This is a genomic window from Desulfobotulus alkaliphilus, assembly GCF_007830435.1.
Lineage (GTDB): Bacteria > Desulfobacterota > Desulfobacteria > Desulfobacterales > ASO4-4 > Desulfobotulus > Desulfobotulus alkaliphilus.
In genome coordinates this window covers 1-48657 of sequence record NZ_VLLC01000027.1, presented here as the reverse complement: position 1 = coordinate 48657, position 48657 = coordinate 1, and the positions used below count along the sequence as shown (strand labels likewise).

Genomic DNA, 48657 nt, shown 5'->3' with positions numbered 1-48657 from the left:
AAGGTGAAGGCAAGCTCTCTTCCTTCTGTGGTCAGGGAAAAGGGTTACTCCCTGTGGGTCAGAAGAAGGCAGCTTGAAGGCACCGAAGGGCTGGAAGGGCGGCGTAGTACATTGATCTATAGGAAGGTTACTCTCTACTATGCTAAGGTATTACCTAAGATATACCTAAGATTCTCCTAAGAAGCCTCAGATACTCTCTCTCTCCCTATTGCGTGACTGTAAAGAGTTCGTGTAACAGCCTGATATACTTTGTCATATTTACGGAAAAATTCCCAAATCAGAAGCATGACAAGAATTCGCATAACAGGCTGTAACCATTAAACATATTTGCAAAAGGCACTGAAAGCCTTTGGTGCGCCAAAAACAGGCCGGAAGCCAGCCAAAGGAGCGAAGCTCCGCTTCTTAGGGCCAGCCGGGGGCCGACCAGAAGCCAGCTCCCGACCGTTTCCCGGCCTTATGTACCCCTAAGCAGATAGCCCGACCTTCCCGACCACCTTCGGACGCTCCACTGCTGCTGCTTCAGGCTCCGCTTCAGGTGGCGGTATGTGCTTAATCGGAAAGGCTGCCTCTTTCATCAGCTTAGCCATCTTGACCTTCAGATCCACACCACGCTCTGGATAAAGCATGGCGACCATCAGCCAGCACTGTGCCGCATTCAGCATGTGAGGCTTTCTGTGGTTGGGTACCGCATTAAACCCAGGCTCTGCCAAGGCTTCAAATTCTTTCCAGTACGTCCCAAGCATAAGCTTCAGGGTTCTGTGCTTCACTCCGAACGTGTATGACAAATCTCTGGTGCTGTAGATGTGTGTTTTCATGTTAGGCCACCATCGTCTGCTGTGCGGGTCTTCCTGCTGCCAGGATCTCTTTCCGTTCTTTGTAGGAAAGGCCCTGAAGGATCAGCCGTGTGTTCTCTTTCTGAAGCCAGAGAAGCATTTCACGGCCTTCATAAGTCAGAAGATCCCGGAAAGGTGTCTTGCCATACTCCTGCTTGTAAGCGGACGCAGTAAGGCCCGTCACAATCTCACGGATCATATTGTTTTCATTGGAATAATGGAAAGGCTTGGTTGCTTTGCCCTCTGCTGCCCGTACCTTTTTCAAGGCATCCGTCATGGGATGGTAGGACAGTTTCAGGTCTTCCCGAAGGGCTATCTCCAAGGCTTCAGCGGTATCCCCTTTTGCCAGGGCATCGAACGCCTTGAATACTTTCAGGTGGAAGGCCGGATCTATCCAAGCTGCATAATCGTAGGCCAGCTCCCGGCAAGCGTAGGTTCCCTGTGTCTTTGGATTGCCGCCTCTCTGAACGTGAAGGACAGCATCAGAAGCCCGTTCCTCAGATTTGAGGTTCGCTTTTCCGTCAGAAGAGCAAGGCCGGGATTCCGGCATCGCTTTTCCATCAGAATCCCGTTCCTGGGAATCCAGGTTCGCTTTCCCAGGGGCGTGAGTCAGGATGGTTTCCAGTACGGAATCCGGAGATTCAAGCCGGATCATTACTTCTCCACCGATATTTTCATAAACCGTCTTGTCTTCCAGGGCCGGATCAAGATTGACCACGCCTTCCAGCATCGGCACTCCTTCGAACCTTTCCTTTGCAACCTGAAGAACCAGATCCTGCGTTCTCTGACTTCTCAGCCAGTTTCTTACCTGGTGCTTCTTCAATTCCCCGGAGGCTTCATGCAGATCATTCAGGCGGTAAAGCCCGGCTTCATTGCATGTAACGGCAATACCATTGATTACAAGATCCTGGGATGCTGCTGCTGTGATTCTTTTCTTCATAATTTTCTTCTCCTTTTCTTGTGGGAAGTCAGCCGTTCTCTCAAAGGAGGAGGGCTGGATCTTCTCCGGTTAAGTTGTTGATGTGAAGCATGGAACACCCACGCCTCTTTGAATCCACGGACAAGCCTGTGGCTGCTTAGGTTAAGCCCCTGGATTCAAAGTGATTTGGGTATGATTGCTGTGGCTGTTGCTGTGGTACTGTTGGTATGTGATTGCGTATCTCAGCCTTCTTACCCCACCCTGTCCTCTTAAAATCCAGAACAGGAAAGGCTTCAATGTCAGGTGGTTATGGGAAGAAGTGGAGCGTGATAAGAGTTCGTATAAGCCCTTGAAAAGTAAAGGCACTTCCCCCTATAGCGGCCCCTTGAGATTGTTCAATTATTACAGGATGTTACTATGGGCAATCTGGTTAAGTTTTGCGGGTATTTCAGGTAAAACCGAACCAGACAGAAGGATGGAAGGATCGGAAGGCGTGAGAAGATTTTGCTTTCGCCGTTAATAGGGCCTGTATTTATTCCCCGAAGAATCAAGGGTTTACACAAGGGCAATTTGGCAGGACGCATGAAATGAAATGAAACGCTGCTTTCCCTAATAATGGGGCCTGTATTTATCCCCTGAAGAATCAAGGATTTACACTTGGTCAAGTTTTAGAGGGCTGCTGGGAAAAAACGACCTTCTGAAATCGCTCAGGAACAGCGTTCGGGCTTTGGCCTATACGGTAGGCAAGGTGGAATAATGGCTCTGAGAAGCCCCTAAGAAGCGGAGCCGCTCCTTTGGTTGGCCTCTGGTTGGCCTCTGAGAAGCCTTTGGTTGGGTATGTGAAAGGGTATGTGAAAGGGTATGTGAAAGGGTATGTGAAAGGGTATGTGAAAGGGTATGTGAGAAGGTGAAGGAAAGCTCCCGGCCTTGGATCAGGGGCAAGGTCAAGGTCAACGGCCATAAGGAAAAACCCCTTTTGATAAAACCCACACGGGAAGCTCCTGTGTCTGCCCTGGCTTTACCTTGTCGGGCCGTTCGGATCGGTCGGATCGGTCGGATCGAAGAGCTGATCCTTGAAGAGCCGATCCTTGAAGAGCCGATCCTTGCAGGTCTGGCCCTGCTCTCTTCCTTCTGTGGTCAGGGAAAAGGGTTACTCCCTGTGGATCAGAAGAAGGCAGCTTGAAGGCACCGAAGGGCTGGAAGGGCGGCGTAGTAGTCATTGATCTATAGGAAGGTTACTCTTTACTATGCTTAGGTATTACCTGAGATATTGCCTAAGAAGCCTCAGATTACTCTCTCTCCCTTTTGCATTTACTCATAGAGATTCGTGTAACAGTCTGATTTACCTTGTCATATTGACGGAAAAATTCCCAAATCAGAAGCATGATAAGAATTCGCATAACACCCCGTAACCATTAAGCATACTTGCAAAAGGCACTGAAAGCCCTGTTCGGAGTCGATCCTTGCCCTGAGCCGATCCCCTGGCTGGCCCCCGAAAAAGCTTAGGAAGAAAGCCAGATAGGTATGTGAATCTTGCAACCGCTTCTCACAGCTCATTGGCGTACACGCTCTTGATCTCTTCAGCCTGAATGCACAGGTAATCCAGGGTCTGCCTCTGGCTGCTGTGGTTAAAGCACACCATCAGCTCAGGCAATCCCTTCCCGAACGTAACCCGCTGGTGGTATCCCCAGGTCTTCCGCAAGCTGTGGCTTCCATAGTTCCCCTTGAGATTCAAAGCCTTACACCAACTCTTCACAAGCCGATTTACATAGGAAACCGTAAGCGGCCCACGCTGCCCCTGGAAGAGAAGGGCCTCAGCGTCAACTTCAGGCATGGCAGCCAAAAGGCCATTGATTGCGTCCACGGCTGCCTTGTTCACGTTTATGCGTCTTTGTTTACCTGTCTTTTGCTCCTGAATCACAAGTTCATCCATGGGCTGAAGTCCTTCCACCTGGCCTACCGTCAAGCTCAGAAGGTCAGAAGCCCGAAGGTTCGTATTGATTCCCAGGACAAACAGGGCGTAATCCCTTGGCTTGGATCTCAGAAGCTGCTTGATTGCTTTCAGATCCTTGACTTGCTTGATAGGCTCCACGGCTATCTGGCTGCCCTGCTTTGGATTGTTCCCGTTGTTTCCCATGTCGATGCCTTTCTTCCTATGTAAATAAAAGTTAACTCTCGAAAAACGGTAGAGGAAGCTTGGAAATATCCTCAAATGGTGGATACTTTTTACCCACCTGAAGGAGCTGCAAGGATCGTCTCTTTGATCCGAACAAGGCTGGTATGTGGGGAGTTAGGAGGCCACGATATACCAGCTCAATTTCAGGGAGTAAGCCAAGATCCCGCTGAAGCTCTCAGAAGCCCTCAGAAGCTCTCAGATCGATTCTAAGCCTTTCCCTTGTCATTGCCTTGACTTGGAAGCCTTATTGCCTCTCAGTCAATCTCAGGCCCTTCCTGTGCTATTTCCTGGGTGCTGGCGGTACAGGCCCTACTTCATAGCGTACTGAGACAGGAAGCCACCAGAAGCTCTCAGATCGTCTCAAAATCCCATGAAGGCAATCACGCAGGCCCTGAAGCGTTCGTTGATCCTGGGGCATTCTGTGGCCTCACCTGTGGCTTGTGCGGAGTAAGGTTCCTGTCTGTGCCTTGGATCAGTCCCGGTCAGCTCCCGGTCAAGCCTTGGATCAGCTCAGGTCAGCTCCCGGTCAAGCCTTGGTTCAGCTCAGGTCAGCTCCCGGTCAAGCCTTGGATCAGTCCCGGTCAGCTCCCGGTCAAGCCTTGGATCAGCTCAGGTCAGCTCCCGGTCAGCTCCCGGTCAGCCCCCTGTCCCTTCCCGTCAACTTCTGTGGCAATCTTAGGGAAAACTTGACGGGTTGTAAAGCGGAAAAATCACAGCCTCAGCCTGAATCAAGGTCAAGCCCCTGAATCCAAAGGGAAAGCGTGTGCTTACAACTCGTCAACTTTTACTCAAAAGATGACCAGACTTACTCAGGGCCATTTACCCCCCGCCACAATTTCAGAGCCACTTGCACCTATTAAATTGACTGCCACAATCCAGAGCCGCTTGCACCTGTAAAATCAGCAGCCACAATCCCAGGGCCATTTGCACCCCTTCACAATTCCAGGCCCGTTTGTTTCGATGGGCCATACTGCATTCCAGAATCCAGAGAAGAATCCCCGAAGAAAAGTTCCGGCCCGTTTGTTTCGCCTTCCCGATTACATGAAAAAGCTGGCCGCCTCTATCCCTTGGCAAATCGAAAAAAATGTCATGACGTACCGATCCCACGGGGGGGATATTGGGAACTGCAAATACGTAAGCAGGCTTTCACATTTTTGGGCCAAATTTTCAGGGACAAAAAAAAGTACAAAAAACTATTGACAGGCACACGCACTTTATATTATCTTTTGTGAGATTAGGATAACCAGGAGGTTCCCCCTCAGCTCCACCAAATACTTAAAATTATACGCTTTTCTTTTATTTGGGGTTGAATTTGGGAACCTGAATACAAAATTCAGGAACAAATGAGGCCCTTTTTCATGTCCGGAAAAACGTATCTTCCCACCATCCCACATCCTGTTTTTTCCGCCTGACATTTCCCGTTGCCCCTCGCACGATCATTCCAGCACCCAGCCCAGCCAGTCCGTTCCTGCCCCGGATCTCTGACGACGGAAAAAAAGAATATCCCGGCCAAGTCCCTTCCAAAGGCTTTCGGCCCTTTCCTGTTCCCAGAGATAAAAAATCCGTCCGTTTTTATCCCTGTACGTCCCTTTCCCTTCCTTCAGGGAGACATAAATCCTGCCACCGTCAGCAAGAAGGCAGCCAAGCCTCTCCATGACAGAGATCACCTTTTCTTCGGACAGGTGCACAAGGGAGCCAGAAAAAAGAAGGCCTTCCACCTTCATATCCTTAAAATCCCAGGTTTCAAAATCCGCCTGCCATACCCTGCAGCCGGAATATCTTTCTGCAAAATCCACAAGCTCAGGAGAACGGTCCAGGCCTTCCGCATGGAAGCCCTGTGCCTTCAGCCATTTCAGATCCCTGCCCGATCCGCAGCCCACATCAAGCACCCTTGCCCCCCGGGGAAGGGAGTGCACAAAATCACTGAGAAACAAGGAAGAATCTGCCATCCGCGTTCTTTCAATGAATGCGTCTGCCATCTCCCGGTAATATGCAATCACTTTTTTCTCATTCAGAATATCAGGGTTTGATATAGGCACAGCCCTCCTCCTGCTGAAGGCGAACCAGCTCCAGAATTCCCGCAGCTACGGTTTTCATGCCGGAAGGCAGTTCAGAAACATCCACACCCTTGGCCCTGAGGGCGTTCTGGCAGGCAACAAAATGGACACCTGCCTCGGCAAGACCGGAAAGTCTTTCCGCCAGATCCGGCTGCAGTCCGCGGAAAAGCAGAACACCGGGACCATTCACGACAAAGTGGGCATTCACATGGGCCGGACCACCCGCAGCCCGGATCAGGTTTTCAAGATTGGTCAGTCCGATGCCCAAACGTTTGGCATCGGGGTCATCCATATGCAAAACCACATTCAAAACAGCCATAAAAGCCTCCCTTTTTTCCTCATTGTTTTAAGGTCATGGTTTTCATACCCGTATCCACCCGGCATTTCAAGATGCCTTTTCCCTGTGCAGGAAGCCATGTATCTGTTATGGCCTTGAAAGGAAATCCCTTCAGGCTGGCACAAGCTTCCGCAGCCTGTCCGGAATGAAAAAAGCTCTGCCTGCCCGACCACAGATAAGAAAGGGGCTTTTCACTGGCCAGCATGGCGGGGTCTTAGCGGATGGCCCCTTGATCCTGCTGCCCTCAACCAGCCCGACTACCGAAGGAACAGGGATGCACTTTCCACCTTCTGAAAATGAAATCAGCACATTCCGGACAACACTTCTTCAATGGTATCAGAACACCAAACGGGACCTGCCATGGCGCAGAACCAGAGATCCCTACGCCATATGGGTTTCTGAAGTCATGCTCCAGCAGACCCGTGTGGATACGGTGATTCCCTATTATGAAGCCTTTATGGAAAAATACCCGGATATGGCTTCCCTTGCCCGGTCAGAACCCGAAGCCCTCCTAAAAAGCTGGGAAGGTCTTGGCTACTACAAAAGACTTCAAAATCTCAAAAAGACCGCCCTTTTCCTGACGGAAACCAATGATGCCAGACTGCCATCGGATTTCCAATCCCTCAGAGAGCTTCCCGGCATTGGCGACTATATTGCCGCAGCGGTCAGCTCCATTGCCTTTCACGGGAAGGAAGCGGTGGTGGATGGCAATGTGAAGCGGGTTCTGGCAAGACTTTTCACAGATCCTGCACCGGTTAATATTTCCTCCAGTCACAGGCACTTTCTCAGGCATGCCTCCCTGCTCCTTGACCCCGAACAGCCGGGAGAAGCCAATCAGGCACTGATGGAACTGGGCGCCATGGTCTGCACCCCTGCCCGCCCCTCATGTGACGGCTGCCCCGTCTCTTTTTCATGCGAGGCCCTGCATACGGATAATACCCGGAACTACCCTGTCCGTCAGCCTAAAAAAATCATTCCCTTTTACCCGGTTGCCTGTGCGGTCATCGTCAATGAACGGTTTGACATCCTCATTACCAAAAGACCGGAAACGGGCATGCTTCCCGGATTCTGGGAATTCCCCGGTGGCCGGTGTGAAGGGAAGGAAAGCGGGATGGATGCCTGCATCCGTGAAGTGTTTGAAGAGACAGGTCTCAAGATTGAAAAGCCTGAAAAGATCTGCACCATCCGCCACGCCTATACCCATTTCCGCATCGAAATGAGCCTTTTCATCTGCCGTATCACGGAAAAAGAACGCCAGAATCTTAAGCCCATAGAGCATCGGTGGATACCCCATGGAGAACTCGATACCCTTGCCTTTCCTGCGGCAAACCGTAAATGCATGCCTGCCCTGTCCGCATGGTTTCAGGCGCATAATGCCAGCCCATAACCCTGCAACCCCAAAACAGGCCAGCGCCCTTCCCTTTTCCCGAAGGAAGGCAGGCAAAAGAAACCATCGGACAAAAATGTCACCTTTTCACTAAGCCCGCACCTGATTCCGTATTTCTTGAGGATTTATTTTGCCTGTGCTATGAGCCCTGCACCCCGTTTATCTTTATTTTTCCGGAGGATTCAATGAAAAAAACGGTTATCATTCCCGCCCGATGGGGCTCCAGCAGGCTTGAAGGTAAACCCCTGCACCCCATCAATGGCATTCCCATGATTCAGCATGTGTATCAGCGCTGTGCCAGAGCAGCCGTGGATGCCGTGGTGGTGGCCACCGATGACATGAGGATTCTCAAGGCCGTGGAAGCCTTTGGGGGTAAAGCGGTGATCACATCAGAGAAAAACCGGTCCGGCACAGACCGGGTTGCGGATGCCGCCCGCATACTTGAACTTTTACCCGATGACATCCTTGTCAATGTGCAGGGAGACCAGCCCCTGATTCATCCCTCCTGTATCGATGAGGTGACAGCACCCTTTGAAAGGGAGCCGGATCTGCCCATGGCCACCCTTGGTTATGTCATTCAGGACACAAGGGAAATCCATGATCCCAAGGATGTGAAACTGGTAAGGGATATCCGGGGCAATGCCCTCTATTTTTCAAGGGCCACCATTCCCCATGCCAGAGATGAGAACACGCCCGTTTCCCACATCAAGCATCTGGGTGTCTATGCCTATACCCGGCGGTTTTTGGACATTTTCAAGGATCTTGCCACGGGTCAGCTTGAAGAGATTGAAAAACTGGAACAGCTCCGGGTGCTGGAACATGGCTATACCATCCGCGTGGTCATGACCCCCCATGACTCTCCTGAAGTGGATCTTCCCGAAGACATTCTTCGCATTGAAACAAAAATAAAATCAGGGAGCTGAAAAAGGCATGCACACCGTAAAAAAGTCATCCCTGCTCATCCTTGCCTCCGCCTCTCCGAGACGGAAGGAGCTGCTCTCCCAGACGGGTATGGAATTCGCTATTATCTGCAGCCAGCTCGACGAAGAAAGCGTTCAGGCAGACAGCCCCGAAAACCTTGCCTGCGCCCTTGCATCGGCCAAGGCCGGTGAAGTGGCCGCCCTTTACCCTGAAAACTGGATACTTGCCGCAGACACCCTTGTGGTAAAGGGAAACAGGATTCTGGGCAAACCCGGCTCTGCCCCTGAAGCCGCATCCATGCTGCGCCTGCTCAGCGGCTGCACCCATCAGGTCATAACCGGCGTCTGCCTGATGAACAGGATCAGGGAAAAGACGATTTCCTATGCCGTAACAACGGATGTACTGTTCAAGCAGCTTTCGGACAGGGAGATTTCATGGTATACAGCAGATTCCGAGCCCTATGATAAGGCAGGGGGCTACGCCATACAGGGACTGGCTGCCCACTTTATCAGAAGTATCAAAGGCTCCTATACCAATGTGGTGGGACTGCCCATCTGTGAGGTCATGGAAACCCTTGCACAGGAAGGCATCCGTCCGGCATACCCGAATGACCAGAATGGAGACCCTCTTCCGTGAGTATCAGCCAGAGACTGCAGGATATAAAAAAGCGCATGGAAAAAATCTGCCTGTCATGCGGGAGAAACCCCGACAGTGCAGCCCTTGTTGCGGTCAGCAAAACCAAAGGGGAACCCCTTATCCGGGAAGCCTTTGAAGCGGGTCAGATCCTCTTTGGTGAAAACTATGTGCAGGAAGCCACAGCCAAGGCAGAAAATCTCGCAGCACTTCCCATATCCTGGCATTTTATCGGACATCTGCAGCGCAACAAGGCCCGTTTTGTGGTCCGTTATTTTGACCTGATCCATTCCGTTGACTCCCTGCGCCTTGCGGAAGAAATCCATAAACAGTCTGAAAAAATATCAAAAATACAAAACATCCTGATTCAGGTACATCTGGGTGGCGAAGAAAGCAAAGCCGGTATTCACCCCAAAGACCTGCAGGAGCTGCTCCGGAACATGACAAGACTGAAGCATGTATGTGTTCAGGGACTGATGGCCATACCTCCACCCGTAGAAAATGCGGAAGAAAACCGCATCCACTTCAAAGCCCTTCGGGAACTTATGGAGGAAAACAATGCAGCAAATATTCTGCCTGCGCCCATGACCATTCTTTCCATGGGAATGAGTGATGATTTTGAAGTGGCCATGGAAGAGGGTGCCACGCTCATCCGCATCGGAACGGCCATTTTTGGTTCAAGATCTTGAAAAAAGCGAATCCAGCCATGAAAATACTTCTGCACACCTGCTGTGGTCCCTGCACCATTTATCCCCTAAAATGCCTCAGGGACGAAGGCCACAGCGTCATGGGTTTTTTTTACCGCCACAACATCCATCCCCTGAGAGAATGCCTCCGCAGGGAAGAAACCCTGAAAGAGTATGCCCTTCAAATGGAGATGAAAGTCATCTTTCAGGAAGGATACGAGCTGGAAGAATTCCTGCAGTCCATGGTTTTCAGGGAAAAGGAACGCTGCCGCATCTGTTACCATAAACGCCTCACCGCAACGGCACTTCTGGCAAAAAGGGGAAAATTTGATGCCTTTTCCACAACCCTTCTCTACAGCCGTTTTCAAAACCATGCCCTGATCCGTGAGATGGGAGAGGCCGCAGGCAAAAGCGCTGGCGTCCCCTTTTTTTACAGGGATTTCAGGGAAGGCTGGCAGGAAGGGATTGAAACTTCAAAGGAAAGGGGCATGTACCGCCAGAGCTACTGCGGATGCATTTACAGTGAAAAGGACAGGTATTTCAAAAATAATGGGAAAAAAGCCTGACCGGGCAAAAGGCCAAAGCCTGATCATAATGCAATGTATCTGTTCAGCACAGTTTTTTCTGAACTGCCAATGCTGTAATTGCAGCAGCTTCGTACTGCTGTAAGGCTCCGTGGCTATTTGCAAGTGACATTGCAATCGTTTCGGATCAGAGCTTTGCAGGCCTGTGCGAAAGAAGCGGCAAACTGTCTGAGCCGCCACAAAGGCAGCGTGCTTAAGCCTGCCATGGTAATCAAAAAGCTTATTCTGCCTGTGGCGGGGGGTTTTTTTCGCTTCCGCACAGGGCAAGAAGCTCCCGAATAAGATTGCGTCACGGGCAAATAGCCTGGAGCCTGTGCATCTGTCTTGCATGTATGGTACTTGAAAAACTGTGCTGAACAATTACCACCAGATAATACAAAGTGCTTAGAATATGGATACCCTATGTTTTATCAACTGTTTTATACCATTGCGGCACTGATTCTTGTTACGGCCTGGGTGCCTGCGGCCGACCTTCGCCACAGCTTTACCGACTGGTTCCATCTCCTTGCCGCATGTCTTCTTTTTTTTATTCTCTCAAGCCTGTGGAACAAAAAATCCCTGCATAAATACAGACATCTCTCCCCTTCAGGCATTGCCGAAAAGTGGCACCGCCGTCTGCAGGCCCAGAATCTTGTCCTGCTTATCTTTTTCGCTTTCTTTGTCCACGGACTTCACCTGCCTTTTCTGCTTTGCCCCCGCTTTCTGGCAGATCTTCTCCCCTTTCTTCAGGACTTTTTTGCCCTTGCCTTTTATTTTGCTCTTCTCTGGGGACTCTGGCATCTGGCTTCGGGCAGCATGGCATCCACCAGAATTATCGGAGAAGGTGACCGTCAATCCTTTATCCGGGAGCAGATGGGACTCAGCCTGCCTGCCCTTCTGCCATGGTTTGTCTTGTCCGGCCTCCACGATTTTCTCATGCTGCTGCCCTTTTCCGGTTTCAGACAAGCCTTTTCCAGCAGTACGGGCCAGACCGTTTACTATCTGACAGTCTTCACAGCCATTTTTTTATTTGCGCCCCTCTGCGTCCAGAAATTCTGGGGCTGCTCTCCCCTGCCCCCCGGCCCTCTTCGTCACCGCATTGAAAAAGTGCTTCAGGACACAAAAACCGGCTTTAAGGATATTTTAATCTGGCCCCTTTTCGGGGGACGTATGCTCACCGCAGGAATTATGGGTCCATGGAAAAAATTCCGTTATATTCTGGTAACCCCTGCCCTGCTGCAGCACCTTTACCCGGAAGAACTGGAAGCCGTTATTGCCCATGAGGCAGGCCATGCCCATTACCGCCACCTGATTTTTTATGTATTCATTCTTGCAGGTTTTCTTCTGGTTTCATGGTTTTTTCTGGATTTTCTCTACCAGCTTCTGGTCCTTGGGCCGGGACTTATGCTCCTTTCCTTTTTTTCATTTTTATCCCCTGCAGCCCTGGCAACGGCTCTGGGGATTTTTATCACCCTCACGCTGTTTATCCTCTATTTCCGTTTTCTTTTCGGATACTTTATGCGGCATTTTGAAAGACAGGCCGATGCCTTCGCCTTCAGGGTACAGGGTACTGCCCGGCACCTGATCCAGACCTTTCACACCTTAAGCAATATGACAGGCCAAAATCCGGACAAACCCAACTGGCATCACTTCAGCATAAGCCAGAGAATCCGCTTTCTGGAAAAGTGCGAAAAAAATCCTGAGCTTGCCATTCTCCATGACAGGCAGGTCAGAGGCTCTGTGTTGCTGTATCTGTTTTTTCTGATTCTGCTGACAGGGGCTGGGGGGTATATGAAATGGGCTGGATGGGATGACAGCATCCAGAAAACCCTTCTTATCCGTGCCCTTGAGATGGAAGTCCACACAGAAAAAAAGGATCCTCTGCTCCTGCGCCATCTCGGAGACCTGTATCAGGAAAAAAAGGCTTATCAAAAGGCCCTTTCCGCCTATCACAGGGCCCTGAGTGCGGGAAGCCGGGATGCCGATCTTTTTAATAACCTTGCCTGGCTTTATATCACCGCCGAAGACAGTGGGGTGGCAGACCCCCTGCTTGGAACCTATTTTGCCGAAAAGGCCGTACACCAAAAACCTGAAGCACCTTATATCCTCGATACCCTGGCAGAAGGATACCACAGAACAGGACGCAGGGAAGAAGCGGTTTACTACGGCCGTAAGGCACTCCATTATCAGAAAAAAAGCCATGGAGAAACAGACTATTATGAGAAACAGCTTGAAAAATTCTTAATGGATCAGGGGACTGAGTAGCCGCACTGCGCCGCCTTTTCCTGAGGTCATCAGGCATTACCCAAAATGGAATCCTGCTTTTTTATTTGATACAGACCTTCCGCACCTGAAGCAGATCCGTATGCCCCCCAAAAACCTTGATAATCCCATCCTGTTTCAGGGTTCTCATGCCCTCTTCTATGGCCAGATCCCGGATTTCCTCCATGGGGGCCTTGCGCTGAATCAGACGCTTGACCGTATCCGTACCCACCAGCAGCTCATGCAGGCCCATGCGGCCTGCGTAACCCGTCTGATTACAGCGATCACATCCCTTGGGTCTGCGGAGCTCAAGGGAATCCGTATAGCGGATACCCGTATGTTCCTCAAACTCCCCTTCTTCTCCATAGTCCCTGACAATCTCATCGTATTCCTCCCTTGTGGGGTGATAGGCCTCTTTGCAGTTTTTACAAAGGGTACGCACAAGGCGCTGGGCCAGAATACAGAGAATGGCATCTGCAAAGTTAAAGGGATCCATGCCCATATCCAGAAGACGGGTCACACTTTCCGGAGCACTGTTGGTATGCAGGGTGGAAAAAACAAGGTGGCCTGTGAGGGATGCCTCAATGCCAATCTGGGTGGTTTCCTTGTCCCGCATCTCCCCCACCATGATGACATCCGGGTCGGCACGGAGAAAGGATCGCATGGCTGCGGCAAAGTCAAAACCGATCTTGGGCATGACCTGCACCTGTCTGAGACCCTTCTGGGTAATTTCCACAGGATCTTCAGCCGTCCATATTTTTCGTTCCGGCTTGTTTATAAAACCTAGGGCGGAATGGAGGGTGGTGGTTTTACCGGAGCCCGTAGGCCCGCAGACAAAAATAATGCCATAGGGCTGCTGTATGGTCTGAACAAAGTTTTCATAATTACGATCTGAAAACCCCATTTTATCCAGAGGAATGGGTTCGCCCGCAGCCAGAATACGCATGACCACGTCTTCCAGCCCCCCCTGGGTCGGAACCGTTGCCACACGAAGCTCAATATCCTTGCCACCATATTTTTTGAATTTGATTTTACCGTCCTGGGGTTTTCTCCGCTCTGCTATGTCCAGATCCGCCATGATCTTGATACGGGAAACAATGGCATTCCTGTAACTGTAGGGAATGGTCTGGTAAAGGGTACAGGCACCGTCCACCCTCACCCGGATCTGGGTATTCTGTTTTCCCGGATAGGGTTCTATGTGGATATCCGAAGCCCCCCTTGCAAAGGAATCCAGCACCACCTTGTTCACAAGCTGCACCACGGCACTGCTTTCCTCGGAAAGGGCGGACTGGGATTCCTCCTCCTCTTCCTCCGCATCCTGAAGCTGGGAGAGGATGTCATCCATGGACAGGCCCTGCTGATGATCGGCCTGGGTGAAACGATCAATGAAACGGCGGATATCCTCCTTAAAACAGAAACTGAAAACAGGGGATTTATCGGGAAAAAGTGCCCGGATTTCAGAAAGGCGCTGCAGATCATGGGGATTATCAATGGCTATACGGGGTTCATCGTTTTCCGTACCTACGGGTACCCAGAAATTCGCCCGCATAAATCCCACCTTCAGCCCATGGAGAAGATCCGTAGGAATGGGAACCGCATCATCGTAGGGCTGGAAGGAAACCTTGTAAAAACGTGCAAGGGATTCTCCTATGTGCTTCTTATCTATCTTGAAATCATCCAGAAGAATTTTTTCTATGTTTTCCTTGCGGTTTCTTGCAAGGGCCACCGCGTCATTGAGCTCCTTCTGGGTTAAAATATGATTTTCAAGGAGATAATCAAACTTGGTGACCCGCTTGCTGCTGGCAAGACGTTTCTGATTATGCAGGGCAATACCCAACACCTCAGCCAGTTCCGTCACATAAACTTCATCCCTTTCATCAAAAACCGTCCCGTCTTTACGGTTAATGAGCTGCAGGGCACCCAGAAGAAAACTTTTATAAATGATGGGAACCACCAGAACCTGCCGGGTAACAAAACCGGATTTTTTATCCCAGCTTTTATCAAAGCCAAGGGCAGGATCAATTTTTTTCAGTTCTGCGTCATCATAAACATTACCCACGTTCACAAGCTTTTGATTAAAAACAGAATATCCTGCTATGCTGCCGGGAGAAATGGGAACCCGGATCTCACCGATCTCCTCACCACTCTTAAAACGGGACACCAGCTCCCTTTTGATACCATCCACATAATAAATGGTCAGCCGCTCACAGGCAAAAAGGGCTGTAATCTCATCTTTCAGGTCAATGAATATTTCATCTATGCGTGCGGCAGAATAGATTTTATTGCTGATCTCCTGAAGGCGGGTACGGTACTCAACCTCAGATTTCAGATTCTGCACATCATGATTTTTTTCAACAGGTTCCATGGCAGCTCCCGGATTTTCTGCTACATTTCAATGGGAAATGTCCTCACGCTCTAAAAAAACGATACCACAACTTCCTTACACCGCCGCCAATCAGAATAAACGCCATAAAATAAAAACAGATACGGATAAAAAAACCGGACCCGGAAAAGGATTCTACGGCAAGAATATCCGGCATGATCTGGGGAATCCTGAAAATAATTCCTACCCCTGCCCCGATCAGTGCCATGGCCCATATTGTATCCAATGGATTTTCGCTTCTTTTTGCCAATGCTATCACCCCTTTGTGTTCAGACTGTACATCCGTCAAGATTGTCAATCTTCAGATCAAAATCCGCCTTGATCGTCTCATAGGCAAGGGTTTCTTCCTCAAGGGTCCCGTAAAGGGTATCGATCTTTGACTGCAGAAGACCGATTTCTTTTGCAAGGGCTGCCATTTTTAAACCATCTCCCGTCAGTGCCAGATCCTGCATCTCCCGGGTAAGGCCCTGCAGCTTTTCTTCGGATATTTCTATATCTTTTTCCAGAAGATTCATTTTTTTTTCTTTGGGTTTTAAAAGAAGGGATTTCTGCTGAATGATTTCTGAGCGCATTTTCCTCAGATCTTTTCTGCTGGGCGTATTTTTTTCTGTACCAGCTCCTGCTGACGAAACAGCAGATGATTTGCCCATGCTTCCCTGCTCTTCCTTTTCCTCATCCCAGCCCTCATTCTCAAGAAATTCTCCGTAACTGCCATTAAAAACCACAGGGCCGTTTTCTTTGAAGACCACCAGACGGTCTGCAAGGGCATGGAGAAACATTTCATTATGGGTAACCATAACAACGCTACCCTCAAAGGCATCAATGGCTTCCAGCAGGGCATCACAGCTGTTCATATCCAGATGGTTGGTCGGCTCATCCAGAAAAAGCAGATTATGGGGCTTTATCAAAAGACGGCCCAGCATGACCCGGCTTTTTTCCCCACCGGAAAGAATGCGGATGGGCTTTAAGGCCTGATCGCCCTCAAACATCATGGCACCACAGATATTCCTTGCCGTCTGCCGCTCACAGTCTCCATGGGCCGCCTGAATTTCCTCCTCCACGCTACGCTCCGGATGCAGCCTGCTGATGTGGGTCTGCTCGTAAATACCCGCCTCAATGCCAGGATTCAGGGTAATTTTTCCTTCCGCAGGTTCAGTAATCTGCGCCAGAAGTTGCAAAAGCGTTGTCTTGCCTTTTCCGTTTTTACCGACAATACATACCCGTTCTCCCGCGGACAGGGTCAGGGAAAAATTCTGAATCAGGGGGAGATGCTGCTCATAGGCAAAGGAAATGCCACTGGCCTGCAGCGTGTACTTTCCCTTGTAAGGCAGGTAGGGAAAACTGAATTCCAGATCCTTGATATTTTCCAGCTTGTCCTTTTTTTCCATTTTGTCCAGCGCCTTAACCCTGGACTGCACCATACCCGCCAGTCTGGCCTTGGCCCTGAATCTGCGGATAAACTGCTCCATTTCCCTGCGGCGCTTCTCATCATTGACCCGTGTCTTTTCATAGACCTCTTCTTCCTGAGCCATCTGTATATAATATTTTTCCGTATCTCCTGCCACCTTACGGATACGTTTCCTGTGAATCCCCACCACATGGGTGACAACCTTATCCATAAAACTTCTGTCATGGGTGATAAGAACAAGCTCTCTGGGCCATGAGGAAAGGAAACGCTCCATCCAGCGGATGGAAGTAATGTCAAGGTAGTTGGTGGGCTCATCCAGAAGAAGAAGGTCCGGTTCCGATACAATCACCCGGGCAAGGTGTACCCGGATCTGGAAACCACCGGAAAACACATCCGGAGGAGAAGCCATATCCTGTTCTGAAAAACCAAGTCCTGCAAGAATTTTTTCCGCTTTCCATACAGCATCCTTTTCTTCTGCAGGCAGCCCCGAGGCCACTTCATCCAGTATGCTTCCCCCTGAAAAGGATAAATGCTGGCTCACATAACCGATGCGGTAATTTTTGGGCATCAGGATCTGCCCTTCATCGGGCATTTCCTCCCCGGAGAGGATACGCAGCAGGGTTGTTTTCCCATGACCGTTGCGGCCCACAAGACCTATCCTTTCCCTGCTGTTGATCTTGAAACCCACACCATCAAAAAGATCCTGACTGCCGTAACTTTTTTTAAGCTGATCCATCTGTATCATTTATTATATCCATCCATGGGGCATATATTAAAAAACAAACCCAAAAGAAAAAATATATCATGCCCCGGCCTGCGGGAAAAGACTCTTTAATAAAGACGCCCCCGTTCCTGTCCGTGTCAGGGGAAAGAGGAAAACCCTGTTTTTTCTTGACTTCACCTCTAAAAATACTTAGACAGACGCTGATTTCTGGTCTCTGAACTCTGGTCCGCTGAACGTTCCCCTTCTGTCATATTCTGTGACAGATAACAAAAAGGAACGGATTCGAAACCCCTTATCCGTATATCATGTTTTTCCATGACAAGCATAAGACATGGAATATATGAATAAATAATTTTATCAGTTTTTTTTATAAAGACCTGTGAAAACCTTGTTATCCCCATGTTTCTGACAGTCAGATCCGATTCAACTGTCCTGAAACATCTGGATGTATTTGTCCGCACCATCGCCATTCTGGTTGTGGACCCTTAAAAAACGGTGATATCACCCGAATTATTAATTTCATCAGTCTTTTCTGTATTTTTGAAAGGAAGGAAAAAAGAATGACCACCTACGTTTACAGCTTCGGTAATGGAGCGGCAGATGGCGATGCAACCCAGGCCGAACTTCTCGGAGGAAAAGGCGCAAACCTTGCAGAGATGGCCCAGCTTGGCCTTCCCGTTCCCGCAGGTTTTACCCTAAGTACCGACTGCTGCAATGATTTTCTGTCTTCCGGTGGAAATTACCCCGGAGAACTGCGGGAACAGGTTCAGTCAGCCCTTGCAGCTGTGGAAGGTATTATGGGCATGAAGTTTGGGGATCCTGAAAATCCCCTTCTGGTTTCCTGCCGATCCGGAGCCCGTCAGTCCATGCCCGGCATGATGGAAACCGTGCTCAATGTGGGTCTCTGCCCTGCCACCATTCCCGGCCTGATCAAAAAAACGGGGAATGAGCGTTTTGTCTATGATGCCTACCGCCGCCTTATCATGATGTATGCAGACGTGGTCATGGAAAAAGCCGAGGGTATTGAACCCATTGATGGCATGGGTATCCGCAGCCAGCTTGACCGGATCATGGAAGATCTCAAGGAAGAAAAAAACTACATCAGTGACACGGACATTCCTGCCGAAGACCTCAAAAACCTCTGTGACACCTTTAAAAAAACCGTACGTGAGGTTCTGGGCGTCGATTTCCCGGACAAGCCTGAGGATCAGCTCTGGGGAGCTATTGGTGCTGTTTTCAAAAGCTGGAACGGTCGCCGTGCCATTTCCTACCGCCGCATTGAGGGCATTCCGGATCAGTGGGGTACGGCCTGTACGGTGCAGAGCATGGTTTTTGGCAATATGGGAGCCACATCCGCCACAGGCGTTGCCTTTACCCGGAACCCCGCCAACGGAGAAAACCGCTTTTATGGAGAGTGGCTGCCCGATGCCCAGGGTGAAGACGTTGTGGCCGGAACCCGGACACCCAATCCCTTAAACAACGACACAAAAAATGAGCAGAACGCCCACCTTCCTTCCCTTGAGGAAGAAATGCCCAAGGTGTATGCCCAGCTCTATGAAATCCGGAACAACCTTGAAAAGCATTACCGGGATATGCTGGACATTGAGTTCACCATCCAGGAAGAGCGTCTGTACATGCTCCAGTGCCGGGTAGGCAAAAGAACGGGACCTGCCGCCCTGAACATGGCCATGGACATGCTGGAAGAAAAAATGATCACGGAAAAAGAGTGCGTGATGCGGGTCAAACCCTCCCAGCTGGATGAACTGCTGCACCCCATTGTGGATCCTGCCCATGAAAAAACGTCCACCGTCATTGCCAAGGGCCTTCCTGCAGGCCCCGGCGGTGCCTTCGGCCAGATTGTCTTTACAGCCCAGGATGCCGTGGATTGGCATAAGAGCGGCAAGCAGGTAATCCTTGTACGTGAGGAAACCAATCCGGAAGATGTGGAAGGTATGCGTGCTGCAGAAGGTATTCTCACGGCCCGTGGAGGAATGACCAGCCATGCGGCCCTTGTGGCCAGGGGCTGGGGCAAATGCTGTATTGTCGGTGCCGCCATGATCAAGCTGGATTTCAAGGCCAAAGAAATGCGCATTGGCGGTAAAGTATACAAAGAAGGGGATGTGGTTACCCTGAACGGCTCCAAGGGTCTTGTCTATGAAGGTGCCCTGAAAATGGTGGATGCCACGGAAAATCCCCGGTTCAAAGCCTTCATGACCATTGTGGACAGATACCGGACCATGGGTGTACGCACCAATGCGGACAGCCCCCAGGATACGCTGGTTTCCCTTGAGTACGGTGCGGAAGGCATCGGCCTTTTCAGAACCGAGCATATGTTCTACGGGGGAGATTCCGAAGAACCCCTTTTCCTCCTGCGCAAAATGATCCTCAGTGATACGGAGGATGAACGGCGCCAGGCCCTGGAAGAACTCTTCCCCTTCATGAAACGGGACATTCAGGCCACCCTTGAAACCATGGACGGCATGCCCGTGACCATCCGTCTGCTGGACCCTCCCCTGCACGAGTTTGTTCCCCATGGCAGGAGCCATCAGGAAGAACTGGCCAAAGCCCTTGATATTGACATTGATGATGTGGTCCGCAGGGGTGAAGAGCTTCAGGAAAGCAACCCCATGATGGGGCACCGCGGGGTACGTCTGGGAATCACCTACCCTGAAATTACGGAAATGCAGGTCCGGGCCATTCTGGAAGCGGCCGCCGAACTGATCCGTCAGGGGAAAAATCCCCTTCCTGAAATCATGGTTCCTGTCACCTGTGATGTGAAAGAGCTGATCTTTGCCAAAGCCATTACGGACAGGGTTTATGCGGATATTCTGAAAACCTTCAGTCTGGATGCCATTGATTACAAATACGGCACCATGATAGAAATTCCAAGGGCTGCCCTGCTGGCCGATAAAATGGCCGAGTGCGCTGATTTCTTCTCCTTTGGAACCAACGACCTGACCCAGATGACCTTTGGATTCAGCAGGGATGATACCGGTGGTTTCATGGCCGATTATCTGGACAGGGGGATCATAGAGGCCGATCCTTTCCAGACCATTGATCAGGATGGTGTTGGTCAATTGATCCAGTATTCCGTAGAACGGGGCAGGAAGACACGGCCTGACCTTAAAATCGGCATCTGTGGAGAACAGGGGGGGGATCCCGCATCCGTTGCCTTCTGCTATGCCAACAACCTGACCTATGTCAGCTGCTCACCCTTCCGCATTCCCATTGCAAGGCTGTCTGCAGCACAGGCTGCCTTGAAGGCTGAAGCAGGTAAATAACCTTTAATATATATAACCAGAACAGAAGAGATCCGGTCTCCTGAAGGACACCGGATCTCTTGTTTTAAAATCAACTTCTCTTATTTTTTCGGCGGACTCATCAGGGCTTCCCCATCCACCACAAGGGTACCCTCCTGATTGGTACAGGTTGTTCTCAGGGTCACCCGGTTTTTTTCCACAAGAAGGCCTGTCACTTCAACCTTGGCGGTGATGGTATCTCCGATACGTACCGGAGCAAGGAATTTAAGTTCCTGACGGAGATAGATGGTTCCGGGTCCGGGCAGGCGGGTTCCCAGCACGGCAGAGATAAAGCCGGCACTCAGCATGCCATGGGCAATACGGGTTTTAAAAACAGTGCCCTTTGCATATTCTTCATTTATATGGGCAGGGTTTAAGTCCCCTGTAACTCCTGCAAACTGATAAACATCCGACTCGGAAATCGTTTTTGTAAAGGTTGCGCTGTCTCCCATGGAGATCTGATCAATGCTAAGTCCCTGCATAGGTATCCTCACGTATGTTTAATCAATGAATTCATGGGGCAGGACGGCTCAAAAATTCTGATCCTCCAGGCCCTGCCGTTAAAAGAATTTTCACACTCTCCCGGCAACACCCTTGCCCTTATTTTTGGCAGCATAGGATTTTCCGCTCCCCGCCTGCTTCTGGCCGGAAGCTGGCTTTTTACCGGCTGTTCTCGTATTTTTAGCGGGTTCGGAAGACGCATCGGCACCGGACTCTTTCAAGGCTTCCGTCAAACTCTGTGTTTCCGGGGCAGCATCCCTTTCAAGGAGCCATTTGGAAATGGTTGGCACAAATTCCTTCTGATACTTGGAACTCACATAAATTCCTATATGCCCTGTATCAAGGCAGATATCCGTTGTATCATTACTGCCTACCTTACTGGTAATCTGATTACTGGCCGCAGGCGGAACCAGATGATCCAGACGGGCATAAATATTTAAAACGGGCATGGTGACCCGGTTCAAATCAATGAGATGGGGACCAATCTGCAGTTTATTCTGAATAAGAAGATCCTTCTGATACAGATCTTCAATAAACTGGCGGAAGGTTTCACCGGGCACATCGGGGCTGTCATAGATCCATTTTTCCATGCGGATAAAGTTTTCCACAAAGACCTTATCCCCAAGATTGTTTATGAATGACCGGTATTTATCAATCATGAGCCGGGCAGGATTCAGGAGAAGAAAACCAAAGTTCATCATATCTCCGGGCATATTCCCGTAATTTTTCAGAATCGCTTCCGCATCCAGACTCCGCATCCAGACATGAAGAAGACCCTCTTCATGCCCAAAACTCGTCGGCGTAACCGTAAGAACAAGGTTTTTTACCTTTTCAGGGTGAATGGCAGAATAAATGGTACAAAAAGTTCCGCCCATGCAGATACCCATGAGATTCAGGGAAGAAACCCCTTCCCTTTTACGGATAAAATCCACGGCATCATCTATGTAGACATTCACATGGTCATCAATGGACAGATATTTATCCTTCTGGGTAGGATATCCCCAGTCCAGCATGTAAACATCCATGCCATCTGCCAGAAACTTCTCCACAACACTCCGCCCCGGCTGCAGGTCCAGCATGGTTTCCCTGTTAATGAGGGCATACACCACAAGAATAGGTGTTTTTCTCGGCGTTTTCCCCTTAGCCTCTGACCGGTAATGCTTAAGCCGCACACGGTCTTCCTGCCATACGATATCATAGGGGGTTGCTGCGATCTGATCGTCAAGGGAACTTAAAAGCACATCAACAGCATCTTTCAGATATGCCTGATTTTTTTCCGTATTGTTTTCCAGATCCGTAAGAAACTTGTCCGTCAACCTGCCAATATCCATCATATTGATCCCCCGTTACTTGTATTACCGCCAGTTTCCGAAAAAACAATCCTGATAATTTGATAAAAACCTGTGCCACAGTGGCAGGAAAAAACCATCAGATTATTTTTCTGCATTCTTTTCCAGATCCCGGATCCGCCTTTTTAAAGCGTATATTTCTTTATACAGTTCATCCATTTCAGAGCGTGTGGGTACGGGAACACTCTGGAGACTGTCTTCTATTATCGCATCCCTTGCGGATTTGAACTCTCCCATGGCACTCAGTGTTTTGCCCAGTGCCGTCGTATATTCCTGAGAGCGGAACAGCTCCATATAGTGAGCTTCCAGTTTCTGCAGCCAGAGCTTGTAGTAATCTTCATTATCTTCTGGAATACGCCCTTCCGCAACCATCTTCTCAATATCTTTTTGCAACTGCAAAAAACTCTGCTCCATGGGAATATAAAGAAAGTGCAGCAGCTCTATGGCATTGCCATGGAAAAGACTGAACCGGTCCAGGGCCGTCATCATCCTTTCCTGATACTCCCGCCCCAGTCCGACCTGAGGAATATGGAAAATCTTTCGTATCTCCTTTTCATAAATTTCCTGCCATGCATGCAGAAAATCATTGCTGTTGCCTTTACCCTCCATCGTTTCAAAAACTTCTCCGAGTTTTCCCGCGTTTTCCATAAAACGCTGCTGCATAAAATCCGTCTGCTTCTGAAAAACCTGCATAAAACGACCGACGGCTTCCATCTGTGCAGCCATATCTGAAGGATCAAAGGACTTTTCCTGATCTTTATTCATACTTCCACTCCAAGTTTCCATGTTTTTGAGAAAACCACCCCAGCTTTCCGTTAAGGATTGCGTCCATTTTTTCTGGAAAATTTCTGCCTGGCCGGGAAAATTCTGGCCAGTCTCATTCCACGTTTCCGAAAAGGAGCGCCAGAACTGACCCGTAGCTTCTGCAACAGCCTGAATGGAGCTGGTGAATGGGGATGCATCCTGATTTTTTGTCATTAAACCTCCTGTACTTTTTCAACTGCAGAAAAAACACCATATATAAAAATTATTTTTATCAAACGACAGGGGTAAAAGTTAAAAATCGTATTCGCTGGTTTATTAGTGAATCGAATTGAAAGACAGTCAAGAAGGAAAAAGCATCGAGTGGCCGAAGACGGCAATGTAATTTTATACCAGCAATACATTCAAAGGTATTCCCCGGCTATAAAAAATCCATTATTTCCTGTACTCAGAACGTCATCCGGTATTTTTTTATTTTACAGGCGGTACAATCCTTCGTTTCAAACAAACGAGATTGATTTTAAGGTTTGCTTTGACTGGTGTATGTGCAGCGTATCTGCCTTCGTCTTAATGGGGATTTTTCAGAAGTTATTAAGTTTACTTTTTTATGCTAACCGAATTTTGGAAAAAGGTCCATAGGAAAAAAACACAAAAGCATGGGTTTTTTCCCCATGGCCTTCTAAATAATCATCGCAGGCCCATCAGGATCAAGCATACAGGCCTGTATCCCACAAGATACGACTGCTTTTTTAATTGCTTTTAAACCTGTAAAGCCTTTTCTGCTCACTGCCCTGACTCGGCCACCGTTTGCAGGTCAGGCTGTTGTCAGGCCCGTGGTGCGATCGGATATTCGCAGGGGCAGTCCTGAAGGTCTGCCCCTGCGAATAATTTTTTCGATCCCTGCTTTTAAGGGACCCATTGCAGATGCAAAGCTGACTAGTATAAAATCTGGTCATACAATTTCAACAACATAAGACTCCTGCGGATGAAAGGTAGTGATAATCGGATTAAAAATCATTCCGGAATTTTTAATCTCTGGCCCGGATGGATTGGATCACTCTGTTTCATCCTGTTGGCTTCCAGCAGACTTCCAAGGCTTACCCCATGCTTCCTTGCGATGCTGAACAGGGTATCCCCCCGCTGTACACTATACTCAAGGCCCCGGCCAGAAGGCGGTGGCGCTGCGGGACTTGCCGGTTCCGTCTTTGGGGTTGAGGATCTGCGTGTTTTCACAGTGGCATCTTCACCTGTTGCCTCTGCTGCCTTTGGGGGAGCAGGGGCAAGGGTTCTGTTTCTTTCTTCCACAGCCGCCTGAAGACCGTCCATTTTTTTGGAAAGAGCAGCAATCTGTAAAGAAAGATCCGCATTCAGTTTCCTTATGGCTGCCACAAGCTCTTCCTGATCAGGAACCCCGGATTCGGAAAACATCCGCTGCATACGCAGGGACTCCATGGCACTGGCCAGCCTGTCAAGGCGGTCGGATATCTCAGCATACTCCGCACCTGCACCACCCGCAGAAGGAAAAACCGGTTCATCGGATCTGCCCGGAAAAAAAAGCAGAAAAAGAACCAGTACGGCCACAAGACCAGCCCCCAGCCATACAAAGGGCATTTCCACGGAACGGTACCAGGTTTTTTTACCGGCGGGAGGCCCGAAACCGGGCTCTTCATGCCCGCCAGCCTCCAGATTCGATCTGATTTTCGGATCCATACAACCTCCTCAGCAATCATCATGGCATAATATCTCTGCTTTTTTCTCCACCTGAACAGAGAATCCCTGTCTTATGTAATAGAGGCAGGGAAGTCTGCATCCCCACCTTTATCCATACTTAAAACACATAACCTGACCGCCCATATATATCCAATTATATTTCAGACATGCAATCCAATAAACGCTGTTTAAAAAAACGATAATACAATTTTTTAAGGAACCATTTATTCATCAACATTTTTTTATTGAAAATAACGTCCGGGACGGTATAGGGTAGCAAAGTTGTACCGGCATAACCCTGTAAATATCGTTGTAAACAATGATTCAGGTAAAGGGAGATACATTATGGATACACAGCAGGAGTTAAGACTTTCCGATGATCTTCTCGCCTTCATCGACATCTGGAAGGAAAAACGGGGAAACCTCATCATGATTCTTCACCGCATCCAGCAGGATTTCGGTTATGTACCGAAAAAAATCGCCATTGAACTGAGCCGTTATATTGATGTCCCCCTGGCAAAAATCTACGGTGTTCTCACCTTCTACCATTACTTCAAACAGGAAAAACCCGGACGCAATACCCTTGCCGTGTGTACGGGCACAGCCTGCTACCTGAAGGGAGCCCAGGACCTTCTCCATGAAGTGGAAAACCTTCTGGGAGCCGGCGTAAAGCAAACCACGGAAGACGGCGAATTTTCCGTAGAAGCCGTCCGCTGCATCGGCTGCTGCGGACTGTCACCGGTAATGACCATCAATGACGAAGTCTTTGGGGTTCTGAAAACCGATGAGCTTGCTGGAATCATATCAAAATTCCACAGCAAGTCCTCCGGACAGCAATAAACTGCCGATAACCTGCCCCAGTTACATGTAAGGAGAAATCAATGGGAATGAGCAGAGAAGAGCTCAGATTGCTGCGTGAGAAAAAGCGCCTGGAGCTCCACGAAGGCAAAGACAGTGAAAACAGGATTGAAATCCTCATCGGAATGGGCAGCAGCGGCATTGCCTCCGGTGCAAAGGATATATTGAAAACACTCAGCGAAACCCTCAAAGAAAGGGGTATAAACAATGCCATGATCCGCAAGACAGGCTCTCTGGGCCTTGATCATGCAGAACCCACCCTTGAAATAAAAATGAGCGGCATGCCGGATATTATATACGGCAAAGTGACCTCCGATGTGGCCCGGCGGATTGTTGACAGACATATTCTCGGCAGGGAGCTGGTCTGCGGTCATGTTTTTGATAAACCTGCCCAGGATGTGGTAAAGGAGCCCGAACATGCCATATAAAAAATTTTGCCTGGTCTGCAGCGGCAAGCAGTGTGCGTCCGGACAATCCGAAGAAATTTACAAAGAGCTTAAAAAACTGACCATGGAAAAAGGTATCTGCCAAGACGTGCAGATCGTAAGAACCGGATGCTTCGGCCTTTGCAGCAAAGGCCCCATCGTCAAAATACTTCCCGATGAAACCTTTTATGTCAATGTAGGCGTAAAAGACGCAAGGGCCATTATCGATGAGCACATCATCGCAGGCCAGCCCGTGGAAAACCTCATGCTCAGGCATGAAAATCCCGCAAAAGAATCCAGATTCTACCAGAAACAGGTACGTATTGCCTTAAGAAACTGCGGGATTATCAATCCCGAGGACATCACGGAATACATTGCCCGTGACGGCTATGCCGCCTTGAGCATGGCTCTTTTTGAAATGGAGCCCAAAGACATCATCGAAGAGCTGAAAAAATCCGGCCTCAGGGGAAGGGGGGGGGCTGGCTTTCCCACATGGATGAAATGGAAGTTCACCCATGACATCAGAGATCAGGCCGATGAAATTTTCATCATCTGCAATGCCGATGAAGGGGACCCCGGCGCCTACATGGACCGCTCCATCCTTGAGGGCGATCCCCAGTCCGTACTGGAAGCCATGGCCCTTGCCGGGTATGCCTGCGGCTCCAGCATGGGCTATATTTATATCCGTGCGGAATACCCCCTGGCCATTGAACGCCTGTACAAAGCCATGGATCAGGCCCGCGAATATGGGCTGCTTGGAAAAAATATTTTAGGCAGCGGCTTTGATTTTGACATTGAAATCCGCTTGGGTGCCGGTGCCTTTGTCTGTGGTGAAGAAACCGCCCTTATCGCATCCATTGAAGGGGAAAGGGGCATGCCCCGCCCCAGACCGCCCTTCCCCGCCGTAAAGGGACTCTGGGGGAAACCGACTGTCATCAACAATGTGGAAACCTATGCCAATATCCCCAAGATTATCTTAAGGGGGGGAGACTGGTTCAGCCGGATCGGTACGGAAAAATCCAAGGGGACCAAGGTTTTTGCCCTGACGGGTAAAATCAATAACTCAGGTCTTGTGGAAGTGCCCATGGGTACCACCTTAAGGGAAATCATCTATGATGTCGGCGGCGGTATTCCCAACGGAAAAGCCTTTAAGGCAGCACAGACCGGTGGTCCATCGGGCGGTGTTATTACCGCAGAACATCTGGATACACCCATTGATTATGAAACCCTTGGTGCCTTGGGTTCCATGATGGGCTCCGGCGGCATGATCGTCATGGACGAAGATGACTGCATTGTGGATGTCACCAAGTTCTACCTTGATTTTTCCGTGGATGAATCCTGCGGGAAATGTGCTCCCTGCCGCATCGGTGGCCGCAAAATGTACAATATTTTAAGAAAAATCACCATGGGCAAGGGAACCATGGAGCATATCCAGCAACTGAGGGCCCTGGCCGTTCCCATGCAGAAGGCCTCCCTCTGTGGTCTTGGACAGTCGGCTCCCAATCCCATCCTTTCCACCCTGAGATATTTCGAGGAAGAATATCTGGCCCATATCAGGGACCATCGCTGTCCGGCGGGGGTATGCAAGGCCCTTGTCACCTACACCATCAATCCGGATATCTGTATCGGATGTACGGTCTGCTCCCGTAAATGTCCCAACAACTGCATCACGGGCGAACGCAAGAAGCCCCATGTCATTGATCAGGACAACTGCATCAAATGCGGCATCTGTTATGAGGGTTGCAAGTTCGGTGCTGTACAGATCGCATAGGTATTGACCGGAAACGAGAAGGAGCAGATACGTGCAGAAAATACATATAAAAATAAACCAAATTCCCATGGAAGTCGAAAAAGGCACTTCCGTACTGGTGGCGGCAAAAAAGGCCGGCATTCATATTCCAACCCTCTGCGCCCATCCCGACCTCACACCCTGGGGGGCCTGTGGTCTCTGTGTGGTCAAGGTTGAGGGCATGCCAAAGCTTCCCAGAGCCTGCGTTACGGAAGTCAGCGAAGGCGCCAGCTACATCACCCATGACCCGGAACTGAATAAAATCCGCAGAACCATTGTTGAGATGATTCTCTCCAATCACCCCAATGAGTGCCTTACCTGCGGACGCAGCGGCAGTTGTGAGCTGCAGACCCTTGCGGCAAACTTCAGTATCCGGGAAGTCCCCTTTGAGTCCAATGTAACGGAACATCCCAAGGATGAATCCACCCTCTCCATTGTTCTGGATCCGAGAAAGTGCATCAAATGCGGCCGCTGCGTTCTGGTATGCCAGCAGCTTCAGGACGTATGGGCACTGGAATTCATCGGCAGAGGCGATCATACGGAAATGATGCCCGCAGCCGGTGCCCTGCTCAGTGAAAGCCCCTGTATCAAGTGCGGCCAGTGCAGTGCCCACTGCCCTGTGGGTGCCATCTACGAAAGGGATGATACCAAAAAACTCCTGGATGCCATCCTTGATCCGGAACTCCATGTGGCAGTACAGATAGCACCTGCCGTTCGTGTGGCCATAGGAGAAGCCTTCGGTCTTGAGCCGGGAACCATCACCACAGGAAAAATCTATGCGGCTTTAAGGCGTATTGGTGTGGATGCCATCTTTGATACCAACTTTTCTGCGGACCTGACCATCATGGAGGAAGGGACGGAGTTTGTCGATCGCCTCACCAAAGGAGGTGTACTGCCCCTGATCACATCCTGCTGCCCCAGCTGGGTGGATTACATGGAAAAATACTGTGCCGACATGATTCCCAACTTCTCCACGGCCAAATCACCCATGATGATGCAGGGGGCTCTCACAAAAACCTATTATGCGGATAAAAAAGAGATACCCAAGGAAAAAATCTTTTCAGCGGCCATCATGCCCTGCACCAGCAAAAAATTTGAAATTGTCCGGCATAAGGATATGTATGCCTCAGGCCAACAGGACGTGGATGTGGTTCTGACCACAAGGGAGCTGGCCCGGCTCATCAAACAGTCCGGCATTGACTTTCTCTCCCTTCCCGATGAAGGGGCAGATTCCCCCATCGGAGCCTATACGGGTGCAGGCACCATTTTCGGTGCCACAGGCGGCGTAATGGAAGCAGCCCTGCGCACGGGCTACTTCCTTGTCACAGGCAGCGAATATGAAAAAATCACCTTTGAGGAGGTGAGGGGCATGGACGGCATCCGCACCGCCAGCATTCATATTGACGGAAAAGAGCTGCGTGTGGCCATTGCCCATGGTGTCGCCAATGTGCGGGATCTGCTCAACGAAATCCGACAGGCCAGGGACGAGGGGAAAGAACCCCCCTACCATTTTGTGGAAGTCATGGCCTGCAGGGGCGGGTGCATCGCAGGGGGCGGTCAGCCCTATAACACCACCGATGAGGTGAGAAACGCCCGTATTGCCGGAATGTACGCCGATGATCAGCAGTCGGAAATCCGGTGTTCCCATAAAAATCCGTTTATTGAGGAAATCTATAAGGAGTTTCTGGAAACACCCGGCAGCGGCAAGGCCCATGAACTGCTGCATACCCACTATCAGCACAGGCCCCTATACACCAAATAGGATAATTTACTGAAATCCGGGCAGGCCCCTGTGCCTGCCTTCCTTAAAAACCTTAAAGACTCTAAAGACCTTAAGGATCTTAAAAACCCTGAATCCGGGCAAGCCCCCTTCGCCTGCCTTCCTTAAAAACCTTAAAGACTCTAAAGACCTTAAGAACCTTAAAAACTCTGAATCAGGGCAGGTCCCTGCACCTGCCCCAAAGAAATCCTTAAATGAGGAGATACAACTTGCCCGGCTTTACGCTTTGCCAAAAATTAACCAAGATCCATAAAAAACTACGCTGTAAAATATATATTTTAGCATGGATCTTATTTCTTTTTTCCATTTTTCCATCACCAGCCCCTGCATCCCAACCGGAAAACACGGAAGACATCATTGTCCTTGACAGAGTCATTGTTTCCGCAAGGGGCAGTGAGGCCCCCATTTCCCAGACCCCCGGCGGCACCGCCCTGATGGATGCTGAAACCCTTCTGCGCAGCAACCCTGTGGGACTTACGGATGCCCTTACCCGCATTCCGGGTTTAAGTGCCTCACCGGATTCCCCATGGGGTTCTGAAATCAACATCCGCGGCCTTGGCAGAAACCGGGTCATTCTGCTCATTGATGGTGCAAGGGTACATACCTCAACGGACATCAATGCCCGTTTCGGCCTTGTGGATACCAGAGATATTGAAAGGGTTGAAATTCTCAAAGGCCCCGTCAGCGCCCTTTATGGTTCAGGATCCATCGGCGGTGTCGTCAACATCATCACAAAAAAGGGAAAGTTTTCATCTGCCCCTGAAGTCAAGGGTGCCTTAAGCAGCACCTTCAGAGACAACCCGGAAGGCTATGGCATCCATGGACGTATTCAGTACAATACCCCGGATTACTGGCTTTATGCCTCGGGAAACAGGCGGGATCATCAAAGCTACAAAGACGGCAGGGGCAATGAAATACACAACTCCCAGTTTGAAGACCAGGGGGGCAGTGTCAAGGGAGGATACAGATGGAACAGCCTCCACACTACCCGCATTCAGCACCAGCACTTTGAAGGAAAAAATGTCGGCATCCCCGGAAGGGGCGAAGCCTCCATGCCACAGGCAGCCGATGTCACCTACCCGGAAACCCTGAGAACACTGACACAGCTCACCCACACCTTCATCCCGGATCAGGGGCTGTTACAGCAGTCGGAGCTAAACCTCTTTCATCAGAGAATCGAAAGGAATGTACGCATTGACCAGCTGCCACCTGCCAGTCCCATACTGAGTCTGCATCCTTCGGCAGACCATGACACATGGGGACTGAAATGGCTTAACAGCATGAAAAAAGGCAAGCATGCCTTTACTCTGGGGGCGGATATATGGGAATGGGAAATGACATCCTCCAGAACAAGGCACTTCAAAGACCAGCCCACGGGCATTGACACGCCCCTTGCCGATGCAAAGCAGCTTTCCGCAGGTGTTTTTGCCGAAAACAACTGGCGCATCCACCCTTCCTTCAGCCTTAATACGGGCGGCAGAGTGGATTATATCCGTGCGGAAAGCAAAGACCACTATGCATGGATACAGCCCCCCTCACCGGACACCCCCAACCCCCTGACACGAGAAGCGGATAATCACGAAAACATCAGCTGGGACCTTCACGCAGGTCTTGCATGGAATTTCATCCCCCGGTGGTCTATGACCTTCCTTGGCGCATCCAGCTACCGGTCTCCGGATCTGATGGAACGATTCAAGTATATCCATCTGGGCCAATATGCCGTATACGGTACTCCGGATCTGAATCCGGAAAGATCCAGATTCCTTGAATACGGCATCCACCATGTGCAACAGAACCTTGCTGCCAGCCTCAGTGTCTTTCTCAATGATGTGGACGATCTGATTGTGGAAAAAAGAACAGACAGTTCCAGGCATGATATGAAAAACATCGAAAGTGCCAGAATCTACGGAGCAGAGGCTGAACTGGAATACCGCTTTTCAGGCCACTGGCATACCGCCGCCAGCCTTGCATGGACACGGGGGGAAAACCGAACAGAAAAACAGGATCTGGCAGGAATCCCCCCCTTAAACGGTCTTCTGGGGATTCGCCACAGTCCATCCACCGGGCTCAACGGTCATCTTGAACTGCTCTGGGCAACAAAGCAGACAAGGGTTGCTCCCGAAGAAAAAACAACGCCCGGATGGACCAGCCTGAATGCGGGCATTTCATACATATTCAGACCATACATATTAAGACAGACGAAAACCACCCATGAAATTGCCTTCAAAGTAAATAACCTGATGGATACCACATACAGGGAGCACCTTTCCACAGGAAGAAAACCCGCGGAACTCAATGCCCCCGGAAGAAGCCTTGCTGCCACTTATACGCTGGAATTTTAATGAAAAAAATCAGATCCATCAAAATATCAGTAAGTCTCATCCTTGCAGGAGTTATGGGAATTGCAGGGGCTGTTATCCTGTTCAGGGATGCTCCGGACCAGACCCTTGTCTTCGGAAACAATCCGGATCTCCCCACCCTCACCTTCTATACCTCAGCCATGGCAACGACGCCGCAGCTTCCCTTCTGGAGTGCCATCCGAAAGGGAAGCATCCTTGAAAAATGCAACTTCCGGGTTGTGCTGTGGAAAAATCTGGATGACCTGCGGGGAATCATGCTGGCTGGAAAAGGAGATCTCTGGCTGGGGGATACGGAAGGTTTTGCAAGGGCCCATGGTGCAGGAGCCCCCGTGCGCATTCTCATGATCAGCGGCTGGCGGAAATTTTATCTTGTATCCAGGAATCCGGATATTACCTCCATAAGCGACCTCCACGGCAGAGAACTGGCAGCGGCTCCGCCCGGAGGGCCTGCGGTATCCCTTCTCAGATCCTTAAAAGAAGAGCATGGAAAAAAGATCCGTTTTTCAGAAATGGAACCAAGGCAGCTGGCTCTGATGCTGATGGATGGCAGAATGGATACAGCCATTGTACCGGAACCCCTGCTCACAAGCCTTCTTCTGCGGGACACAAATCTTAAAATCATTGAAAACATAGAAGATTACTATGGACGCCGTACAGGTGGGCTGCCACGCATGCCCATTGCAGGGATGGCCGTCCATGCAAAAACGGCTGAAAAATACCCGGAACTCATTGCATCCCTGCTGGATATCCTTCTATATGAAGGAAAAAAACTGGAAGAAGATGCAAGGGATGCCGTCCATGCCCTGCCTGAGGCTTTTTCCGCTTTCATTCCACAGGAAATGGTTACAGCGTCCCTGGAAAGGGACCGGGTGATGGTGAAAAGTGCCCTTGAAGCAGAGCAGGAAATACGCAGCTACCTGCATATTCTCATGCCTGCTTTTTTTAACGGAGACCGGTCTGATTTTTTCTGGCAGACCCCTTAACCCGGCCAGCGGCTTTTAAGGAGACAAGGTGCAAGGCTGCATCCCTTTTATTTTTTCCATGGGTCTCATGCTCACTTTCTGGGGATTTCTCACTTTTTTTATGGGTACAGGCCTTGTGCCCTCCCCGGTGGAAACATTTTCCTGTCTTGCAAAAATGCTTCTGGGAGCCAGCCTCTGGGAAAACGTGGCCATTTCTGTCTTCAGAGGCCTTCTGGCCATTTCCACCACCCTGTTTCTCGCCCTGATTACAGGTATTCTGGCGGGCCTTTCCCGAAAAACCATGTCTCTCATTACTCCCCTTGTGGTCGCCCTTCAGGCTACCCCCCCAATTTTGTGGATCACCCTGCTCATGATATGGGCAGGGACAGGGAGCACGGTACCCATTGCCGTGGTCATCGCATCACTTTATCCGCCCCTTTTCTTTACCGTTGCCCAGAGTGTTGCAAGCCTTGATCCAAGGCTCTTCAGCCTTGCAAAAATCTATGGCGTAAAAAACTACAGACTCTTGAAGGACCTGATCCTGCCGGGCATCCATCCCTATCTCCTTGGCGGACTCTCCTATGCTTTGGGGAGCTGCTGGAAGGTAACGGCTGTGGCGGAATTTTTTGGAAGCAGCAGAGGGATTGGCGCCGGAGTCTACTGGTCATACAGGATGCTGGACATGCCCCAGCTTTTCTCCTGGGCCATCATCCTTGTGGGTATGGGCATGGGGATAGAATTCGGGCTGATACGGCCCTTACGCCGAAGGGCGCTGGCACAAAGGGGCATAGATGCTCAGGCTTGAACATATATCCAAACAATTTCAGAGCCGCTGTATCCTTGGGGATGTCAGCCTTACCCTTGCAAAAGGCGATCTGCTCTGCATGACAGGTCCTTCGGGAATTGGTAAAACCACCCTGCTGGAGATTGCCGCAGGTATTGTCCGGCCCGATGCGGGAAGCAGGATCATTCGCTTTTCACACATGGCCTGCCTGCTGCAGGATGCGCCGCTTCTGCCATGGAAAACGGCTCTGGAGAATATGGATTTTATCCTTTCTGCCCGGATTTCAGGGGAAAAAAGGTATAAAAACAGTCTTTTCTGGCTGGAAAAAATGGGACTTCAGGAAGCAGCCCATAAGAAACCCATGGAGATGAGCGGTGGTATGCAAAGACGGCTTGCCATGGCCGCCTGTTTTGCAGGCGAACCTGACCTGCTGCTTCTGGATGAGCCCTTTGCCTTCCTTGACGCCTTATGGCAGGCCAGGATATGGGAAGAAATTGTTGCAATGAACCAGAAAAAAGGAACGGCCATTTTCATGGTTTCCCATGCCACGGAACAGCTCAGGGATGCCGGAATCCGCATTGTTCCACTTGCTGCATCCCCCCTGAGCATTGATATCTGAAAAGGCCAGACCCAAATCATGCAGGAACGTAACTGTTCAGCACAGTTTTCCAAGTACCATAGCTGCAAGACAGATGCACAGTCCTCACAGCCGGTCCATCCTACACCCTGCCCTCTGCCACAAGCCTTGCAAAATGTTTAAAGGAACGGTCATAGGTTTTTTCCGCATCCGCCGGGAACACACAGGCGGGAAGCTGCCCCTTTCCCCTGTGATAACGAATGCAGGCGCAGCAGTTACCCTGCCTCGGACATCCGGGATAGGTACAGGCACAGCTCTTTTTATTTTCCTCCTGATTGCATTCCATAAGCACCCCACTTTCGGACAAATTCAATTTTTGATTTTATTCACAAAGCTTTAATCCGGTGACGTTTCAGCTCGCGGGTAAAGGCCATCACCATTTCCCTTTTAACCTCTTCCATGGATACGGGCACTCCAAGCTCTTCCTGCAATGAGCCCATGGAGACATCAAGGCCGCAGGGAGTGATCCATGAAAAAGGTTCAAGGTCCATGGCAACATTCATGGCAAGACCATGAAGACTCACTCCCCCTTTTACCGCAACGCCGATACTGCCGAGCTTACGGTTTTCCACCCACAGTCCCCTGGCATCCTCCCTGCCATGGGCCATGACTCCCATGCGGAACGCACAGCGAACCATCACCCTTTCCAGAAAATCCACCCAGCCCCTTACCCCAAAACCATTCTTTTGAATATCAAAGACAGGATACACCACCAACTGCCCTGGCCCGTGATAGGTCACAAGCCCGCCCCTGTCCGTGCGTACAATGGCAGCACCTCTGGCCCGGATCTTTTCAGGAGAAAGCCTGAAAAAACCTTCCCCTCCCCTTTTCCCCAGAGTAAATACCGGCGGATGCTCCAGCAGAAAAAGGACATCTTCAGGTTTAGGCCAATTCCTGCAATGAAGATGCCTCTTGTCCCCCTCTGGGTCTTGGCTGAGGCTCTCGAAGCAAGGGGCGGAGTGAGGGTTCAATTTTCGGGTGCATTTAATCTCGGAACGAACCTTAATCGATGCCCTTTTTTCCTCCAGTACTTTCTGCTGCATACAGAAGGCGGACTCCCAGGAAATCAGCCCCAGATCCTTAACAGAAAAGTGCTGTTCACATGCCTCCGCAGAGGCAGGGATTTCTTGCTGCACCTGTTTCATCAAGACGCCCTACAACGGTTCTGGAAGGAGACTGAAGAAGGGTCTCCGGCTCGGATTCCGCCTCTTTCCGGATACGCTTCATGGCTTCAATGAAGCGATTCAGCTCTTCCACACTTTCGGTTTCCGTAGGTTCCACCATCAAGGATCCGGAAACGACCAGAGGAAAATATACGGTGGGCGGATGAAAACCCAGATCAATGAGACGCTTGGCCACATCCAGGGTCGTAACCCCCAGAGCTTTCAAGCCCTTGTCGGAAAACACGCACTCGTGCATACAGATGCCTTCATAGGCAAGATTATACTCATCCTTAAGGCTTTCCCGGATATAATTGGCATTCAGAACAGCCAGCTCACTGACCCTTTTCAGGTCATCGCCCAGGGTCCGGATATAGGCCCATGCCTTCAGGAGCACCCCGAAATTTCCGTAAAAGGCATGGAGACGACCGATACTTCCGGGAAAATCCGTTTCCAGCGCAAATTCCTCATCCTTTTTCACAACACGGGGGACGGGAAGAAAGGGCTCCAGCTCACGGGTAACGCAGACAGGTCCGGCTCCGGGCCCGCCTCCGCCATGGGGAGTGGAAAAGGTTTTATGCAGATTGAAATGCACCACATCCACACCCATGCGCTTCATGTCCACATAGCCCATGACGGCATTCATGTTGGCTCCGTCACAGTAAACCAGCCCGCCCTTTTCATGGACAATGGCCGCAATGGCTGCAAAGTTGGTTTCAAAAAGCCCTAAGGTATTGGGATTGGTAATCATGATACCTGCGGTGTTTTCATCCATCAGGGCAGCCACATCTTCTGCGTGCAAAATACCGTCCGGGCCAGATCGCAAGGACAGAGGCTTCATACCGCAGAGGGCGGCGGAGGCCGGGTTGGTCCCATGGGCCGTATCCGGAATAATGATTTTCGTTCTTTTTTCTCCTCTGGCTTTGAAACAGGCATCAAAGAGCATCATGCCGCAGAGTTCCCCATGGGCACCCGCTGCGGGCTGAAGACTTGCTGCATCAAGGCCTGTGATGGCCTTCAGCATTTCCTGAAGTTCAAACATCAGACCAAGGGCTCCCTGACTTAAGCTTTCCGGCAAAAGGGGATGGGCTGTGGCAAAACCCGGCAGGGCAGCCAGTTTTTCATGGATCTTTGGGTTGTATTTCATGGTGCAGGAACCCAAAGGATACATGCCAGAATCCACCCCATAGTTCCACTGGGAAAGCCGGGTGTAATGGCGCACCACCTCAAGTTCAGAGAGATCCGGAAAATCCGGCCCATCCCCTGCCATGGCCGGGGGCAGCGCTTCTGCCACCGGTACATCGGAAAGGGGCATGGAAAAGGCCATGCGTCCCTTTTTTCCCTTCTCCCAGAGCAGAGATTCCTTAAAAACCAGCCCCCCTGATGCATAATCCCCTGTCATTATATTGCCTCCCGAATAGCATCTGCCAGTCTGTCCATGGATGCTGCGGATGCGGTTTCCGTAGCGCAGAAAAGAAAGGCCCCTTCAAGTTCAGGATAAAAATCTCCAAGGCCCAGCCCAGCCACCATGCCCTTTTCCATCAGCCTTTTCCGGATTTTTGAAAAACCTTCCGGTGCCTTCAGGCAGAATTCATTGAAAACAGGGCTTTTAAAAAGGGGAGTAAAGCCTGCGGCCTCAAGCCCTGTTTTCAGATAGGCCGCCTTGTCCCTGTTCAGGGCCGCCAGTTTCCTCAACCCCGTGCCTCCCAGACAGGCCATATACATGGCCGATGCCGTTGCACACAAACCCTGATTGGAACAGATATTGGATGTGGCCTTTTCCCTTCGGATATGCTGCTCCCGCGTGGAAAGGGTGAGCACAAAACCCCTTTTTCCATGGATATCCTTTGTCTGACCCACCACCCGGCCCGGCAGATTGCGAACATGGGCCATGCGACAGGCAAACATTCCCAGCCCCGGTCCACCGAAACTCTGGGGAATACCTAAGCTCTGACCTTCCCCGCAGACGATATCCGCCCCCTGAATTCCGGGGTTTTTTATCAGGCCAAAGGCCAGCGGCTCACTGAAACAGGCCACAAGGAGAGCCTTTTCTCCGTGGGCCAGGTCTGCGGCCCTTTGAAGGTCTTCTATGCAACCGAAAAAATTGGGACTCTGCAGGGCAATGGCAGCCAGATCCCCCATATCGGCCAAAGCATTTGAATCCGTGACTCCGGTCTCAGGATCATAGGGCAGCTCTATGATTTCAAATTCCGTAGGGGCAAAGTAGGTAGCAACCACCTGCCTGTAATGGGGATGAATGGCCGAAGACAAGGCCACCTTCTTCCTTCCCTTTCCAAGGCGGATGGCCATGAGCAGGGCTTCCGCCAGAGCAGAAGCCCCGTCGTACATGGAAGCGTTGGCCACATCCATGCCCAACAGCCTTGCCGTAAGGGTCTGATACTCAAAGATGGCCTGCAGGGTACCCTGACTGACCTCCGGCTGGTAGGGCGTGTAGGCCGTGGTAAATTCCGAACGGCCCAGCAGCTGGGGAATCAGAGCGGGAATGTAATGGGAATAACTTCCTGCCCCCAGAAAAACAGAATGGGAAGCGCCGCCGGACATGGTTGCAGCCATGCTTTCCATGCGGGCAGTCAGATCCCATTCCGAAAGGGGCCGGGGCAGATCCATGGGCCGGAGGGAGCGGCAGGATTCAGGAATCCCTGCAAAAAGATCTTCCAGGGAAGAAACCCCGATCCTTTCCAGCATGGCCGCCACATCTTCCTCGGTATGGGGGAGATAGCGCATATTAAAGTCCCTTCAGCATATCAAGGTAGGCTCCGTGATCCATCAGAGATAAAAGAGCTGCGGGGTCATCTGCGGTGATTTCAAGAATCCATCCATCGCCATAGGGCGAAGAATTGACAAGCTCAGGACGGTCTTCAAGCTCTGTATTCACAGCGCTAACCGTACCGGAAACGGGCATGTAAATTTCACTGACCGCCTTGACGGACTCAACGGTTGCGCAGACCTCTCCCTTTTCAAGGCGGGTTCCCGGCTCGGGCAGCTCCACAAAGACCACATCCCCAAGCTGATCCTGGGCATAATCCGTAATGCCCATGCGGGAAGGTACGGCTTCTTTATCCATCCACTCATGGGCATCGGTGTAGCTTAAGTTGTCAGGTACAACAAGATCTTTGATTTCCTTCATTTTCCACCTCTTTAAAGTATATTATTTTACTGTAACGTAACCATTTTTTCAAAAAGCAGACCGAAACTCCAGAACATTTCAGGCCAGCATGGCAGAAAGGGCTTTTCTCGCCGTACGTGCCGGACGCAGATCCGCTGTCAGGGTTACGGAAATTTTTCTTTTTCCGTCATCCAGAACCAGAGGGATTCCCGGTGCAAGGGGACGATCCACCCGCACAAAACCACAGGCAAGTCCTTTGATCACAAGGTCTTCGGGTTTGTCCGGACTGGTGATGGAATATACAACCCCATCTTTCAAACCCATCCCCATATCCGTGACACAGGTCAGTACCCGGCCAATGTTTTCCTGTCCCAGCCATACGGCTGTATCCGGCCCTGCCGCCACCTTTCGCAGATCCTTTCCCACAAAGGCAAAGGTATGAAAGGCAGTTTCCATGGCAGCCATCAGGGCCTCGTCTCCCAGAAAGCCTTTGCTGAAAGATTTCCTGCCTTCCGTAAAGGGCAAAGCAAACATCCATGGATGATTCACAAAGGGCCAGTCTCCGATATCCTGATGGGAAAGGGGCAGAAGGGCTCCGGTACGCAGGGAATCTCTGGCCGCAAGACCACAGGGGGTCAGACCCAAGGGTGTTCCTGCTTCAGAAAGCAGAGACCATACCCTGCTTACATCCTCCATGGCACAAAAGATCTCAAAACCAAACTCCCCGGTATAACCGGTGCGGGATAAAAGGATGGGGGTCTCATCCTTTAAAAGGCAGCGTGCTGAACTGCCATCCAGCGTCCAGTCTCCCTTAAAGGAAAAATAGGGCATGGCTGCAAAAAGTGCCGGAGCATCCTTTAAAACCTCAGAGAGAATTTTTCCCGCCAAAGGCCCCTGCACATCCACCTTGCCCACCCTGTCCGTAAGATCCTCGACTGCCACATGCTCACCTTCGGAAAAAAGAGAAAGATGTTCCTTTATGATCCCCCCCATCCCCGCATTGACCACGATGAGGTAATGATCCTTCTCCAGCATGTACACAAGGGCATCATCCAGCACATGGCCACTGACATCGCAGAAAACCCCGTAGGCGCAGCGCCCCGGCGCAAGGGGCAGGGCTTTGGGACCGGTACAATGATCCAGATCCTTGGAAAAAAGCCCTTGCAGAAGGCTCCGGGAATCCTCTCCCCTGATGCGGATCAGGGCCATGTGACTGGTATCAAACATCCCCGCAGCGGTGAGTACACTAAGATGCTCGGCCCTTGCACCGGCTGTATACCAGAGGGGCATCTCATAACCACCAAAATCTGCCATATGGGCACCCAGCTCAAGGTGCCCTGCATGGAGCGCTGTTTTTTTTATGACTGAATCCATGAAAATTTTTCCTTCCCACTCCCAAAAAAAACGATTAAACCATAAAAATAAACGTAATTATTCAGCACAGTTTATTCTGAGCTGCCAATGCTGTAATTGCAGCAGCACCGTACTTTTGCAAGGCACCTTGGCTATTTGCAAGTGACATTGCAATCGTTTCGGATCAGAGCTTTGCAGGCCTGTGCGAAAGAAGCGGCAAACTGTCTGAGCCGCCACAAAGGCAGCGTACCAAAGCCTGCTATGGTAATAAAAAACCTTATCCTGCCTGTGGCGGGGAGTTTTTGCCGCTTCCGCACAGGGCAAGAAGCTCCCGAATAAGATTGCGTCACGGGAAATAGCCTGGGGCCTGTGCATCTGTCTTACAGCTATGGTATTTGGAAAACTGTGCTGAACAGTTATAAATAAACAAACACATTATAGGCTCTTGCCATGGGAAAATACATGGGATATGAAGAATAAAATTTCTTTTTTCCTGCTCTCAATCCCGCCAGGCCCTTTTCTGCTGTCCGGGCCAATATCTTTTATATCTGCCAGCAAAAGAATGAAGGATCTGCACCATGCATACCCGAATTCCCGCCTTTTTTTTCTGTCTTTTCCATCTTTTTTCCTCCCTTGCCCTGGCCAGTCCCCTGATACGCATTGTGCCCCAGGGAGAGGATGTCCCTTCGGATCAGCGCATCCGTCTGGAGTTCGACAGGCCCATGATACCCTTAGGGCAGGCTGCCGCTGAAAATATACCTGTACGTATATCACCGGAAGTGAAAGGACAATGGCGCTGGACAGATCCCCAGACTTTAAGTTTCAGGCCCGACCCCGAAGAAAAACTGAAACCCGCAACCCGTTACCGTGTGGATGTGGATGCGGGGCTTGTGTCTCTGGATGGCAGGCCTGTTCCTCCTGTTAAAGAAAAAACCTTTGTCACCACAAGACCTGAAATCCGCCACGGCTTTTTTCTGCAGTGGATCGACGAAGTCACCCCTGTATTTGAGCTTCAGGCCAATCTGCCCCTGACCCGTACTTCCGTGGAAAAGGCCGTGGTCTTTCATGCGGGCGGCGTATTTCATCCGGTAAAGGTATCCGCAGCCGGTGATCTTCCCGATGCAGCCATCGCCACTTCCTGGATTATCCAGCCTGCCCGGCCCCTTCCTGCCAACGAAAAAACCGAACTCATGGTAAAAAAAGGACTGCGGACACCGGAAGGCGACATGCCCGGCATGGAAATCAGAAATCTCCGCAATTTTGTTACCTTTCCGGCCCCTGCATTTCTCGGCATCCGCTATACCAGCCTGAATGGAGAAAACATTTTCATTCCTGCTTCCAGTGCCGGTCAAACCGATGAAGATATACTGCCCAAACCCGCAGATCCCCAAGGATATACGGAGCTTCTTTTCAGTACACCGGTACGCATATCCCAGGCAACGCAAAACATCACCTTTACACCTCCCCTTCCGGGCATAAACAAGCCATGGGAAGATTATTATGATTATGACCCCACCCGCAGCCTGCACACCGAAGACAGCACCTACAGCCTTTCCCTGCCTGCAACGCCGCTGCCCCTGCAGGAATACACAATCCATGTAAATGAAACCATGAGCGATGCCTTCAGCCGGAAAATGGGCGAAGCACGCATGGCCCGCTTCCATACGGACAGACTGAAACCTTCCTTTTACCTTCCCACCAGCACGGCGGTTCTTGAAAAGGGAGTGGCATCGGAACTTCCCATTTCCTTTACCAATATCAAAAATTACAGAATTCAGGGTTCTGCCATGGACAAAGGGGGATTCTACCCGGTGGATACAGGCTATCTGCAGACCGGGATTCCGGAAAACACCCCCACCACCCTGGCGGCAGGTGTACGCAATATCCTGACCGCAAGCGGTATCCTCAGCGCAGAAGTGCAGACAGATCCTGAAGTCAGTACCTGGGAAGGGGCTTCCCGCTTTCTGGCCATCGTGTCCCCCTGGCAGGTGGTGGCAAAGATCGGCCACTTCAACAGTCTCATATGGGTGACAGATCTCCGCACGGGCCAGCCCGTATCCGGTGTCACCATACGCCTGCTGGAAGGCCATGAAAAAAATCTTGAAATCAGTGATGAGGAAATTGCCACAACCCGCACCAATGGTGAAGGCATCGCCCTTCTGCCGGGAACAGCGGAGCTGGATCCTGAACAGAAGACCGCAGGCAGGGGCGAATACCGGGAAGACAAGCCCCTCTGGTTCCTTGAGGCCGCAAGTGAAAAGGATCTGGTGCTTTTCCCCCTGGACTGGCGTTTTGCCCTGAATCCATGGCAGATATCCGATACACCCATATTCTCCAGTGCAAAGGCCCCCCTGGGCCATCTGAGAAGCTGGGGACTGACGGCCCAGGGAATTTACCGCACCGGCGAAACCATGGAGTATAAAATTTATGTCCGGAATCAGGATCTCCACGGACTGATCCCGCCGCCTTTATCAGGATGGACACTGAGAATTCTTGATCCCTCCAGTCAGGAAATTTTCAAGAAAGAGGACTTCCCGCTTTCCGCCTTCGGCACCTTCCACGGCGCCCTCACCATCCCGGAAAACGGCAGGGTGGGCAGATACAGTTTTGAGCTTTCCCATAAAGACACGGATAAAATTCTTCGTCCCCTTTCCGTTATGGTGACGGACTTTTCCACAGCGCCCTTCCGTGTGCAGGCAGACATTGCCGCCCTGCAGGCCCGGCCCGGAGACGAGGTCACATTCAAGGCAGGTGCCAGTCTCCATGCGGGGGGTGCCTATACGGAAGCACCGGTGCGCATACGCAGCCATATCCGCTCCCGGCCCTTTACACCGGACAGTCCCGCATTGAAGGACTTCTATTTTGACAGCAATAATGGCAGGGAAAATATACCGGTTAAAACCCTTGCAGACCTCAGCCGCAGGCTGGATGACAAGGGCAGGTCAAAGGCCCGGATAAAAATCCCTGAAACGGATCTGGCCTTTGGTACACTTAGCCTGGAAGCAGGTGTCAGCGACGAAAGGGGAAAAACCGTATCTGCCAGCACATCCATCCCCTTTGAGGGCCGGGACATGCTTGTGGGCATCAAGGCCCTTAGCTGGATGCAGCAATCCGGAAAAAGTGCGGAATTCCGTGTGGTGGTTGTGGATCCAAAGGGAAAAATAATACCTGATATTCCCATCCGTTTTGTTGCGGAACGTCAGGATGTTTCCGTGGTACGGGCAAGATCGGCCGGGGATGCCTATACCCCCAGACACAGCATAGAATGGAAGGAAATTGCAACTGGCAGCCTTATCTCCGGAGAAAGCCCCAAAGATGCCGTATTTACACCGGATACACCGGGCCGCTGGCGGGTTCGCGTGGAAATAAAAGACAGCCGGGGCCGCAGCCATCAGACCCGTATTCCCGTATGGGTTTCCGGCTCAGGCCCTGTGATCTGGGAGAGTCCGGAAGATCTCCGGGTGGATCTGGTTCCTGAAAAAACAGAACTGCAGGTGGGAGATACGGCCCGCATTCTTGTAAAAAACCCCTTCCCCGGCGCAAAGGCACTCATCAGCGTGGAGCGTTACGGCGTCCTCCGTCACGAAGTCCGCACCCTCGAAAATGGCGCAGAGCTGATAGAAATACCCATGGGGCCTGCCATGCTTCCGGGATGCTATGTATCCGTATCCATTCTCTCCCCCAGAGTAGAAGGATCACTCCCCCCGGAGGAGGGTCCGGATCTGGGAAAACCAGCCTTTCGCAGCGGTTATCTGTACCTGAGCGTGAAGCCGGAAGAGCAGAAGATTCCCGTTCGCGTGGACATGGACAGGGAGAGCTACAAGCCCGGTGAGACCGTGCATGTAAGCATTGAAGTTCCGGAAAAACTGGCCGGTGATACGGAACTGGCCCTGGCCGTTCTCGACAGTGCCATTTTCGATCTTCTGCCCGGCGGAAAGAAAAACTTCGATCCCCATACAGGTCTGTACGCCCCCGTTTCCTCCATGGATCTTGAAACCTACACCCTCCTTTCCCGTCTGATCGGAATGCAGCGCCTGGAAGCCAAAGGCGCCACACCGGCAGGGGACGGTGGCGGTATCCGTCTGAGGGAAGATTTCCGTGGCGTGGCCTTCTGGCAGCCGGAGATCCTTCCCGATGCCAGCGGCCGTGCCAGTGTTTCCTTCAGTGCTCCGGATAACCTGACCAGTTGGGAAGTGCTGGTTCTCGCCGTCACGCCCAAGGATCGCATGGGTACGGGCCACGGGCTTTTCAGGGTCAACCGCCCCACGGAAATCCGGCCTGTCATGCCCAATTTCCTGCGAACGGGAGACAGGCTTGAAGCCGGTTTTTCCATTTTTAACCGTACGGATCAGGCCCGCGACATCAATATCCGGGCAGAGCTGCACAAAAACGGAATCGTTTTATCCCATCGTGAGTTTGAAAAAAGCTTTGAACCCTGGCAGCGCCAGCTTTTCCTTCTGCCTGTAAAAGCCTTAAACAGGGGAAGCCTGCGCATGGAAGTCATCGCAAAGGATGCTCTGGATGGGGATGCCATGGTGCATACGCTTAAGGTCAAAGACAGTATTGTACTTGAAACCCAGACAAGTTCGGGAATGGCCGGGGAGCAGAAAACCAGAATTCCTGTCAGGGTACCTGAAAAAGCAAGGAATGATCTGGGCGTACTGGGTATCCGCCTTTCCCCCAGCCTGATCTCCTCGGTGGAAGCCCCCCTTCTTTTCCTGAGGGACTACCCCTATGACTGCTGGGAGCAGCAGTTGTCAAAGGCCATGGGTGCTGCCCTCTACCTTTCCATGATGGATTATCTTCCCGATGAGGTACAATGGCAGGATGCGGAAAAAATCATTCCTGACATTCTGGCAAAAGCCTCCCTCTTCCAAAGGGATAATGGCTCCATGGCCTATTTCCCCACATCCGGCGGGGGCGAAAACCCCATGCTCTCGGCATTCACGGCCCTGATCTTCAAAAAACTCGCAGACTTCGGCTTCTATCCGGACCCTGATGTCAGCCGGAAGCTGGATGCCTACCTTGACACCCTCATGCGTAGGGACATCTCAGGAAACCCTGTTCTTGACCGCAGTTCCCGCATCATGGCCCTTCTGGCCCGGACGGATACGTCGGATACGGATCTTTTTGAACGCCTCCGGCCCCATCCCGGAAAGGACGGGCTTTTTGCAACGGCCCTTTTTCTGGAAGCCGCAGCCAGAAAGGGACTGGACTATGATGAACTCTCTTTTCTGGTGGACGCCCTCCTTGCAAGAACCCATAAAACAGCGGGGGGGCTTGCTGCCCAGGATGAAAAAAGCATGGCCCACCCCTGGCTCATGGGCTCCCACTCCCGGACCCAGGCTGCGGTACTCATGGCCATGGTCCGTCTGGGAGAACTGCCCGACGCCCCGGAAGAACTGCGCAGCTATCCCCCTCTGCTGATGGGAGAACTCATGGCACAGCAGGGCCCGGCTGCCCGGTGGCAGGGTACCCAGGAAAATCTTTTTGGCGCCATGGCAGCCACGGAATATGCCTTGAGTTATGAAAGCGACAGGGTGGATCTTGTGGCGAAGGTCCGGGACGATGCAGGACTTGAAGGGAACATCCGTTTCCGGGATATCCGGGACACGGCCGTCCGCATGACACGACCCATGGGGAAAGATGATCCGGGCAGGGATCAGATTCTTCACATAGAAAAAAAAGGTACTGGCTCACTTTACTATACGGCTGCCCTTGCCTTTGCATGGGAAGAGCCGCAACCCCCTGCGGACAACGGCCTGCATGTACGGCTGCGCATACTGAATGAAAAGGGTGAGGAGATACAAAGGGACAGTGGCCTTTCCCTGGCCAGGGGAGATCGTGTCCATGTGGTGTGCGATGTCAGCAATACCCAGCGTTTGCACTTTATCATGGCTGAAATCCCCTTGCCTGCAGGCCTTGAAGCGGTGAATCCCCTGCTGAAAGGCTCCGAAGAACAGGAGAAGGCTCCGGCCCTGCCGGATTCCGTAAAACCCGGCAGTCCATGGCCCTTTTATCATCAGGAGCTTCAGCATCAGCAGGTCCGATTCTTTGCTGAAGATCTTCCTGCAGGCACCTGGCGTCTTCATTTCACGGCCCAGGCCATTGCCGAAGGCAGCTTCCTTATGCCTGCAGCCCATGCCGAAGCCCTTTACCGTTCTGAAATATGGGGCAGAGACAAAGAGCATTCGCTGCACATCGGCCCCCGGCCCGATGCATCTGCCACGGGCCAATGAAAAAGATTTTTTTAAGCGCTGCCGCTGTGGCCACTGCCATGCTTGTCATCGCTTCCCTCTGGCTGAGATCTGAGCTGCGGCCTCTGCCCGAGGAACTGACACCCACCGGCAGGCAGGAGCGGATCCGCCTGCTGGATTATCAGGGAAGGCCCCTCACCCTTTCCCGGGAAGAAGGCCTGAACACCACAGACCTTGCGGAGCTGGATACCATCCCCCTGCTGCTCCGTCAGGCCATTCTTCTGGCCGAAGACCAGCGTTTTTTCCAGCACCGGGGAACAGACTGGCAAGCGGTTTCCCATGCCCTTTTCCAGAACATCCGTGCGGGCCGGAACATCCGCGGGGCAAGCAGCATCACGGAACAGACAATAAGGATTCTGCATCCCAGACCCCGCACCCTGAGCTCCCGCATTCTGGAAAGCATGGAAGCCCACCTTCTGGAACGTCGCTTCTCCAAGGCGGATATTCTTGCCTTCTACCTGAATCAGGTCCCCTATCCGGACCGGTGCAGGGGCGTGGTTCAGGCCGCAAATTATCTCTTTGACAGGGATCTTTCCACCCTGAGCCATGCAGAAATCATCACCCTGGCCGTCCTCCCCAGAGCTCCCCAGTCCCTCCATCCCGGACGTTATCCTGAAAGACTGGAAAAACGCAGCAGGGCCCTTGCCCTTCGCATGGTCGAATCCGGGCTGCTTGAAAAAAACGCCCTTGAAAGGGCTTGGCGTATTCCGGATCTCAATCAGGCTTCGATCCCCGTACATGCCCCCTTTTTTGTCCGCTTTGTCAGGGAAAGAATCCCCCATGACCTTGCAGATAATCCCCGCATACGGACCACGCTGGATGCCTCCCTCCAGCACAGGGTGCAGCAGCTTCTGGACAGACGTACAGAGCAGATGGAAAACCGGAAGGTCAGCAACGGAGCCGCCATCGTCCTCTGTCACAGGTCAGGGGCAATCCGGGCATGGGCCGTGGCGGGTAACGGCGATGAAAGGCCCGGTGGAAAAATCAACGCAGCCCTTGCACCAAGACAGCCGGGATCCGCCCTCAAACCCTTTGCCTATGCCATGGCTCTGGAAAAGGACTGGACAGCGGCCACCCCCATTGAGGATACCCCCATCAGCACTCCCGTGGGAACAGGCCTTCACGATTACAGGAACTACTCCCGCAACAGCTATGGCACCCTGCCCCTGCGGGATGCCCTTGCAAATTCCCTCAACCTTGCGGCCATCCGGACCGTGCGCCATGTGGGAACCGCCCCCTTCCTTGCAACCTTACGGGACTGTGGTCTCCGCAGCCTCACCCGGAATGCGGAATTTTACGGCGATGGCCTGGTGCTGGGCAACGGCGAAGTTTCCCTGCTGGAGTTGACAGAGGCCTATGCTGTTCTGGCTATGGATGGTCAGAAAATCCCCTTACGTTTCCTTGGGGACGCGGCAGGGCCCCTTTTGCCCCCGAAAAAAATTTTCCGCAAGGATACGGCCCGGCTCATCGCAGATATTCTTTCCGACCCTGAAGCCAGAAAATACGAATTCGGCCCCCTCATGAATTTTCCCGTACAGACCGCCATCAAAACAGGAACCAGCTCCGACCACAGGGATGCCTGGGCCTTTGGCTTTGACCATCAGCACACCGTGGGCATCTGGATGGGCAACCTTGACCGCAGCCCCATGCAGGGGCTTGCAGGTGCTTCCGGTCCTGTACCTCTGCTTCGGGCCATCTTTACGGAACTGAACCGCAACCAGCCCACAAGGGGGCTGGCTAAACCCGAAGAACTTGTAAAACAAGACATCTGCATGCAAAAAAAGGGGGAAGAGTGCACGGCCTTCCGCAGTGAATGGCTGCCGTCCATGACCTCCCCCCTGCCCCCATCCGCTGGCCAGCCAGAAGAGATACGCCTTGTCCGTCCTTCAGACGGGCTTGCCCTTGCCATGGACCCAAGAATTCCCAATCAGCAGCAGCGCCTTGTATTCAGCGTGGAAGGGGCGGGAGAGGGGGCACATTACCGCTGGTATATCAATGGGGGCTTTTTGGGTGAGGGCCGGTCTCCTGACATCGAATGGCAGATCTCTCCGGGCCAGTACAGCATAAGGGTGGAAATTTTCATGGATGGGAGAGATATGGTTCAGAAAAGTGCCCGGATACAGGTTCTGGGAGGGATGCAGGCAAAAAGGGAACCATAGGTGTAATTATTCAGCACAGTTTATTCTGAACTGACAATGCTGTAATTACAGCAGCATCGTACTGTTGCAAGGCTCCGTGGCTATTTGCAAGTGACA

General features: G+C 51.3%; 37 protein-coding genes. 19 read left to right on the top strand and 18 right to left on the bottom strand.

The genetic code is table 11. The features are described 5' to 3' along the window. A partial coding sequence (locus LZ24_RS17660; RefSeq protein ID WP_222427646.1) for a hypothetical protein occupies nt 1–180 on the top strand: 180 nt, incomplete at its 5' end. 284 nt (nt 181–464) lie between these two features. Here the strand turns inward: LZ24_RS17660 and LZ24_RS13840 are convergent. Next, complete coding sequence (locus LZ24_RS13840; protein ID WP_144686132.1) at nt 465–815, bottom strand: hypothetical protein; 351 nt, start codon at nt 813–815, stop codon at nt 465–467. A 1-nt stretch (nt 816) separates the two neighbouring features. Beyond that, entirely contained in the window at nt 817–1773 is a 957-nt protein-coding gene (locus LZ24_RS13835; RefSeq protein ID WP_144686130.1) for a KilA-N domain-containing protein, read from the bottom strand. Between the two features lie 955 nt (nt 1774–2728). Between LZ24_RS13835 and LZ24_RS13830 the strand changes: the two genes are divergently transcribed. After that, complete coding sequence (locus tag LZ24_RS13830; protein WP_144686128.1) at nt 2729–2935, top strand: hypothetical protein; 207 nt, start codon at nt 2729–2731, stop codon at nt 2933–2935. Between the two features lie 363 nt (nt 2936–3298). On the opposite strand, the gene LZ24_RS13825 is transcribed toward LZ24_RS13830, so the two are convergent. From LZ24_RS13825 to LZ24_RS13815, 3 genes are all read right to left on the bottom strand, one after another. Further along, a complete protein-coding gene (locus LZ24_RS13825) occupies nt 3299–3964 on the bottom strand; it encodes a tyrosine-type recombinase/integrase (protein ID WP_246118602.1) in 666 nt (221 codons plus the stop codon). 1400 nt (nt 3965–5364) lie between these two features. Next, nucleotides 5365–5877 (bottom strand): class I SAM-dependent methyltransferase, encoded by a 513-nt coding sequence (locus tag LZ24_RS13820; protein ID WP_222427645.1) that lies wholly within the window; start codon nt 5875–5877, stop codon nt 5365–5367. 70 nt (nt 5878–5947) lie between these two features. Continuing rightward, nucleotides 5948–6304 (bottom strand): DsrE family protein, encoded by a 357-nt coding sequence (locus LZ24_RS13815; protein ID WP_144686124.1) that lies wholly within the window; start codon nt 6302–6304, stop codon nt 5948–5950. 292 nt (nt 6305–6596) lie between these two features. Between LZ24_RS13815 and mutY the strand changes: the two genes are divergently transcribed. From mutY to LZ24_RS13785, 6 genes are all read left to right on the top strand, one after another. Next, a complete protein-coding gene (mutY, locus tag LZ24_RS13810; protein WP_186443157.1) occupies nt 6597–7709 on the top strand; it encodes an A/G-specific adenine glycosylase in 1113 nt (370 codons plus the stop codon). Between the two features lie 185 nt (nt 7710–7894). Then, a complete protein-coding gene (gene kdsB / locus LZ24_RS13805) occupies nt 7895–8632 on the top strand; it encodes a 3-deoxy-manno-octulosonate cytidylyltransferase (RefSeq protein ID WP_144686120.1) in 738 nt (245 codons plus the stop codon). A gap of 7 nt (nt 8633–8639) precedes the next feature. After that, a complete protein-coding gene (locus LZ24_RS13800; protein ID WP_144686119.1) occupies nt 8640–9266 on the top strand; it encodes a Maf family protein in 627 nt (208 codons plus the stop codon). Further along, entirely contained in the window at nt 9263–9952 is a 690-nt protein-coding gene (locus LZ24_RS13795) for a YggS family pyridoxal phosphate-dependent enzyme (protein ID WP_144686118.1), read from the top strand. The genes LZ24_RS13800 and LZ24_RS13795 overlap by 4 nt, the downstream gene beginning before the upstream one ends. 17 nt (nt 9953–9969) lie before the next feature. Then, on the top strand, nt 9970–10515 hold the full coding sequence (locus tag LZ24_RS13790; protein WP_144686117.1) for an epoxyqueuosine reductase QueH: 546 nt from the start codon (nt 9970–9972) through the stop codon (nt 10513–10515). A gap of 420 nt (nt 10516–10935) precedes the next feature. After that, nucleotides 10936–12777: a M48 family metallopeptidase gene (locus LZ24_RS13785; RefSeq protein ID WP_144686116.1), complete on the top strand. Its 1842-nt coding sequence runs from the start codon at nt 10936–10938 to the stop codon at nt 12775–12777. Between the two features lie 61 nt (nt 12778–12838). Here the strand turns inward: LZ24_RS13785 and LZ24_RS13780 are convergent, their stop codons facing one another. Genes LZ24_RS13780 through LZ24_RS13770 form a run of 3 tightly spaced genes read right to left on the bottom strand, consistent with a single transcriptional unit; the run spans nt 12839 to nt 17310 of the window. Then, nucleotides 12839–15139, bottom strand: coding sequence for a GspE/PulE family protein (locus LZ24_RS13780; protein WP_144686115.1), 2301 nt, complete (start codon nt 15137–15139; stop codon nt 12839–12841). Nucleotides 15140–15182: 43 nt separating this feature from the next. Continuing rightward, complete coding sequence (locus tag LZ24_RS13775) at nt 15183–15407, bottom strand: hypothetical protein (protein WP_144686114.1); 225 nt, start codon at nt 15405–15407, stop codon at nt 15183–15185. A gap of 19 nt (nt 15408–15426) precedes the next feature. Next, nucleotides 15427–17310 carry an ABC-F family ATP-binding cassette domain-containing protein gene (locus LZ24_RS13770; protein ID WP_144686112.1) on the bottom strand — a complete coding sequence of 628 codons (1884 nt, stop codon included), beginning with the start codon at nt 17308–17310 and terminating at the stop codon, nt 15427–15429. A gap of 539 nt (nt 17311–17849) precedes the next feature. Here LZ24_RS13770 and ppdK point away from each other — a divergent pair. After that, a complete protein-coding gene (gene ppdK / locus LZ24_RS13765; protein WP_144686110.1) occupies nt 17850–20570 on the top strand; it encodes a pyruvate, phosphate dikinase in 2721 nt (906 codons plus the stop codon). A gap of 80 nt (nt 20571–20650) precedes the next feature. On the opposite strand, the gene LZ24_RS13760 is transcribed toward ppdK, so the two are convergent. The 4 genes from LZ24_RS13760 to LZ24_RS13745 form a co-directional block, all read right to left on the bottom strand. After that, a complete protein-coding gene (locus LZ24_RS13760) occupies nt 20651–21070 on the bottom strand; it encodes a MaoC family dehydratase (protein ID WP_144686108.1) in 420 nt (139 codons plus the stop codon). 90 nt (nt 21071–21160) lie between these two features. Further along, complete coding sequence (gene phaC / locus LZ24_RS13755) at nt 21161–22423, bottom strand: class III poly(R)-hydroxyalkanoic acid synthase subunit PhaC (protein WP_144686106.1); 1263 nt, start codon at nt 22421–22423, stop codon at nt 21161–21163. Nucleotides 22424–22522: 99 nt separating this feature from the next. Continuing rightward, nucleotides 22523–23416, bottom strand: a complete 894-nt coding sequence (locus tag LZ24_RS13750) for a poly(R)-hydroxyalkanoic acid synthase subunit PhaE (RefSeq protein WP_144686104.1) — start codon at nt 23414–23416, stop codon at nt 22523–22525. A gap of 798 nt (nt 23417–24214) precedes the next feature. After that, a complete protein-coding gene (locus LZ24_RS13745; RefSeq protein ID WP_144686102.1) occupies nt 24215–24910 on the bottom strand; it encodes a LysM peptidoglycan-binding domain-containing protein in 696 nt (231 codons plus the stop codon). A gap of 345 nt (nt 24911–25255) precedes the next feature. Here LZ24_RS13745 and LZ24_RS13740 point away from each other — a divergent pair, with 345 nt between their 5' ends. The 8 genes from LZ24_RS13740 to LZ24_RS13705 all read left to right on the top strand — a co-directional run bounded on the left by LZ24_RS13740 (nt 25256) and on the right by LZ24_RS13705 (nt 34487). Then, the gene (locus LZ24_RS13740; RefSeq protein WP_144686100.1) at nt 25256–25750 is read left to right on the top strand and encodes an NADH-quinone oxidoreductase subunit NuoE family protein; all 495 of its coding nucleotides are present in this window, start codon (nt 25256–25258) and stop codon (nt 25748–25750) included. Between the two features lie 41 nt (nt 25751–25791). After that, complete coding sequence (locus LZ24_RS13735; protein WP_144686098.1) at nt 25792–26196, top strand: (2Fe-2S) ferredoxin domain-containing protein; 405 nt, start codon at nt 25792–25794, stop codon at nt 26194–26196. After that, entirely contained in the window at nt 26186–27964 is a 1779-nt protein-coding gene (locus LZ24_RS13730) for an NADH-quinone oxidoreductase subunit NuoF (RefSeq protein WP_144686096.1), read from the top strand. Before LZ24_RS13735 ends, LZ24_RS13730 begins: the two co-directional genes overlap by 11 nt. A 31-nt stretch (nt 27965–27995) precedes the next feature. Further along, nucleotides 27996–29744, top strand: a complete 1749-nt coding sequence (locus LZ24_RS13725) for an NADH-dependent [FeFe] hydrogenase, group A6 (protein ID WP_144686094.1) — start codon at nt 27996–27998, stop codon at nt 29742–29744. 227 nt (nt 29745–29971) lie between these two features. After that, nucleotides 29972–32104 carry a TonB-dependent receptor plug domain-containing protein gene (locus LZ24_RS13720; RefSeq protein ID WP_186443156.1) on the top strand — a complete coding sequence of 711 codons (2133 nt, stop codon included), beginning with the start codon at nt 29972–29974 and terminating at the stop codon, nt 32102–32104. Then, nucleotides 32104–33105 (top strand): ABC transporter substrate-binding protein, encoded by a 1002-nt coding sequence (locus LZ24_RS13715; protein WP_144686090.1) that lies wholly within the window; start codon nt 32104–32106, stop codon nt 33103–33105. The genes LZ24_RS13720 and LZ24_RS13715 overlap by 1 nt, the downstream gene beginning before the upstream one ends. 28 nt (nt 33106–33133) lie before the next feature. Continuing rightward, complete coding sequence (locus LZ24_RS13710; protein ID WP_222427644.1) at nt 33134–33889, top strand: ABC transporter permease; 756 nt, start codon at nt 33134–33136, stop codon at nt 33887–33889. Next, complete coding sequence (locus tag LZ24_RS13705; protein WP_144686088.1) at nt 33876–34487, top strand: ATP-binding cassette domain-containing protein; 612 nt, start codon at nt 33876–33878, stop codon at nt 34485–34487. The genes LZ24_RS13710 and LZ24_RS13705 overlap by 14 nt, the downstream gene beginning before the upstream one ends. 100 nt (nt 34488–34587) lie before the next feature. On the opposite strand, the gene LZ24_RS13700 is transcribed toward LZ24_RS13705, so the two are convergent. The 6 genes from LZ24_RS13700 to LZ24_RS13675 all read right to left on the bottom strand — a co-directional run bounded on the left by LZ24_RS13700 (nt 34588) and on the right by LZ24_RS13675 (nt 40166). Next, nucleotides 34588–34791, bottom strand: coding sequence for a DUF6485 family protein (locus LZ24_RS13700; protein ID WP_144686086.1), 204 nt, complete (start codon nt 34789–34791; stop codon nt 34588–34590). A 40-nt stretch (nt 34792–34831) separates the two neighbouring features. After that, complete coding sequence (gene lipB, locus LZ24_RS13695; protein WP_144686084.1) at nt 34832–35650, bottom strand: lipoyl(octanoyl) transferase LipB; 819 nt, start codon at nt 35648–35650, stop codon at nt 34832–34834. Beyond that, nucleotides 35604–37067: an aminomethyl-transferring glycine dehydrogenase subunit GcvPB gene (gcvPB, locus tag LZ24_RS13690; protein WP_144686082.1), complete on the bottom strand. Its 1464-nt coding sequence runs from the start codon at nt 37065–37067 to the stop codon at nt 35604–35606. The genes lipB and gcvPB overlap by 47 nt, the downstream gene beginning before the upstream one ends. After that, nucleotides 37067–38410, bottom strand: coding sequence for an aminomethyl-transferring glycine dehydrogenase subunit GcvPA (gene gcvPA, locus LZ24_RS13685; protein WP_144686080.1), 1344 nt, complete (start codon nt 38408–38410; stop codon nt 37067–37069). The genes gcvPB and gcvPA overlap by 1 nt, the downstream gene beginning before the upstream one ends. Before the next feature lies 1 nt (nt 38411). Continuing rightward, entirely contained in the window at nt 38412–38813 is a 402-nt protein-coding gene (gene gcvH, locus LZ24_RS13680) for a glycine cleavage system protein GcvH (RefSeq protein ID WP_144686078.1), read from the bottom strand. A gap of 78 nt (nt 38814–38891) precedes the next feature. After that, nucleotides 38892–40166 (bottom strand): aminomethyltransferase family protein, encoded by a 1275-nt coding sequence (locus LZ24_RS13675; RefSeq protein ID WP_144686076.1) that lies wholly within the window; start codon nt 40164–40166, stop codon nt 38892–38894. Between the two features lie 557 nt (nt 40167–40723). Between LZ24_RS13675 and LZ24_RS13670 the strand changes: the two genes are divergently transcribed. Continuing rightward, entirely contained in the window at nt 40724–46384 is a 5661-nt protein-coding gene (locus LZ24_RS13670) for an alpha-2-macroglobulin (RefSeq protein ID WP_144686074.1), read from the top strand. Further along, nucleotides 46381–48561, top strand: coding sequence for a transglycosylase domain-containing protein (locus LZ24_RS13665; protein ID WP_186443154.1), 2181 nt, complete (start codon nt 46381–46383; stop codon nt 48559–48561). Before LZ24_RS13670 ends, LZ24_RS13665 begins: the two co-directional genes overlap by 4 nt. The last annotated feature ends 96 nt before the right edge of the window (nt 48562–48657 follow it).

Coding starts and splice junctions, on each gene's coding strand:
- LZ24_RS13670 (WP_144686074.1), top strand. CDS start 40,724: ATGCATACCCGAATTCCCGCCTTTTTTTTCTGTCTTTTCCATCTTTTT.
- LZ24_RS13730 (WP_144686096.1), top strand. CDS start 26,186: ATGCCATATAAAAAATTTTGCCTGGTCTGCAGCGGCAAGCAGTGTGCG.
- LZ24_RS13760 (WP_144686108.1), bottom strand. CDS start 21,070: ATGCAGGGACTTAGCATTGATCAGATCTCCATGGGAGACAGCGCAACC.
- LZ24_RS13770 (WP_144686112.1), bottom strand. CDS start 17,310: ATGATACAGATGGATCAGCTTAAAAAAAGTTACGGCAGTCAGGATCTT.
- LZ24_RS13785 (WP_144686116.1), top strand. CDS start 10,936: ATGTTTTATCAACTGTTTTATACCATTGCGGCACTGATTCTTGTTACG.
- LZ24_RS13740 (WP_144686100.1), top strand. CDS start 25,256: ATGGATACACAGCAGGAGTTAAGACTTTCCGATGATCTTCTCGCCTTC.
- LZ24_RS13840 (WP_144686132.1), bottom strand. CDS start 815: ATGAAAACACACATCTACAGCACCAGAGATTTGTCATACACGTTCGGA.
- LZ24_RS13665 (WP_186443154.1), top strand. CDS start 46,381: ATGAAAAAGATTTTTTTAAGCGCTGCCGCTGTGGCCACTGCCATGCTT.
- lipB (WP_144686084.1), bottom strand. CDS start 35,650: ATGAAACAGGTGCAGCAAGAAATCCCTGCCTCTGCGGAGGCATGTGAA.
- LZ24_RS13815 (WP_144686124.1), bottom strand. CDS start 6,304: ATGGCTGTTTTGAATGTGGTTTTGCATATGGATGACCCCGATGCCAAA.
- LZ24_RS13835 (WP_144686130.1), bottom strand. CDS start 1,773: ATGAAGAAAAGAATCACAGCAGCAGCATCCCAGGATCTTGTAATCAAT.
- LZ24_RS13745 (WP_144686102.1), bottom strand. CDS start 24,910: ATGGATCCGAAAATCAGATCGAATCTGGAGGCTGGCGGGCATGAAGAG.
- LZ24_RS13675 (WP_144686076.1), bottom strand. CDS start 40,166: ATGGATTCAGTCATAAAAAAAACAGCGCTCCATGCAGGGCACCTTGAG.
- kdsB (WP_144686120.1), top strand. CDS start 7,895: ATGAAAAAAACGGTTATCATTCCCGCCCGATGGGGCTCCAGCAGGCTT.
- gcvPA (WP_144686080.1), bottom strand. CDS start 38,410: ATGCGCTATCTCCCCCATACCGAGGAAGATGTGGCGGCCATGCTGGAA.
- LZ24_RS13800 (WP_144686119.1), top strand. CDS start 8,640: ATGCACACCGTAAAAAAGTCATCCCTGCTCATCCTTGCCTCCGCCTCT.
- LZ24_RS13700 (WP_144686086.1), bottom strand. CDS start 34,791: ATGGAATGCAATCAGGAGGAAAATAAAAAGAGCTGTGCCTGTACCTAT.
- gcvH (WP_144686078.1), bottom strand. CDS start 38,813: ATGAAGGAAATCAAAGATCTTGTTGTACCTGACAACTTAAGCTACACC.
- LZ24_RS13780 (WP_144686115.1), bottom strand. CDS start 15,139: ATGGAACCTGTTGAAAAAAATCATGATGTGCAGAATCTGAAATCTGAG.
- LZ24_RS13790 (WP_144686117.1), top strand. CDS start 9,970: ATGAAAATACTTCTGCACACCTGCTGTGGTCCCTGCACCATTTATCCC.
- gcvPB (WP_144686082.1), bottom strand. CDS start 37,067: ATGACAGGGGATTATGCATCAGGGGGGCTGGTTTTTAAGGAATCTCTG.
- phaC (WP_144686106.1), bottom strand. CDS start 22,423: ATGATGGATATTGGCAGGTTGACGGACAAGTTTCTTACGGATCTGGAA.
- LZ24_RS13705 (WP_144686088.1), top strand. CDS start 33,876: ATGCTCAGGCTTGAACATATATCCAAACAATTTCAGAGCCGCTGTATC.
- LZ24_RS13750 (WP_144686104.1), bottom strand. CDS start 23,416: ATGACAAAAAATCAGGATGCATCCCCATTCACCAGCTCCATTCAGGCT.
- mutY (WP_186443157.1), top strand. CDS start 6,597: ATGCACTTTCCACCTTCTGAAAATGAAATCAGCACATTCCGGACAACA.
- LZ24_RS13820 (WP_222427645.1), bottom strand. CDS start 5,877: ATGGCAGATTCTTCCTTGTTTCTCAGTGATTTTGTGCACTCCCTTCCC.
- LZ24_RS13715 (WP_144686090.1), top strand. CDS start 32,104: ATGAAAAAAATCAGATCCATCAAAATATCAGTAAGTCTCATCCTTGCA.
- LZ24_RS13735 (WP_144686098.1), top strand. CDS start 25,792: ATGGGAATGAGCAGAGAAGAGCTCAGATTGCTGCGTGAGAAAAAGCGC.
- ppdK (WP_144686110.1), top strand. CDS start 17,850: ATGACCACCTACGTTTACAGCTTCGGTAATGGAGCGGCAGATGGCGAT.